This window comes from Paenibacillus sp. HJGM_3, assembly GCF_045062745.1.
GTDB lineage: Bacteria > Bacillota > Bacilli > Paenibacillales > NBRC-103111 > Paenibacillus_AA.
This window is the reverse complement of record NZ_JBJGED010000028.1, coordinates 1-57,025: the sequence shown is the minus strand read 5'-3', so window position 1 is coordinate 57,025 and position 57,025 is coordinate 1. Positions and strand designations below refer to the sequence as shown.

Below are 57,025 nucleotides of genomic sequence, written 5' to 3'. Positions count from 1 at the left end.
TTGCTCTTGGCCCCGTACTTCTTATCGCCCACGATCGGGTGGCCGATATCCTCCATGTGCACGCGGATTTGATTTTTGCGGCCCGTCTCGAGGTTCACATCGAGCAGCGAGAAGTGCCGGTTCGCCTGCCGCACCTTGTAGTGGGTGACGGCATGCTGCCCGTCGTTCGGATGCGGGCTCGAGTACATCTTGAGCGTCTTGCTCTGCTTGAGCCAGGAGGCGATCGTCCCTTCCGGCTTGCGCACTTGCCCTTCTACCAGCGCGGTGTAGGTCCGTTCCTTCACGAGCTCCTGCCAACCCTCCTGCAGCAGCTGCTGCACTTTTTCGCTCTTCGCGAACATCATAACCCCGGACGTGTCGCGGTCGAGTCGATGTACGATGAAGATGCGCATATTGGGCTGCGACCGGCGCACATGCGCCATGAGCTGGCGGTAGGCGGTCAAGTCCTTCTCTTGCTCGGTAGCGATCGACAGCAGCCCCGCGTCCTTGTTGACCACGATCAGATGCTCGTCCTCATGAAGGATCGAGAGCCCGATGAGCGGGGCGGCTTCCGCCGCTTGCGCCTTGTCCGTGGCGATGGATACCGTCTGCCCCGGCTTCAGCTCGTAATTGTAGGCGGTCACGACCCGGTTGCCCACCCGTACTTGCCCGCGCGCCAGCATCGCCTTCACGGCATTGCGGCCCCGGTTCGACACCGTCTGGAGCAGGAACGCGAGCAGCTCGGACGGTTCTTTGACCGTGTAGCGCTTCGACTCGCTCGGGCCCGCCTTGGGCAGCGGCGACGCCGAATGCGGCTGCGGTCGAGCGGGCTTGCGAGACGGCGCAGCACGTGACGACGCCGAGCGTGACGTCGTCCATTCCGATTGCGGCTCCGACAGGGCGCGCCGTTTCCCGCGGTCCTGCGGAGGCTGATTCGATCTTCGGTTCATCGCTGCCCACCCCCATCCTCGCGGCTCAGATCCGCCGGGAACACGAGCCCCATCTGCCGCCTGGCCTCATCCATGATCGCCATGGCGATGCGGGAATGCTCGTGCGTGTTGACGCTCGCCTGCCGCCGGTCTTCCTTAACGGCATGAATGAATTCCTTCGCCTCATAAACCATCGTATTCGCCGCTTGCGGCCGGGATAGATCGAGGACCGTCCCATCCCGGCGACGCAGCTCTACGCGGCCCGGCTGGCTGATTTTATCGATGACTAACGTCCCGTCCTCGCCCTGGATCTCGGAGGAAGCGTACGAGCTCGTAATCTTCGAATACATGAGCACCGCCTCCATGTCCGGATAGCGGAGCAGCAGGCTGCCTTCTCCGTCCACGCCGGACTCCAGCAGGACGGCGTTCGCTTGAATCCGGTCGGGCCGGCCGAACAGCACCGCGAGCGGATAGACGCAGTAGACGCCCAGATCCATAAGAGCCCCATTGGATAGCTCCGGGTTAAAAGCGTTCAGCACCGTCCCTTGCCGGTAAGCATCGTATCGCGAGGAGTATTGGCCGAAGCTGGCCATATACCGGCGGACGCGGCCGATCTCGGCCAACCCGGCGCGGATCGCCTCGAAGTTCGGCAGGAGCGTCGTCTTGAGCGCCTCCATCAGCAGGACTCCGTTCTGCTCGGCTGCCGCGATCATCGCCTCCAGCTCCGCGGAGTTGGACGCCATCGGCTTCTCGCACAGCACATGCTTGCCTTGCCGCATGCAGGCGATCGCCTGCTCGGCATGCCTCGCGTTCGGGCTCGCGATGTAGACGGCCTCAAACTCGCGGCTTTGCGCGAAAGCTTCTAACGATGTGTATCGGCCGATTATGCCGTGCTTGGTTGCGAAGGCTTGCGCCCGCTCCTCCGTTCGGGAATAGACGCCCGTGAATTGCGCTTCTCCCGTTTCAAGGGCCGCTTCCATAAACGCTTCCGTAATCCAGTTCGTTCCTATAACGCCAAATCGCAGCATCGTACGCGTAGTTCCTTTCTCCACCTTGGGTCTTGCCTCTAATTTTCCTCTCCTATCATACACCAAGATCGGGCCGCAGGAAAAACCGCCCCTGCCTTTTTCCTGCCGGAATGTAACTAAACAGGTTAAAAAAGCGTCTTAAAGGTTATACAAAAAAGAACAGAGCCACAGATTGGAGGAAATGCAAATGAAACGTGCAATCAACACGACCGCTCTGGTACTAGTAGGGATAATGATGGTCTTTCTCGCCGGGTGTCGCGGCACCGCGTCTCCACAGCCGACAGGGTCGGCCGGAAGCTCGCCGCCGGTCACGCCGACTGCAACGATACAGCCTAGCCCGACGCCATCCGCCGGTCCGACCGGAGGGGCGTCGGCTACCCCCGCCAGCACGGCCCCGGCCGATCAGACGACCGGACAGGTGACGGCAGTCCGACTGGCCGATCCGCAGATCGGCTGGACCGGTGGCGCAGGCTGGATCGCACGCACGGAAGACGGCGGGAAGACATGGAAGAAGCAGTATCAAGGGACGGGAACCGTCCAGCAAATCTTCGCCTTGAACGCTCAGGACGCTTGGGCCGTGATCAGCCCGGATCCGGGCAAACCTGCCGCGCGGCAACTGCTCAATACGAAGGACGGAGGCAAAACGTGGTCCGTCGTCGGCCAGATGCCGAACGCCGGCTTCCTGCACTTCGTCTCCACGAGCGAGGCCTTCAGCGCGAATGCCCGCACGACCGACGGCGGCAAGACGTGGACACTGCTGTCGATCCCGGATCAGACCGTAGGGGAAGCGTACTTTCATGACAACGATCGCGGATGGGCCGTTACCGAAGGCAACGGGATGATCGTGGTCCTCGCTACGACCGACGGCGGACGCACGTGGAACAAGACCTTGTCCAAGCAAACGATCGCTCCGCTGAGCGGCGCGACGATCCGGTCGGCCGGCAAGGACGATGCCTGGGTCGAGCTGATCGGCGACTCCGGCATGAGCCAGACCTCCTACTCGCTGTTCCACACGAGCGACGGCGGCAAACAGTGGCAGCCGGTGCTGGCCAACTCCACGGCAGGCGGCGGACCGGCCCCCGGCTTCCCGATCGACTATAACGAAGGGCCGAAGAATAACGGCTCGAAGCCGGGGCCGCTCTATGTGATTGACCCGAAGGCCGCCTTCATGGCCGGGTTCTGCCCGGCGTGCGACAAGCCGAACACCATCGGCTGGACGAAGGACGGCGGCAAGACGTGGACGAACGGAACCGCGGCGTTCCCAGGCTACATGGGTTCGCTGCTCGCCTTCGCCGACGCCGAGCGCGGCTGGTGGATCTGCACCGACATCAGCGAGCCGTCCGTCATGTACACGACCGCCGACGGCGGCAAGACGTGGACGAAGGTGCACACGTTCGATTCGCCGAAGAAGTCTTGATCGGATGATGGAAGTTTTTCTCAAATATCGTTTTATCCGGTGATCGCCAGCACGCCGTCGCTGAACGCTTCCATCCGATTCGCTTCCAAGGGCTTCACCTTTCCTCTCCTCGAACCTCAATAGGCAGCTGACCGACTGGACAGCTGCCTTTGGCTTTGCTTCGCATGATTTAAGGGTTAGCTCATACTTGGACTTCCAAACAACCTTCGCTGGCTTCTGTATTCCAGCGCTGTGATGCCTTCGGTCTCCTTGAATATTCTCGTAAAATGCTTCACATTTTCGAATCCAACCTGATCGCTGATTTCGTACACCTTCAAATCCGAGTGCACCAGCAGCTCCTTCGCCTTGTCCAGCCTTAACCGGCGAACATAGTTCGAGAAACTCTTACCGCTATACTGTTGGAAGGCTTGGCTGAAATACGAGTAATTGAGTGAGAAATAGTTGGACACGACGGCCATGTTCAAATCGTCGGCATAATGCGTCTGCAAGTAGGCGAGAACTTTTTGCATCGTGTTTTGCTCCGTAGTCGCTTGCTCTCTCTGATCTTGGATGAACCGATCCAGACCATTGAGAAGCTGCTCAACAGCTGTATAATATTGATCCAATCGATCGAAATTGCCGATGTGGCCCACATCGGCGTACGGCCTTAATACGCCAAGCACTCTATTCCCGTAGATGCGGAACACCTTGTCGAATACCTCTTCATTGAGCAGCTGGCTGATCCGTTCCAGGTAGCCGATTTCACAGCTACTAATGATCCGAACATCTAGAATTTGATCGAGCAGCTGCTTCATTTCGTTCATGCGTCCCATGCCCATCAGATTCGATAATCGTTCAATCGACTCAACAGGAACGACATGCGGCTCATTGCGCTCACTAATGCTGGTGTAGTCGAGCACATCGAGTTCCGGAAGCACAATCCTGTATTTCAAGGTTTGCTTGGCTTGGCAGTATGCCCCCCTTATTTGCTCTATCCCTTGAACAGACTCGCTAATCGCGATTTGCAGCTGCGACTCATCTGCACTCAACCTCCACCGTTCCGCCAACTGGTAGAACATACCCGGATCACGTGCGATCATAATCGTTCCGCCTACTCCATCACGCGTGAGCATCCAATTCATCTGCCCTTGTAACAGCTCAGCGATTTGAATCCTGAAAGAAGCAGCATCCGTACTGCCAGGCTGTGATCCTCCACCGCGTCTCATAACCAAGCCCAGCGTATATCCTGCATCCAACCAGCTAAAGCCGGCCTGCTTCAGCTTGTTCTGTGTGATCGCATCACCCACATCGTTCTGGGTCAAATGCTGGGTCACCAGCTCGGCAGCAACAAGGTTCGCATCTTCGACCGCCTTGTCTGCTCGATCTTCCCTCATCCTTATGTCCCGTATCAAACGCTCCAGGACGGCAAACAACTCGTCACGGACCACGGGCTTCACGAGATAATCCTTCACGGCCAAACGAATCGCCTTCTGTGCATATTCAAAATAATTATAGCCTGACAGCAGCACGATCTCGGGCTTAACGGGATGCTCCTGCAGTTGTGTGAGCAGCTCAAGACCGTCCATGATGGGCATCCGAACGTCTGTGAACATAATATCTGCGGGCTCCTGGCGCAGCAGCTCCAGCGCCTCTTGTCCATTCTCGGCGAATCGGTAGTTGAACAGATTCGGGAACTGCCTTTCAATCACCGATCGCAAGCCCATCCGAATGATCTTCTCGTCGTCGACGATCAGCAAGCTAATCATCGATGTCCACTCCTCCTCCCATGATCCGATACGGCAAAGTCATGATGATGCGTGTATAGCTTCTTTCCTCGCTCTCGATCCGAATCCCATATTCGGTCCCATAGCTCATCACCAGGCGCTGGTCCACATTACGCAGACCGATTCCATTGCTGTCGCGGTGATCTTGGTGAACGAATAATTGCCGGACATCCTGGTAAGCGGACTCTTCCATTCGGAGCATTCGATTCAATAAGATCAGCTTCTCTTCCGGTATGCCGCAGCCGTTGTCCGTGATCTCTATGACACAAGCTTGATCACACCGGATGGCGGAGATCGTAATGACAAGACTTCCGTCGCTGGAATGCATGCCACGCATCCCATGCTTGATTGCATTCTCGACTGCGGGCTGCAAGGACAATTTGAGCGCTTCCTGCTTGAGGCATTCCGGTGCAATCGACAATCGGAGATCCACTCTTCCATCATAACGGATGTTCATGATGGATACATAATGCTGGACATGCTGAATCTCATCGCTGAGTATTACGTGCTCCCGCTTCCATTCCATCGAATACCGCATCATACCGCCTAGCGAGGTCATGATGTCCGATATAAGGAACTGCCCTTCAATCTCCGCCAGCATCTTGACGTTCTCCAGCGTATTGTAGAGGAAGTGGGAATCGATCTGGTTCTTCAGCGCCCGAAGCTCGGCTTCTTTGCCTGCCGCCTGCCTGGCGGCCTGATCTTGAATGAGCTCGTTAATCTTCAGAATAAGCTTGTGGTAATGAAAGCCCAGCTCTCCTACCTCATCGGAACCGGTAATCGGCGGCAGCTTGACGTCGAAGTTACCGCTTCTTACCTGTTCCATCGATACTCTTAACGCTTTAAGCCTGCGCAAAATGATAGCCTGCATGGCATAAGACAGCAGCACCAGAAATGCCACAAGTAACAAAATGAGTACAATATAACGAACTCTCGATTGGTGAATGTCTTCCATCGTGTCCGCAAGACTAACCATACTGACCAGATGTACGTAGATCGATGGAATGTAGCTCTGAATCGCCAAATAGGACTGCCCATTCACCTCGAACTGTACCGTCTCGTAATCCGGATTACTCGTCAGCTTCACGTTGTTCATCAATTGCTCTGCGCTGTGCTGCTCGAACACAGGTGAATCCTTCAAGCTGAATACTTCTCCGTCCCTTGTCACTACCATTAGTTGGGAATTCATGTCCTGTACACTACTGAACGTTCGAGAGAAGAAATTCGACAGCTTCATCGATATCTCCAGAATCCCGTTATGGGTTGTGTTGTCCGCATATTTGAATTCCTGCAGATACGTCATGAAGGGCTCATTCGGCGTTGGTTCGGAGGGCACGCCGGTGAGAACCACGTTCTCCTGGATCTCCCACCAAGGTAACCCGCTCTGCTTAATCACCTCATCATGCGATGGCTTGTCCTGTATACGTGACTCCTGTAGGATGACCGGCCAAATCTCATTCACATAGCGGTTGTCCGTGAACAACCGGACATTCGCAATTCGAGGATTGTTGAACAGATAATATTGAAAGTTGTTGACCACATCCTTCTTGATATGAAGAACATAGGCTGGATCCTGAATTTGTTCAACTTGCAGAAAATTGTTCATTTCTCGATTCGATAACGCAAGATGACCGGTCCATCCCATCAGCTCCATGTTATTCTCAATGTTAGTCTTCTCGACCGCCAGGGCGTTCTCGTTGTTCTTCGTCAATTCTTTCATTGCCCTGTCGGTCTCTTCATTGAGCGTATACCAGGAGAATAGAATAACCGGTAGGAAGATAACGAATACAAAGGACAAAATCAGTTTGAATTGAAGCGAAAATTTAACCGTAAATGTACGTATTCCCAATAACCGACGGATTGCCGCGAATCCCATCTCCTGCTTCATGCCTTAGAACTAGGGATTGGGCGGCGACTTCAGCTTCTGTACGTTTCGTTCATAGGCTGCTTGGCGGCTAGCAACAATGGCTTCATACTCGGGATCCTTGGTGATGGTGTTCATGAAATCAGTGAACAGTTGATCGAATTCAGCATCCGACTTGGACATCAGCAGCTTCGGCAGCGTCTCGGCCCAGAGCCGCACGTGTTTGCCCTGCGCAATACCTTCCTTCGTCGTGGGGTCGGGATCCAGATTGTCGAACTCGCTCCCGCTGGTCGTCTTACCCCTCGTCCAATCGGCAATTTGTTTGGCAGGCTCCGCGTCCATCCCCGTCATCCATGATAGATTCATGTTCGTATCCATCAGCATCCAGTACATATAAGAGCCGCCATATTTGCTGTCGAACGCTTTGCGGTCGGTGTTGAGCAGCTGCGCGACCGCCGGAAGGAACCGATCTTTCCCGTCTATCGTATCGTAGGTAACCCCCTTCTTTCCTAAGTACAGATCCTTGTTTCCCTCTTCGCTGAGCAAATAGCTAAGGAAGGCCATTGCCCGCTTTTTATCCTTGACGTTCTTCGAGATTAGCGTCACCGTCCAGCCGGAAATGCCATTTCCTGCGAGTGTCGGCGCATCATGCGCATCATTGGCCGGACCATCAATCGCGATATATGCCTGATTCGGGTCCTTCCGATATAACGCTTGGTTAATCTCTGTAAAATCAGACCACTGATACAGCATGGCAAAATAACGCCCTTGCAATATTTTCTCATCTTTTTCCAATCGTTTTTCATCAATATAAACGTCTGTCGGTATTAGCCCTTCCTGATTCGCTTGGCGGAACACCTTCAGCCATTTCAAATAAGTTGGATCGCTTCGGCGGTCGTACAGTTGGCCGTCTTTCTCCTGCGGAATGGCGAGGAAGTTCTGAAGATACGCTTCCAGCGAATAGTTGCCGGTTTCCGTAAATTCATGCATACCAATCGGAATGAGCGGCTGGCCGTTCACTTCCGGAAACTTCTCCTTCGCAGCCCTCAGCGCGCCGAGAAACCCTTCCGGTGTGCTCATATCCGGCTTCCCAAGCGCTTCATACATGTCTTTCCGAACAAGAAAGGTCTGATTAGAAGTAAACAGTTGTCCATAGTGTTGATAATCCGCAGGGGATGAAGAGGCATTCGGATAGCTATACACATTACCGTCCGCCTGTTTATACCAGCTAAGCTTCGCGGGGTCTGCGACTTTATAGAAATAAGGATCGTACTGATCCGCCAGCTCGTTCAATGGAAGCACCATCTCTCCCTTGATCATCTTCAACACGGCGTCCTCGTACCAGCCTAGCGTGATGAAGTCAGGGAGCGACCTTGCGGCCATCATCGTGTTGAGCTTTTCGCCGGCATCGCCGGCAGGCACGATAAAATTCAAGCTGACGCCCGTCTTCTTCGTTATATAATCGGAAACGACATTGCCTCCCCACTTGCTGTTGAACCAATCGAAATTGATATACCAGTCAAACGTAATCGGTGTCGTATCCAGCTTCCAGGCAGGCTCATCCGTCGAAGTCCTCTTTGGAGAAGCATCCGCGGAGGTCGTATGATCCTCAACACTGCCATTGTTAGATGTGCCGGTGGAACAAGTCGCTAACGTCCAACACGTCATAATAGTTAGCAACAGCATGGCTGATTTAAGCCTTTTATTCATCCTAATGCTCCTTCTTCTGTGTAGGTTGGCGAACTTAATGTCTATTATAGGAACGTGGTGATTTCGCCACATGTAAGCAGGCTAACAGCTGTGCAAAACCCTCCTGCTAGTATAAAGGTTCTTGCAAGCAAAAAGAAGGTTCTGCATTACAGGTAGGGTTACTAAATTTTAGGTGTCCTAGGCCGTCAAAGCGAATAAGCGAACACGACAAGGAATTATTCCTTCGTCTTGCTCGCTTTCTCCACCTATTATGTTCTGCTGCTGTTCCTCTTCAAGAATTCCTATTGAATTTCAACGGAACTATATGTTTCATCGGGTGAATGATTCAATACGCGGACTTGAATGGGAGGCAAATTCTTTTCAATATCAGCCCGATGGCCTTCGAACCATTCTGGCAGCATCAATGCCTCACCTAAGTGAGCTTGAGGCTCATCCTGTGCAAAACCTGGCGGGTCGGTCGCGATTTCAAACAAGATGCCGCCATCCTCCCGAAAATAAATGGCATGGAAATACTTCCGATCAATGATCGGTGTAGGGTGGAAGCCGTTGTGCTCAACATAGCTTCTCCATGCTTCGTGGTCTTCATAATCCTTGGCTCGCCATGCGATATGATGAACGGTACCTGAACCCATGATGCCTCTCTCCATGGGCTCGGCATTCACATCAATGAGATTGCCCATGTCCCCTTCCGCCTTAAAGCGAATCAAGCCCGCTTCCTGTCCTGCCTTTTCAAGACCTAACACTTCCTCAAGAACCTGTATGGTCTTATCGGGCGCATAACTGAATAGCACGGCCCCTCCGAATCCTTTGATGGCTTTATCTGCAGGTATACCGCTAAACGACCAAGCACTAGGAGTCCCTTCTGCCCGCTCTACGATCTCTAAATGCAACCCGTCACGATCCTCAAACTTAATGTAGGTTTCGGAAAACCGAGCTGTTTCTGTGAAAGGAATCTTCAGCGTCGTAAGACGCTCTTTCCAAAAATCAAGTGCGCCTACCGGTACGATGTATGTGGTTACACCTACTTGACCTGCACCAATAACCCCTTTACGAGAATAGGGATTGGGAAAAAAAGTAATAATCGTTCCAGGGCTCCCCGCTTCATTACCGAAGTACAAATGGTACACTTCAGGCGCATCGAAGTTTATAGTCTTTTTTACAAGCCTAAGCCCTAGGACTCCAGCATAAAAATCTACATTTGCCTGCGCGTCTCTCACGAAAGAAGTAATATGATGGATTCCTGCCGTTTTCATTACGGGACTCATCTTGCACGACACTCCCTCTTTTGGTTTTATTGACCTGCCAGATAAGCCGCGACTTCAGCTAATCGTGAAGCATACCCCCATTCGTTATCGTACCAGGCTGCAACGGATAGGAGTCCTCCCTGTACTTGAGTCAATGGTAGGTCAATGATGGAGGAATGGGAATCGCCCACGATCCGGGAAGAGGCCCATTCGCCTTCTAAAACATCCAAGACTTCCTTATACTGACTTTCTGTAGCCGCTTTTCGGAAAATATCATTTACCTGTTGTACCGTACACGGTTTTTCCGTAACAAGGTTTAATTCAGCAATGCTACCGGTACGAGTTGGAATTCGGTAGGCCTTACCTGTAATTTGTAAATCGTTCCATATAAATTTAAGAGCTCTTGCCGCTCCAGATGAAGAAGGAATGATGTTTTCCGCAGCAGCCCACGAGTCCCTTCGATCCTTCATAGGCTGATCCGTCAGCGATTGCGTGTTTGTATAGGAATGGACGGTCGAGAATAAACCATATTGGATCCCGAAGTTTTCTTTTACGATTTTGATGACTGGAGCTAATGCATTGGTCGTACAACTCGCCATACTAATGATTTTGTGCTTCTCCGGGTCGAAACGATCCAGATTGATTCCTTTAAGCAATACAGCGTCACAATCTTCAAGACTCTTGCTTGGTCCGCTAACCAGTACTCTATTGGCACCACGATCCAAATGGACTTTAGCAATAGCACGGGTGACGGCTCGGCCTGTACAATCGATTACGAGATCCACATCCATGGCCTTCCAATCCGGGATTTCTTTAGACGAATTGATAAATACAATTTCCCGTCCGCCGATAACCATAAGACCATCCCGTCCGGAGACCTCTTCAGGCCAGCGTTTATAGTTGGTATCCACCTCGAAAAGCGCGGCAAGCGTCCCTTCATCTTTAAGATCTGAAATCGAAACCGGGACGAAAAGTTGCTTTTGCAGGGCGACTCTTAATAATTGCCTTCCAATACGTCCAAATCCATATATCGCTATTCTGCCCATCTTTAATCCTCCATTGATATAGAATTTATGCTCAACATTAGTTCTCCAGGAAGCCTGATCTTCATGATGACTGTAACGGTTTAGTCCTATCATATTGGAATAATCCTTCATGAACAATTTGATTCTTTCTATATCACCTATAGCCCTAAACTATATCTACATGGACGGGCTAATATAAGCAATATCTATACATTGTATAGGTAGAAGCATATTGATAAGTCCCTATTGGAGCTTATAAGATGAAGCCAATGAACGGTTCTTTATAACATGATCAGGAGGAGATTGTATGGGAGTACGTTTTTTAAAAATGGCAGTCATTTATATTTTGGTCGGCATTGGCATCGGGATTTACATGGGTACCACACTTAACTTTGCCTTAACAAGCGTACACGCTCATAGCAATCTTTTCGGGTGGGCAACATTGGCGCTTTGCGGAATTACGTATCTTCTTTTTCCCAAAGCAGCGGGATCTCCTCTAGCGAAGTGGCATTTCTGGCTGCAGGGCATTGGCCTGCCCATCATGCTGATTACCCTCACTATAATGGCCCATGGGTACGCTCCAGATTGGATTACCACGTTAAAACGTATCGGTGAAACCGTAGCTGGAACCGGTATCTTGGTTTTTGCAGTCAATGTGTTTATGAACGTAAAAACAGTGGCAAGGGGGGAGGAGGTTGGTTAACGAACCGTTGTCCAAATCGTCCAATTACTCGCTCATGACCGGTATCCTTTTCTGGTGTTCATTAGTTGTAGTCTCTTGTGTGTATTTAACGATTCCATTAATAACGATTTTCTCCGACGTATTCCAGGTGTCGTCTTCTCAAGCGGCTTGGACCGGCAGTGCCTTTTCGCTTGCTTTTGCTGGCGGAGGTTTGTTCTTTGGCGTTTTATCGGATCGCTTTGGACGCAAAAAAATGATGTTGTCCGGGTTACTATTGCTCACTGTAATAACCCCTCTAATCGGAAGTGTTAACAGTTTCTCTTGGCTTGTTGCCCTTCGAGCCGCCCAAGGCTTAGCGGCGTCCATGTTCCCCCCCTCTGTCTTGGCCTACGCCATGGAGATGTTTCCTATTAAAAGAAGAGTTACCATTATCGGGTTCATCAGTACGGCGTTTTTAATGGCAACTATCGTTGGACAAATCTATAGCAGCTATATCGTTTTATACACGAGTTGGTCTTATGTATTCTATATGCTTTTTGCGGTTTATCTCATTTCCGCGATTTTGATTGCCTCTTTTATTCCAAACGATAAAACCCAACAGCCGAATGGCAGCTTCTTTTCTGCCTTTTCGAGAATCGGCTATATTTTCAAGAAGAAGAGTTTGCCTCTTTGCTACATCATTTCGGCTACGCTCTTTATTTCGCTTGTCGGTTTTTTTACGACCCTTGGAAGTTATTTAACAAGTCCTGTCTTCGGGTTAAGTCATCAAGATATTCTATGGATCCGTGCGGTAGGTATAATCGGAATGATAGTAGCACCGTTTGATGGGAGATTGGTAGCGAAAATGGGAGTCAAAAACGTTCTGAGCTGCGGATTGATCTTGGCCGGAATTGGCTTGGGCTTGTTGGGCCTCTGGACTAATCTCCCTTTATTAATAACGATGAGCGTTGTGTTTATTATGGGAATTGCTATGGCTCTTCCCGCATTGATCACCCTAATTGGCCAAATTGCGGGGGAGATCCGGGCGATTGCGGTTTCATTCCACATGTTTATGGTGTTCATAGGTGCATCGCTTGGGCCGATTCTCTCGATTTATCTGATCAATCACGGAGGCTATTTACTTTCTTTTGAAGTATCCGCTGGATTGTTGTTTTTGAGCTTGCTGGTCCCCTTTTTTATTCGTTTGGAAGGACCACACAGCTACTCCGCAATATCCCAAAACGAGACTAACGTGCACTAGTGGAATACTGTCTCCGGTTGTTCTCTTATGCCACTTCCTCGGCGAATGCCGACAGGCTATATATTACTTTGGAGGTAAGTAGATGAAAACACAAATTGACCATTTAACTACAAGTTGGGGCGCTCCCGTTGGAGATAACCAGAACTCTATGACGGCCGGCTCACGCGGTCCAGCCCTCATTCAAGACGTCCATCTTCTTGAAAAGATTGCCCATTTCAACCGGGAACGCGTTCCCGAACGTGTTGTTCATGCCAAAGGTACCGGCGCACACGGGTATTTTGAAGTAACCAATGATGTATCCGCCTATACAAAAGCCAGCTTTTTGTCCGAGATCGGCAAACGTACACCCGTTTTTATACGCTTCTCCACGGTAGCTGGCGAACTGGGATCTGCAGATACCGTACGTGACCCGCGCGGTTTTGCCGTAAAGTTTTATACGGAAGAAGGAAATTATGATTTGGTGGGCAATAACACGCCTGTCTTTTTCATTCGAGATGCCATTAAATTTCCGGATTTCATTCATACCCAGAAACGCCATCCCCAAACTCATCTGAAAAACCCCAATGCTGTTTGGGATTTCTGGTCTTTGTCTCCCGAATCTTTGCATCAAGTCACTATCTTAATGTCCGATCGCGGTATTCCTGCGACTCTCCGTCATATGCATGGTTTCGGAAGCCATACGTTTAAGTGGGTCAATACGGATGGACAAGGGATTTGGGTTAAATATCATTTTAAAACGGAACAAGGCGTGAAAAACCTGGATGCCGAGCTGGCCGCCAAACTGGCCGGTGAAAACCCGGATTATCATATCGAGGATTTATTTAATGCCATAGACGAAGGCGACTTCCCGGCATGGAAGCTATATGTACAATTGATGCCCTTGGAAGATGCCAACACCTATCGTTTCGATCCTTTCGACGTAACGAAAGTATGGTCGCAAAAAGATTACCCTCTTATCGAGGTTGGACGTATGGTCCTGAACCGAAACCCGGACAATTATTTTGCCGAAGTTGAGCAAGCAACCTTCTCACCTGGGGCATTCGTACCGGCATTGAGGCTTCTCCGGATAAAATGCTGCAAGGCCGTTTATTCGCCTATGCCGATGCTCATCGCTATCGAGTTGGGACAAATCATCATACCCTGCCTATCAATAAGCCTGTTGTCGAAGTAAATAACAATCAGCGTGATGGCCAAATGCGTTCCGATCGCAATGGGGGAAATTCGATCTACTATGAACCAAACAGTTATGGCGGAGCTGCCGAATCGGCAGCGTACAAGACAACCCCGTTCGAAGTAACCGGTTCAGCCGATAGCATTCCATATGACCATGATGATCATTACACGCAAGCCGGCGACCTGTATCGATTGTTTCGTGTAGAAGAACGCGGGCGTTTAATAAATAACATTGTGAATGCCATGAAGCCGGTGGAGAACGATGAAATCAAACTCCGCCAAATCACTCACTTCTATAAAGCAGATCCCGAATGGGGGCAAGCGATCGCTGAGGGGCTTGGTTTGAAAGTTCCACAGTTGGTTTAACACGATCCGTCAAAAAGAGAGCAGTTCCTCACAGCATATGATAGCTGGGGAACTGCTCTCTCTTACATTTTTGACTCTCCTTTTTCGTTCACCAGCTTTAACGGAGTTACGTCATTTCCTTCAGGGTCAACAACGGTTAAGCTCAACATGGTAGACCTAACTTGGCCTCTAATAAGCCGCAAAAACTCTTGACGCAACTCTGCTTGTTCAGCTTTCTCCTCCTCCGTCAACCCAATGCTGCGTTGTTTTCTGCTCAGCTGGTTAATACGCCCAAGAAAAGGGATCATTTTCTTCACCTCAATGACAATAGTTCAAATTAAATTTCTCCGATTATAAAGGAAAAGACCTGCAAGAAAGGTAGCTTGTTAAGGCGTCTCTCTTTCAGATCTTCCAGCAATACATTATTCTTTTAGCGTTATTTTCTTGGAAACGAGCTGCCTGTTACTTATTCAGGAAGTAGATCAAAGCTTGATTGAATTCATCAGGGTGAGTCGCATTTAAACCATGCGATCCACCTTTGATGACAACCAGCTCGCTGCCTTTAACCGCTTCATGGGAGAGCTGGCCGCTTACTTCAAGCGGAACAATCGCATCAGAATCGCCATGGATGACAAGTAACGGGATATCGAATTTAGCCAAATCCCCTCGGAAATCGGTCCGGCCGAAAGCGGCCACGCAATCCAGCGTCCCTTTGGGAGAAGCGAAAGAAGCGATTTCTAGGTTGTACACCCGGTTGGCTTCGCTGACGAGGTCGGTTCTGTCCCCAGCTTTAAAGAAGTTATGCGTAAAGTCGTTAAGGAAGGCAATCCGGTCTTTTTTCAGGCCGGCTTGGAAGCCTTGAATCGTGGCTTCATCCAGACCTCCTTCCGGATGCTCTGCGGATTTGTAGAAAAATGGAGGAACAGCTGCTGCCAATACGGCCTTTTTAACACGGCTTGTTCCATATGTGCCCACGTATCGGGCAACCTCTCCGCCGCCCATCGAAAATCCGACCAGCGTCACATCGTGAAGGTCAAGATGTTCGATCAGCTTATGAAGATCCGCGGCAAACGTATCATAGTCGTAACCGTTCCACGGTTGGGAGGATTGCCCGAACCCACGCCGGTCATACGTAATTACACGGTGGCCCGCTTCGATGAGCGCCGGAACCTGACCTTCCCACGAGCGGCCGCTGAGCGGCCAGCCATGGATCAGAATGACAGGTTTACCTGAGCCAAGATCCTCAAAATACAATTCAATGGGTTGTCCGTTTTCCGTTCCAACTGTTAATTTAGCCATGTTTATATACTTCCTTTCGAATTGGTTTTGGTGAAGCCCTATTAGAACGAATAAGATCATTCGTTATAACCTCATTAGACTTTTGCCTTCCATTTCAATCAGCCTAAGTAAGATTTCAGCATCCATACATGCTTTTCCAGCGAGCTGTGAATGGCCAAAAGCATATCCCCCGTTGTCTCATCACCCTCACGGTCGGCCATATTCATGCCCTCTTTCAGTTCACCCACAATAATCCCGAAATCAATTACAAGCGTACGGACCATCTCATTAGCGTTCTCATTGCCTGCCGCATCTTTGACTGTAGCGATTTCGATAATTTCATGAAGGGTCGCTACCGGACTACCGCCTAATGCCAGCAGCCTCTCGGCAAGATTGTCCACATGAAGGGCAGCTTCCGTATAAAGCTCTTCGAACTTCAAATGCAAGGTGAAGAACTGCGGCCCCTTAACATACCAATGATAGTTGTGAAGTTTGGTGAATAGCAGACTCCAGTTGGCAATCTGGGTGTTAAGTACATCCGTTAGGTTTTGTGTCATAAAGGCTCCTTTCGACCGTTTTCTGGATACGGCTTTCGACTAAGCCCGAGGGGCACTTTCAAACTTCCCTTTGTGGGTCAAGTCGCAGAACGGTTTTTTACCGGATAACCCGCACCGGCATAAAATAAAAGTATCCGGGGTCTCGAAACGGTTCCCCACCGCATCCACCATCTCTACCTTGCCCGTGATTCGCAATGGTCCATTATCGTTTACCTTGATCGAAACGTCAGACATGTTGATCTCTCCTCTATTAATCGATGTTGGTTATACACACTTAGAAAACGAAGCAATCCAGATCGCAGAAGCCGCTGCCATGATGATGGTTGCAGCTATGATGATGGAGCACCTTATGTGGCGCTTGAGCTCCTGCCCCGCCGCCTCCATAATTGGTTCCATTGTAGTAGCCTCCAAAGAAATTATGCGGAGACCAGTCTGGACTCGCTTTTGGAGCCGGAGGCGACAAAGACTGGAATTCGTGAGTACCGTACACAATCTTGCCTCCTACAACCGTGAAGACAGATTCAATTTTTTTAATGGCTTCTTCGGAGACTCGAAAGAAATGATCGGATAGAATCGAGAAGTCCGCATATTGGCCCGCTTTGATTTGTCCTTTTACATCTTCTTCTTTGGAGAACCATGCATTCCCCGATGTATACATGCGAAGCGCTTCATGCCTCTCTACACGATTAGATTCAGGGTACAAGCTTAACCCGCCTAATGTCTTACCCGTCACTAACCAGTATAAGGCAACCCATGGATTGTAACTGGCTACTCTAGTCGCATCTGTCCCTACACCAACACGTAATCCGGACTTAATCATCTTGGTTATCGGAGGAGCATTTTCCGCTGCTTTGGCCCCATATCGTTCGACGAAATATTCACCTTGGAAAGCCATTCGGCTTTGAACGGCGATCGAACCGCCTAAAGCCACAACTCGCTCCAAATCCTTCTCGTGGATTGTTTCGGCATGGTCCAAGATCCAGCGCAAGTCTTTGAACGGCACCTCTTGGTTCACACGTTCAAAAACATCGAGAAACCGGGTTATGGATTCTCCATAAGTAGCATGAAGACGAAACGGCCAACGCTGCTGAACGAGATGTTGGGTAACTTCGAAAAGCTCATCTTCCAGTACAGCTGGTAGTTCCGGACGAGGTTCTACAAAATCTTCAAAGTCCGCTGCGCTATAAACAAGCATTTCACCTGCTCCATTATGTCGATAGTAGGAGCTGCCCGTATACGGCTGCGTTGTAGCGGTCCATGCTTTAAAATCACTCAGTTCATTCTTGGGATGCTGGGTAAAGAGATTGTACGCTGTACGAACCGTAATCTCTCCACGCTTGTCCAGCTCATCAAAAACCTGATAATCGTCAGGATAGTTCTGAAAGCCCCCGCCCGCGTCGATAACGCTTGTGACTCCGAATCGATTCAATTCCCTCATGAACAATCGGGTTGAATTCATTTGATCCTCGTAGGACAGCTTAGGCCCTTTAGCTAATGTCGCGTACAAAATCGTAGCATTGGGTCGAGCGATGAGCATTCCGGTTGGATTCCCTTGACTATCCCTTTGGATTTCTCCGCCTGGCGGGTTCGGCGTATCTTTGGTATACCCAATTACTCGCAAGGCAGCTTTGTTCAAGAAGGCTTGTCGGTAAAGATTGAGTATAAATACAGGGGTTTCAGGAGCAATTCGATTGATTTCTTCTAATGTCGGCATACGGCGTTCAATGAATTGAAACTCGGTCCAGCCGCCAACAACACGGACCCAGTGAGGGGCAGGCGTACGATCTACTTGTTTCTTCAACATTCGCAATGCATCCGCTACTGACGGGACTCCATCCCAACGAAGCTCGAGATTATAATTGAGCCCTCCTCGAATAAGATGGATATGGGAATCGTTTAAACCCGGAATTAACATTCGCTTATTTGCGTTCACAACCTGCGTGGAAGGCCCGACGTATTTCATGATTTCGGCATCGTCCCCTACGGCCAGGAATTGGCCGTCCTTAACCGCAACGGCTGTTGCAGTTGGATTCGAAACGTCCATCGTCACAATATCGGCATTATGAATAACTAAACTTGCTTCCGTTTCGATCGCCATCTTTGACATCATTCCATTCTCCTTTTCTTGAATCCATGAATGAACTTCTGTACATAAGTCTATAAGCCGGCATTTCTTCCATCAATAAGGCTTTCTCTATACCAACCATAGAATCTGCTTATGCTGTCAAATTGACGAGAAACCCCGGCAAACGGCAATAGCGAAACCTATGGAGCCGTTTGGGATCCACGAAGCTTCGCGCGATTGCATCTATTCTTTTTGTCAAACACCCATTCCTTAACAGATGACCAACTCTTTTTTCGATTGTTCCAGAAAAAAATCGATACATTTTTGAACGGAAGGATTATTGGAATGGTACTTTTTAAAAATAAGCTTGATCTCACGAACAGGCGTTGGATCTACTAGACGAATCATTCTCAATTGCGCACCAAAAAAGCTTCCGACTAAAGAAACAGGGACAATAGCTACCCCCAACTTTTGCAGGACTATAAAAAGCAGAATGGCCGTGGAAGTTGACTCAAACTTGGATTGCAAGGATTTGGCGAGCTTAGCGCTGAATGAATGAAGCTGCTCGATTATACTTACATCCTTAACATATAAGGGAAATTCTAACTCTTCCAGCTCTTGAAAAAAAACAGTGGTTCGATCTGCCCATGGATGATCCGCATACACGACCAATGCTTGTTCTTCTTTATACAGATGCATCGTATGAATTTCTTTGTTTGGTTCATGGTTATCGGTAATGCCAATGTCGATCCTACTATCCAATAATTGCTGTGATGGATTTTCTGCACTGGCAAATTTTAAAGCAATATCAGGATACTGCTGTTGGAATGTCAAAAAACGGGGTATTATACTAAAACAGTCTATGGACGAGATGCCGATCGAAAGTTTATTCGCCCGAACATTGCGTAACGCGTAAGTTTCTTCCTTTGATTCTTCAATTAGCCTTTTCACGGAAAGAGCTTTTTCGTAAAGGATTTCCCCGGCGGCTGAAATCTTGACCCCTCTACCAACTCTCTCAAACAAAGGGGTTCCCACTTCTCCCTCTAGAAAGCGGATCTGTTGACTTAAAGTAGGCTGTGAAATCATTAAAACATCTGCAGCCTTAGTAAAGCTTCCCTCCTTGCATATTTCAATGAAACATTCTAATTGCCTGAACATGAAAGATTCACCTCAAACTCACTCCTATTTATTAATTGTGTAATACGATCATCCGGTTTCTCCAATTCTTACATAGGTATCCATCTCTTGCTTAAATAGGCGTACAGCGGGCCTCATAGGAACGGACTTAAGATATACAAGAGATATATCCCAACAAGGAGCCTGGCCTTCCAGTTTAACAACACGCAAAGAATCGTCCCTTAGACTTTGGAGCGAAGATGACGGTAAAAGAGCTGCTCCAAGTCCATGCCGAACCCATTGAATCAATACGGAAGTGGAGGACGTTTCGATGATCGACTTCAAGGTAAACCCGCAAGAGAAACCATATACTTCAATTAAGGATTTGTTTTGTTCTGGAAACATGATCGAATTCATTTGCTTCAAGGATCGAAAAGGAATCGAAGCTTTATCGGCCAAAGGATGTTCGGAGTGAATCAATAGCGCCATTTCTTGTCTATACAAATGAGTCGAAATGACCGAAGCATCAGAAATCGGGTTTGCCGTGATACCAATGTCTACCTTTTGCTCCAAAACTTGATTCTCGGCATCCTCTGCATCGATAATTTTCAATAAAATATTCGGGTACTTTTGGTGAAACCTCATGAAGTAAGGAGCCAGATATTCAAGTTCAGCAGGACAACATCCAATCGTAATGGTTTCTCTGGATGTATGGTTTCGGCCATATATTTCATTGCGCGCCTCTTCAAGAAGATTCATAATCGCGTTGCCCTTGTTCAAGAGAATTTTTCCCGCTTCCGTTATCTCAACCCCTCGACTGACCCGATCGAACAAGGGGATATTATACTCATCTTCCAAAACGCGAATTTGCTGACTTAGTGTAGGCTGGGTCACTCCTAATTCTTCTTTGGCTTTGGTCAAACTTCCCGATTTGCATATTTGTATAAAATATTCAAGCTGGCGCAATTCCATAGTTTACCCTCGCCTTCGTTTTATTTAGGGATTGATTGATCGTTCAAGAAATCTCAATAGGTGATTGCTGTACATGTAAACATTATAAGAAGGAACCGGTCATTTAATATATCCGCTAGATTTCAGGTGAAGGTTGCTGGATTTTAGGGTTGAAGAAAAAATCATTCCGGCGAACAACAAATAACCCCGGTATAAAACAATACGGGTTTGGTTTCAGTTTACCGCGGATTAGCCTTCTACGTCCCTTCTGCTTCTCAATGCCTTCTAAGCTGCTAGTTTCACTTTTTCGAGCATTATCATTCTACCAACGTATTGTTCCATGCTCTTTAATATTACCGATCTTTATTCAAATCAATCAAAAGTGATGAAAAAATTCACGAAGTAAGCTTACTTCGTGAATTTTCTCCTGCTGATCGATTAATTTCAATGTCCCTCGCTGCCGCCGAACATCGTATAGGCATAAATTACGCCAGCGCCGTAAGCGCCGCCATGTTGCTTAGCAATTTCTAACACAGCATCGTAAGTCTCTGGACGAGCCCAGTCACGTTGATATTCAAGAAGAACCGATTGCCAAGTAACCGGGATCGCACCTGCTTGAATCATACGCTCAACGGACATATTATGCGCCTCTACCGTTGTCCCAGCTGAAGCGTCTGTTACAATGTAAACTTCGTAACCGTCCCTAATGGCCGACAATGCGGGGAAAGCCAGGCATACTTCTGTCCACAATGCAGCCATAACCAGCTTTTTGCGGCCCGTCTTTTTGACGGCAGCTAAAAAGTTTTCGTCTTCCCACGAATTCATACTTGTCCGATCGATAGGTTGTTGATCGGGAAAAACTTCTTGAACCTGGGGATGGAGCGGACCCGAAAAGGAATTAGCCGCAACGGTAGTTAAGATGATGGGCGCATTGAATACTTTTGCCGTTTTTGCCAATCCCACCGTATTATTGATAACGGTTTGCCTATCGGCACTTTGCACGCCGAATAGCATTTGTGGTTGATGGTCAATCAGGATGATGGCAGAATTATCTGCGGTAAGCAAATCCGTTTTGTCATTAAACATGTAGAATCCCAACTTTCTTTTATTAGTTTTACGACGGCATTCGAAACAAGTGGTTATTCAGTTCGTCGTATGTCCTTATAGTATTGAAACCGAAATATAGGGATCAATTCTATTTTTTCTATACGTTCTATAGGTTGAAGCTATGAGATCGTTCCATTACATCGTATAAGTACTCCCTATACGTTATATAGAGAAAACCATATTGTTAGAGACTTCGTTTTGCCAATAGAATTAGTCCAAGATCTTATTAAGAAAGGAGGCATATTTATGTGGTCTGTATTATTAGCCTTGGTTACTGGACTCGCTATCGGGATTGTTTTTCAGACCCTCCGTATACCGTCTCCCGCCCCACCAATGTTGGGATTGATCGGTCTATTCGGTATGTTTTTAGGACAACGACTTATCCCGTGGGTTAAATTACTGTTCAATCATAGTTGAATCAGGCTAGGCTAGAAAAACCAAAGGAAGTCTGCGCGGCTCTCGACAATTCCATCCGCAAAAAAATTCAAAGGAGCTGCCGTATAGGAGCTCCTCCATTATCGTTTCCATTCGTTCTTTCCTTTGCCGAAAACCAGCCGGTGATCTCGCATAGCTTATGGCCTAACTCTAATCCTTAAAGCACACATATGCCTCGTATTCGGCTCTGCAGTCAATATCGCACAGTAAAGCCGCTTCCTGATGCTCCACCGTAATGCCCGTCATTCCGTGCAAAATTGGCTTCGCTCCGCTGTCGCCCTTCAATCGTAACAGATCCGGGAACGCTTCTCTGGAGAACAGCATCGGCGGGCTTAACACGTTGCCGGATGCGGATGCAACGTAGCGCAGCCCCTCATCGCTTTCCAACCCGGCGTTAAATCGGTCGAGGAGTTGGTTTAACATCTCCGCCGTGATCAGCGGCTGGTCGGCTAGCAAAATCATCGCCCCCCCGCGCCTTAAAGCGAGCCCTGAAGAACGAAGGGGCTCGCTTGTGGCTTTTTGCAATGCAACTGTACAAATATAACGTTGTCGGATAACGCTATTCGTCGAAATCCAACCCATTGTGGAAAAATAACATTACGGCATCACCCTATTACCCCTTTGACCTACTCTGTTTTGCCCAACCGTAAAAATAACGCTGTCGCAGATCGCTATTATTTCGGATTGGGTCATATCGGGATGAATAGCGTTGTACTATCACCTTATCCGTATCACACTTCCAAGTTTTTATTGATGGGGGAAGCTATGTTGTTCATCCTATCCCTCTTTCACATGAATATGGGGATCAGAAGGATGATGGCGATAAGGAAATCCAAAACCGCACAAAACTCCGCATACCCCCGCAACACCATCTTTCCGTTTCGAAAGTGGACCATGTCCCATATCGCATGACCCAGATACCCGGCTGCAAGCAGAATAAGGCTGGTATCTCTATCTACGAACAAAGCTACCAGCGCGATAACTCCAAAAAAGAGCAATGCCGTCATTTGAATCAATATCGGCCGGATGCCCCGAAGGTGTCCGCGGATGGCGCCTGATATCGGGTAGACAAGCGCTGCGAGGAAAAGGATCATGGACATGGGATCCGCTGAAGCAGGAAGCCCGGTGGCGGCTATTACCAACGCTACAAGTGAGGGCCAACGCTTCTTCACCCACTCTGTAATTCTAACATTGGACTCCAGTCCGGATCTCCCTTTCTTAGCGGCATCTTCTCTTTCACTCAACTCCATCTTCACCACTCCTTCATGTTTTGTCGCACATCAAAAATAGCACAACGCGGCTATTTTTATCGTCTACCCGGAGTTGATTTTCGTTAAACGTCTATATCGATCGATAGAGGAGGAAAGCCGGTACATTTGATATAATGTGGAAAACCGTTTGAAATCGAAGGTACACAAAATGAATAAACCAAGGTTTAAGTCTTTTGGTGCTCTTGGCGCGCATATCCTCTTCATCCTGCTGTTTTTCCTTTTGATTTACCCTGAGCGACCCATTACCGATTTCCCTGTTCATCTCGTTCATATCGTCTTTATGGCCGGTTACATCTTCATGATCGCCCTTCCCCCGTCAAGGTGGAATGGAACAAGGTATATTGTGGCCCTAGTCGCCATTGTGAGCGTGTCAGCCTTGATCCGTTCCTTTTATCCCGACTACCCGGATCACAGAATATTGTGGCCAATGCTATATGTGCTCGCTGTGGGGGAAAAGAAGTGGCGCCAAATAACCGGGATCCTTGCTATAGTTACGCTTTTCATCATTTTTTTCATGATGATTGTCGACGGATTTTCCTATGGCGCGCTTTTAGCGGCAATCCTTTTGTACGTGACCCTCCATTATCAAAGTCTGCTTCGCGAGGCCCATCGGACGAATGAACGACAGTTCGAGCAATTAAGTGCAGCCTATAGCGAATTGCAGCAATATTCCATCCAAGCTATGGGGTATGCAGCGCTGACGGAACGAACAAGACTGGCGCGAGACATTCATGACGGGCTTGGACATCAGCTAACCTCGCTCATTATTCAGTTGCAAGCCTTGAGGTTGATGATTCCCCAAGATCCCATTGCCGCAGCACACAGCGTAGACGAGCTTCTGAAGGTCGCCCGCAAAGGGATGGAGGAAATACGGCTTGCTGTCAAGGAATGGTCGGAAGATGAAACAGGTCTCGGGCCTATCGCGCTGAAAGGGCTGGTTTCCCAAACCGAGGCGAATTCCCTCTTACGTATCGATTACCAAGAAGCCGGTCCCCTTAGCGAGTGGTCGGTTGAATCCAGCGTCATCCTCTACAGGATCTTGCAAGAAGCGTTAACGAACATTCTTAAGCACGCAGAGGCGAACCACGTTAGCATTTTGCTGAAAGAGGAAGAAGAACATGTGAAGCTGACGATCGTCGATGACGGACAGTTCAGCGGGGAAAACGCATTGAATTTCGGATTTGGCTTAAGCGGAATGATGGAAAGATGCAAATCGGCTGGCGGAAGTCTCACATTCAGTTCAAATGCTCCAACCGGGTTAAGGATAGAAGCGGTCATTCCCTTGAATATGTAGCCGGGGATGGCAGAGAAGGAGATTATGCATGGAAACCGGGAAAAAGATACGAATCGTCCTTGCGGATGACCAGCCTTTCATTCGCAATGGCCTGCGTTACATAATAGACGTCCAGTCCGATATGAAAGTGGTTGGCGAGGCATCCACGGGCGAAGAAGCGATTGACGTAACGTTAGCCACCGTTCCGGATCTTGTATTGATGGATATTCGCATGCCGGACAGCACGGGAATTATGGCCACTAAATCGATCGTCGAATCGCTGCCCGATGTCAAAGTCATTCTCTTAACCACATTCGATGTCGAACAATACGTATTTGATGGGATTCGTGCAGGGGCTGCAGGTTATATTTTGAAGGATACCGATATGGATGAAATGCTGAGCGGCATACGAGCCATATCCCGCGGAGCAACGCTCTTCAACAGCACCACAGCCAAACGGGCACTGGGCCAAATCTTAAGTCCGAGTAAGGATGAGCCTGGGGCCATGGACAACGAACGCTTTCATGATACATTGACAGAGCGTGAAACCGAAGTTTTGCAGCTGCTCGCTTACGGGAAGCGGAATCATGAAATTGCTACGATTTTATGCATTTCCGAAGGCACAACTAAAACGCATATTCACCATATCATTCAAAAATTGGGGGCTTATGATCGCACGCAGGCCGTGGTCATAGGAATAAGAATGAAACTTGTGAAGTAACGGCTGAGAAAACTCATTAAAAGAAGAGCCGCACCTGCCGAAACAGGAAGCGGCCCTTTCCAGTCGCTAGACGCCCTTGCTCAAACACTTCGCGAGCAGATTGCGAGTTATCTGCTGTACACGGCGGTCCGGGCCTTGCACGCGGCCGATATCGCCCATCGCCGGGATGTGCCCGGGCGGGCTGCTCAACCCCTCGGCCCACCAGATCGTCCCCGCGTTGAACACCCAGTTGCCCCGCGGCCCCGGATAGAGGACGGCGGCATGCCGGCCGTCGCCCTTCGGCCGAACCCCGAAGCCCCGAACCGGGTCTTCGGACTGCTGCCCGGCGAGATCGCTGCGGGCCAGCACCTCCAGGCCCCGGATCGCCTTGAACGGCTCGCCGTGATACTCCCAGCCGATCAGCCCCGGGATGCGGTCCCCCGCCTGCATCCCGGTCCCTTCGAACACCCAGTGATCCGGCTGCACGCAGGTCCAATCGCCATAGCCGGGCCCGAAGCTGCTCGCGCCCATAAGCTCCTGCTCGTCCTGGAAATACCTGCGTCGGGCAAAGGAGCGGAACGGCTCGCCTTCCTTCCGGGTATAAGGGAGGATCTCGTGGTACATCGTATTGCCCGACAGGAACAGCAGGCTCACCCCCGCGTCGCGAGCGCGGCTCACGTTGTCATACATTTCCCGGGTCCAATACTCGTCATGGCCGACCGAGATGAACACTTCGCACGACAGCAGCAAGTCCGGATCGTGGTGCGTATCCAGGTTCGAGCAGTACGTCACCTCGTAGCCCTCGGCCTCCAGCCAGTAGGCGAGCGGGAACTCCCATAGCAGGAACTCCCCAGATCCGCAGGAGAGCGGCGCGTCGACGATTTGGCAATACTTGGCGTAGGGCCGGTCGAAGCTGACCCGCACCTTGTCGCCGGTGTACCACATATCGGGCGTACCGTCGTCGTAGATCGAGTTGGCGCCGGGCCACTTGTTGTATGCCTGCCAGGTCAAGTCGCTCACCTGCACGAGCACTTGCGCCCTGCGCCGCGACTTGACGACGAAGACGATGTAGCTCTGTGCATGCGGAGCCGTCCCCTTGGTCAGCTTGGCCAAGTACACGCCGCTCGCCCAATCGTCCGGGATCGTGAGCGTCACAGCCGGCTCCCAGTCGCATTCGCGCAGCCGCTCGATCGTCTCCATCGGCATCGGCTGCCGTCGGCCCTCGAACGTACCGAGGTGCAGGAGATGGCGTCCCCCCAAGCCGTCATAGTAGCCCATGCGATAAATATCAATCTCGAAGCCGGCCTCCGGCTGGACGCTGACCATTAGCTCCAGGGTGTCCCCCGGGTACACGCTGGTACGGGAGGCGTAACCCTCGATCGTGGAGGAGCGCAGCCCACGAATAATCGGACTTGCTTGCATGTGGCCGGGATAATCGAACTGGAACCGCGTCAGCTGCCAGTCCAGCGTCCCCGGCAATCGGTTCTCGGCTTGGGTTTGACGCTGCATGCCTCGTGTCTCCTTTCGCTTTTCACATTTCACATTAGCACATCGCACATTGCACATTGCACATCGCACATCGCACATCGCACATTTCAGCCAACATTGGTAGTAAGGTTTACATAGTAACTTCGACAGAGGAAGGACGCTTCCCTCCTCTTCCTTCTCCGCTTCGGCCGAAAATCTTCCGCTAATCGTTGCTGATGCTCGACGCCCGAATGTCCGAGAGCGTCAGGGCCGGCGGCGCCTCGCGCACGACCACTTCCCGCCGCTCGCCCGGCAGCAGGTCGAAGTACTCGTCGTCCAGCCGCAGCGTCTCCGGCAGGTTGAAGTGCACCGCGTGCGCGAACCGGTCGCTCCGCACCGTGAAGCGCACGGTCCCGTCCGCCTCGCGCCGGAAGTCCGCGAGCGCGAGCGCCCCCGCCGCCACCCGCTGGCGGCGGAACTCGCCTGCTCGCAGCGTCGCGGGCAGGGGCAGCGCCGGCGCCTCGGCGCCGGCCGGCTGCGCGCGGCCCGCGGCGCGCGCGAAGTGCACGCCGCCCGCCCCGTCGGCGGCGGCGGCGCTCTTGCGGAACCGGTACACGGTTCCGCGGGACCGCGGCGCCAGCGCGACTTCGGCGCGGCGCACATCGTGCTCGCCGCTGCCGTCGTAGGCGGCGAAGCCGGTCTCGAGCGTGAAGCGGAGCTCCCGCTCGGCTTCGTTCACGGCGACGACGATCACCTCGTCGCCCTCCTCCCGCAGGATGAGCGCCTGCGGGGCCAGTGCGCGCTTCACGTAGTAGTACGCGAGCTTACGCGTGAGCAGGTAGTCGACGATCGTCCAGCCCGTCTCGCCCCAGCAATCGTTGAACATCCAGAACAGGGCGCCGGCGCAGCCCGGCTTGGCCCGCAGCGCTTCCAGCGAATAGCCGAGCATCAAGCCTTGGCACAACCCGGCGTACAGCAAATACGCCTCGACTCCAAGCCCTTCCGGATCGACATAATGCTTGCCGATGCCGGCGCGCACCGTATCCTTCTCGAACGTATTGTTGTGCAGCTCCCAGATCGGGCCGAGCAGGTCGATCTCATGCCCGCCGTGATAGCTCGCCACGGTGGATCGCCGGCAGGGGCCGATATAACCGTACTCGGAAACGAACTTGGCCGTGACCTTGTCGTACTCCTCCGGAGTAATCCGCTTCTCCATCTCCTTGTTCATCATGCAGTCGTGCCAGTGATGCCGGTCGCCCTGGTCGTTCCCGTTCGGGTGCTCGCCGCCGTACGGAGAGCTGTTCCAATACGGGACGTCCGGGCAGTTGCGGTCGACGATCCGCGGTAGAATCTCGTTGTAGCAGATCGCGCCGCCGTAAGTCTCGCCGTGCTCCTGCAGGTTCCACCAGCCCTTGAACCCCCAATGGTTCTCGTTGTTCCCGCACCAGAGCACGATCGAGCTGTGGTTGCGCAGCCGCCGCGTCTGGTAGTCGGCTTCGCGCTCCACCTCCTGGCGGAACCATTCGAGATGATCCGGATATTTGGCGCAGGCGAACATGAAGTCTTGCCATACCAGCAGCCCGTATTCGTCGCATTTGGCATAGAAAAAGTCCCGCTCGTACAAGCCCCCTCCCCACACGCGCAGCATGTTGAAGTTCGCCTCGCGCGCTTCCTGCAGCAAACGGTCGTATCGCTCCTCCGTTACCCGAGCGTAGATGGAATCGGCCGGAATCCAGTTCGCGCCCTTGCAGAACACCGGTACGCCGTTCACCTCAAATGTAAATTGTCGCTCCCCATCCTTCAGCTTCGACGTATTCAGCCGCAGGGTGCGAATGCCGAAGCGGAAGGCCGGGTACTCCACCGTAATGCCACCCTCCTCCCTGAGCGCGGCCCGAATCGTATACAACGGCGCTTCGCCCATCCCGTTCGGCCACCATACCCGGGCCTGCGGTACTTCGACACGAAGCCGGATCGGATACAGCCCGGAACGAAGCGATACATCTTGGACCGCACGAACGGCTGCTTCCAACGTCCCGCCAGGCCCTGTAATCTCGATCTCCACCACCGCTTCCCGCGTGGCAAAAGCGTGCAGGTTGTGCGCTTCTACGGTAAGCTCGAGCAGCGCACGTCCCCCCTCCTCCGCCGACACCGTCACCGCCTGCACATCGCCGATCCGGATCCGATGCGCGTACTCGATCGAGACGTCGCCCATGATGCCGATTGATGCAACCCGAGGTGCCCAGTCCCAGCCGTAGACGTACTGCGGCTTGCGCACCATCACCCGGCGCTCGTCGCCGCGTACTCTCTGTACGTCCGACGACGTCTTGGTCACGGATTCCCACGTCGTCTCCACATCCAGCCGGCTCACCCGCTCCAGCCCCGATGTGACCCGTACGACGAGCAGGTTCAGCCCGATGTGCAGCTCTTTGCCAATCTCCCGCACGAACGGATAGAATGTGCTCCGATGATGCCCCAGGCGCCGCCCGTTCAGCCAAATGTCCGCCTCCGCGTCCAGCGACTCCAATGTCAAAATCGCCTGATCGTGTGCCGCCTCGTCCGCCGTCACCTCGAATTCCCGCCGGAACCACCAAGCTTTCTGCTCCACCCATTCGCTCGCGAAGCACTGATCCGCCGTCAGCGGCTCCGGGATGACGCCGTCCCGCAGGAGGGGCATCCGGACGTCGCAAGGCAGCGGCGTCGCCGCGATCCAGCCGTCCTCCCGCCTCATCACGTCCCGATAGTCGGCGGACAGCAAGTCGCCTTTCAATTCCCAATTCTCGTTCAGCCGTTGCTTCATGTCCGCGCACTCCTGTCTTTTACTTGTAGAGTTATGATCATGCGCTTACACTTTGACATCCGGGTCCCGTTTTCCTCCACGTTGCATACAAAAAGCCGTCCCTATCGTCGGAACGGCTCTGGTCTTATTAACTCTCTGCACTTACAGGCGGATTGTGGATTTTGTCCTCTTCGTTATCCCGGATCACTTTTTGCAGCACCAGGCACGACACGATGAGGAACGCCGCCGCAATGGCATAATACCCTTTAACGTAGAACGGTTCTTCCAGCGTATAGAGTCCAATGTATTCGAACAGAATGGAGAGAATGAACCCTCCCCAAGACATGAAGGTGAAGGCCGAGGTGTTTCGGCGCCGATGAGTCGGGTTAGATAATTGCAGGAACTCATCTTCGTCGTTGTCCCGGATGACTTTCTGCAAAACGAACGCTGACACTATGATCAATACACCTGTCACCGCATAATAACCCTGGACGGACAAAGGCTGCTTCAGGGTGTAAACGCCTACGAACTCGAACCCGCAGGCTAAGACGAACGCCGCCCATGCCATGAATGTAAACGTAGGGGTGTTCCGTCTTCGGTAGAATGAATTGCGCTGAACCACATTCGGTTCCATCAAGCTCCTCCTGTCCATGTGACCCGTAAAATATCCAAAACTGGATAAAGTATAGCATGGTGAAGGAAATTTTTTCAATTGTATCTTTTAGCGCGGAATGTCCATTCTCACTCTTACTCCAGCAGCGATTTCTCATAGATCGTATAGTCGCAGCGGTACACGAACAAATATTTGCCGTCGATGATGAAGCCGGTGCTCTTGTCGATGTCGGTCGCGAAGTAGCTGACGCTGTTGCCGGAATAGGTGGCGAGCGGCTTGCCGGATTGCGAACGGATGAGGATGATCATCTCCTTGCCGGTCGTCAAGTTCTGCATGCCATTCACGATCCGGTTGATGAACGGCACCGAACGGTCGTTGTTCGAGATCGAATTCGTCTTCGCATACTCGGCGACCAGATCGGTGAGCCCTTTCTCGGCCAAAATCAGCGAGCTGCCCACGTGGGTCATCACTTTGCCGCCAACGGTGAAGCTAAGGACGCCCGATTTTTGCACCGTCTTGCCCTCGCTGTCCTTGATGGCGAATTTGTCGTCCGCCCCGATGTCGATCGACTTGCCGGCGATGCGGTCAATGAGGTTGCTGTCTTCATCGTACGTCTGAATGACGGCGTCGCGGCCCTGGAAGGCGCTCTTCAGCTTGCCGAAATCGTTGGTGAACATGTTGCAGCTCGTCAGCACGAGCAGGGACGCAAGCGCGGACAGAATGAGGAATGCCTTAGCCGCTCGCTTCGTTATAAGGGATAAGATCATCTAAGATGCCTCCTAAAAAGTTTTACAAGTTCGTTACATTGCGCTAATACAGGCATAAACATGACTCTCTATGCTTATACTAAATCATCCGGGCATTCTACTAGGAAGGAGGTGACTCTAGCATGTACTACGAAGAAGACCGCGAACCGTTCGAAGAACGCAAGGAAGAACCGGCGGACAAAGGCGGCCAGGACTAATCGCCGCTTTTGCCTATATCCCCTACCCCACGAAAACCGTTCAAACGCAGAGCGGTTTCTTTGCCATGATCCAGTGTATGATAAAAACCAAAAACGCCGCAACGGACCCTGGTCCAGTTACGACGTCCTTCTTAAGAACGGCCAATCTCTAGTAGGATGATTTAATAGACTCAGCCCGTCCTGCGCTTGCGTTTTTTCCTCGGTTAGTTACCCTTGATGCTGGGCGATCAGCTCCATCTTCAGCTTCCATGCCTTCGTGCTCAGGTTCACCCGGTACGTTTCCGGATGCAGCTTGCGGAGGTACTCGGGCCAGAACTGGGTCAGCTGCTGCCGATGGTGCTCCCGAATTTGATCGAGTGCAGGCAAGGAGTAGACGAGTGCTCCCTTGTCGAAAATCGGCTTCAGCAGCGGCACGGCCTCGTAGTCCTCCACATACTTGTGGATATACGGGTGCACCGGATCAAAAAGCTTCAGCCGCTCCTTCCGCTCGACATCCTCATCGTCCACTAAGGTGATATAGTCCGCCTCGGCTTTGCCGGTCCCCCGATTGATAATGCGGAACATCTTCTTGAAGCCCGGATTCGACACCTTCTCCGGGTTGCCCGATACTTTGATGACCGGGGCGTACTGCCCGTTCTCCTCCCTCGCCACCAGCTTGTACACGCCGCCTAGCGCCGGCTGGTCCGCTGCTGTGATGAGCTGGGTGCCGACGCCCCACACATCGATCTTCGCACCCTGCGCCTTCAGGTTCAGGATGATGTTCTCGTCGAGGTCGTTCGAGGCGACGATCTGCACATCCGGGAACCCGGCCTCGTCCAGCATGATCCGCGCCTGCTGGGACAAGTACGCCAAGTCGCCGCTGTCGAGCCGGATCGCGTTCATCCGCTTCCCTTGACGCTTCAGCTCGCCTGCAATCTTGATCGCATTGGGTACGCCGCTCTTCAGCGTATTGTACGTGTCGACGAGCAGCGTGACCTGATTCGGCAGCGCTTCGGCGAACCGGCGGAACGCCTCCTCCTCCGTCGCATGGCCCTGCACCCACGAATGGGCGTGCGTGCCCTTGGCCGGGATGCCGAACAGCATGCCCGAGCGCATATTCGATGTGGCGTGGAAGCCGGCGATATACGCCGCCCGCGCTCCCCAGACGGCAGCGTCGGCTTCCTGGGCGCGCCGCGTCCCGAATTCGAGCAGCACCTCGGTCGGCGCCACCTGCTTGATGCGGGCGGCCTTCGTGGCGACAAGCGTCTGGTAGTTCATGAAGTTCAGCATCGCCGTCTCGATCAGCTGCGCTTCGAACACGCGGGCTTCGACCCGCAGCAGCGGCTCATTGGCGAAGACGAGCGTCCCTTCCTCGACCGAATACAAATTCCCGGTAAACCGGAACCGCCGCAGCTCCTCCAGAAACGCTTCGTCGTATTGCTCCTCCTGCTCCCGCAGATACGCGATCTCGGCGTCGCCGAAGCGCAGGCTCTGGATGTAGCGCACGATCCGCTCCAGGCCGGCGAAGACGACGAAGCCGTTGCCGAACGGCAGCTTGCGGAAGTACGCCTCGAAGACGGCCTTCTCATTCAGCGTGCCGTGTACCCAATGCGCGTACATCATGTTGATCTGGTATTTGTCGGTATGGAGCGTCAAGTTGTCGTAGTTGGCATAGCTCATGCGGATCAGTCCTTCCACCATGTATCGTAGACGGTAACGGGTCCCTTTCGTTTGTGGTCCGTCGCCAAGTACCGGGCTTCGATACGCTGTTTCGTAGCCGCCGGCAGCTCCTTGCCTTCGAGGTAGTCGTCCAGCTCCTCGTAGCTCATCCCGAGGGCGTCTTCATCCGGCAGACCAGGCTTGTTGTCCTCCAGATCGGCGGTCGGCTTTTTCTTGTACAGATGCTCCGGGCAGCGGAGCGCCTGCAGCAGCTGCTTGCCCTGCCGTTTGTCGAGCCCGAACAGAGGAGCCACGTCGCAGGCCCCGTCCCCATGCTTCGTGAAAAAGCCGGTAATCGCTTCCGCCGCATGATCCGTACCGATGACGAGCATCCCGTAGTGCGCGGCCAGGTCGTACTGAACCTTCATCCGTTCCCGCGCTTTTACGTTCCCCTTGAGATAGTCGCTGAGCGACTCGCCTGTCGCAGCCGCGAATTGCTCTACGGAGGCGTCCACGGCGGGTTTGATGTTCACCGCCACGGTGCGGGTAGGCTGGATGAAGCGAAGCGCGTCCTGGCAGTCGTCTTCATCCCGCTGCACGCCGTATGGCAGCCGCACGGCAATGAAGCTGTACGTGCCCTCGCCGGCACCCCGCTCCGCATTCAGCTCATTGACCGCGAGCTGGGCCAGCTTGCCCGCCAAGGTCGAGTCCTGCCCCCCGGATATCCCTAGCACGAAGCCTTTTACACCCGTGTGAACCGCATAAGCTTTTAGAAAATCGACCCTTCGGCGTATTTCCGCTTCCGCATCGATCTGCGGGGCGGCGTGCAGTTCTTCCCTAATGCGCGCTTGCATATTCGTTGTCGCCATGTGAACCCTCTCCTCTACGTTTAGCGTTTATCGGTTGTAGTCGCGAACCAGCTCGGCCCCCAGCGTGTTCCGGAAATGTCCCAGCGCCCAATTATGCCCGTCCGGATTGAAGCTGGCCACCGCGTCTTCATGGATGAAGATCCGAAATCCCCGGTTGTACGCCTCCACCGCCGTGTGCAGCACGCAGATGTCGGTGCATACGCCGACCAGATGCAGCTCCGTAATGCCCCGCTCCCGCAGCTTCAGCTCCAGCTCCGTGCCGCAGAAGGCGCTGTAGCGGGTTTTGTCCATCCAATGAATTTGCGCGGAGTTAGCAACATAGACGTCCTTGAGCTTCCCGTACAGCTCCCGTCCCTCGGTGCCGCGTATGTTGTGCGGCGGGAACAGCCGGCTCTCCGGATGGTGTTCGTCGTTCTCCTCATGCATGTCGACCGCCATGACGACGAAGTCTCCCTGGTCTACGAATTGCTGGGTCAGCGCCGCAATCCGCTCTTCAATATCGATCGCCGGCTGGCCGCAAGGCAACCGGCCGTTCACGAAATCTACCGTGTAATCAATCACCACAAGCGCTCTCATTCATTGTTCCCTCCTGTTCGGATGCTCAACCTATCCGTAAATCGATAGTGCCGGCACATGGCCGGTAAACCGGTATAGCTGCGCGCCCCTCTGGGAGTAGCGGTTCGACCGCTTGGGCTCCCCTTCCCGGGTGAGCACCTTCTCGATGATGCCCTCGCGGCTCTGGGTGGACGTGACTTTGCGGATAAAATTGCGCTCCTCGAACTCAGGCACGACGGTCTGGATCACTTGATACAGCTCGCTGATCGTGAACTCGTCGGGGAGAAATTCCTTGGCGATATCGGTCGCGAGCATCTTCTGCCGCACTCGGACGAGCGCTTCCCTCAGAATCTCGCCGTGATCGAAAGCCAGCTCCATCGCGAGCGCCTCCTCCACCGGGAACAGCCGGACATCGGCTGCATCGTCCGCCGCCCTGCGATGGCGCAGCTCCTGCTCCCGCACAAGGGCGAAAAACGCGTGCGAGATCATCCACCCCCGGGGATCCCGGCCCGGTGCGCTATACACGCCGAAATACTCGATATGGACGTCCGCCACGCCGGTCTCTTCCTCCAGCTCCCGCTCCGCGCAGGCGTGGATCGTCTCCGTCTCGTGTGAGAACCCTCCGGGCAGTGCCCACTGCCCTTCGAACGGCCAGCGCTTCCGCTGGATGAGCAGCACCTGCAGCTCGCGGTCCGGCAGCGCCTTCTTCTTGCCCTTCGCCTCCGTAGTCACGATCGTGAAGATGACGATATCCGTCGGTGCGCCGTCGGGGGTACGGTAACGGCTGGACGTGTAGTTGGCCGCATTCTCCGGTTCTTCTGCCGGTACGTAATCTGGTTCGTGCGCCGGTTCGTGCTCCGGTTCGGCCGGTTCGCGGCCGTGCGGTTCCTTCATTTGCATCACCTGCCAAGATTTCATGGATTCATTTTGATATTATCATTATGACATTATTGACGACAATGTCAATCCCTCTCAACGCTGAGAAAAACCTCTGGAGCAGATCACTCCAGAAATCCTTGGCGCAGGCATTCAGTTTGACGCGCGGAGAGGGCAGGCAGAGGGGTTCCGACCGCTTGCCCAAAAGCTTGTGCTTTGGAGCGGAATGGGCTAAGGATAGAACAAGATTTCAAGGGCGGACGCTACGCTTCTCCACTCCCTCTGCCTGCCCTCTTTGCCCTTGTTTGCTTATAGCGTTGCGTTCTCTTCGTACGTTCTACTCCCGCTTTCGGCATGAGGGGGAATTTCTCCCCCTTTTCGATGGATAGGCCGCCGGATCGGCTCCATGAAGAGGAATTTCTCCCTCTTTTTCAATCGAAATCCGTCCAATCGGGGCTTTCGCTCGGAAAGAGAGGGAGGTTTTCCCCTTGATGCCGCCGGAAGTCTTAAAATCAGCCCAAGGAGAGGGAGGTTTTCCCTCTCAGGTAAGCGCCAAGCGAGTACAGGCTTCACCCTAATGCCGTTCAGGGGTCGCAGCGGGTCATCGGATTCCGTCACTCCAGGTAGGCGCCCAAAGCCCGAATTGCGGCGGAAATAACTACACGTTTGCAGTTATCGGTGCGGGATCCCATTCTTCCCAGCTCATTTCCCGGTTAATAGGGCTCCTTGTCGCTATACAAGTGAAAGTGCTTCCCGTTAGGATATAAATAAAAAGGCTCCTTAACGGAGCCTCACAGCTTCTCCACATGGAGCGAGGAGATTTTCTTCACTGTATACGTATCGCGGAGCGCTTCCTCGGACAGCACCTGCAACGAGACCATACCCGCGATCTTCGCATTGTCCGCCCGGGAGATCAGCTTCCACACCTCCAGATCCGGCAGCGCCTGCTGCAGCTTGCTGTCGTCATATTCCTTGCGCTCCTGCTGCACCACCTTCACGCGGTAGTGGCCGATCTCCAGCTCGTCTTCCCCGAGCTCTGCACAGTGCGCCAAGATTTCCTGCCTCAGCTCGCCCAGCTCCTGCTCGAGCTCCTTCTGCTTTTGCTTCAGTTTGAAGTACCGGCTTACTTTCAAGTTCTCCATCCGTTCGCCCTCCGTTTTTGTTGCCAATATATGCGCATGCGCCCGGAGGTAGACGTGAGAGACCAGGACATCTATAAAATGCGTCATACGACCCTTGTATGAAGGCCCCACTTTCCGAATATAATGAAGCATCTTCGGTACAAAAAGGAGCGAAATCGCAATGACAGCGGATCCGAATACGGATGCACAAAATAATAAAGTTTACGCCATCCTGGCCTACATCATTTTCTTCATCCCGATGATCGCCGCCAAAGACAGCAAATTCGCCATGTATCACGCGAACCAGGGGCTCACGCTCTTCCTGCTCTACTTGGCCTGTCAGATCGTCTTCCGGATCATCCCGTTCCTAGGGTGGGTGCTGATCCCACTAGCCGGGCTGTTCTGCCTGGCGCTGGCCATTATCGGCATCATCAACGCGGCGAACGGCGAGATGAAGCCGCTTCCGCTCATCGGGCAGTACACGCTGCTCATGTAAGCGAAATGCTGAAAACCTCCACTCCCTACACTGGTCTAGACCGGTATGGGGTGGGGGGTTTTTTCGTTACCTTCGCCAAATAGACAAATCGGGATAACCGTAAAGCAGAAAATCTACCTTGAATCTTCAGCCCAACCCGGTACAATTAAAGTTGTCAATGCATGCTTGTATCATATTTGTGGAGGGATTCAGGATGGGCAAGATTAAAGTTGCGATTATCGGATGCGGTACGATTGCGAACGCCGCACATATTAAAGCCTACATGGCTAACCCGAACGCGGAAATCAAATACTTCTGCGACATCATCAAAGAGAGAGCGGAAAAAGCGGTGAAAGAATACGGCTGCGGCGAAGCGATCGAAGACTACCGCGTTGCCTTGAACGATCCGGAGATCGAAGCGGTCTCCATCTGTACGCCGAACAATGTGCACGCCTCGATCGCCATCGACAGCCTGCGCGCGGGCAAAAACGTGCTCTGCGAGAAGCCCGCAGCCCGCACGTACGCCGAAGCGCTTGAGATGCAAAAGGTGCAGCACGAAACGGGCAAGGTACTCAACATCGGCGTCGTCAACCGTTTCAACACGGGCGTCAACCGGATCCGCAACATGATCCAAAACGGCGAGCTCGGCGAAATTTATCACGTCTACGTCAGCTTCCGCTCGCACCGCTCGATCCCGGGACTCGGCGGCGCCTTCACGACGAAGTCGATTGCGGGCGGCGGCGCCTTGATCGACTGGGGCGTTCACTTCCTCGACGTCGTCATGTACTGTACGGGCGACCCTCAGCCGAAGACCGTAACCGGCCAAGCCTACAGCAAGCTGGGCCAAGACATGGAGAACTACACGTACGTCAGCATGTGGGCAGGACCTCCGAACTACAAAGGCACGTATGACGTGGACGACTTCGTGACCGCGATGATCCGCACCGAAGGCCCGACCATTTCGGTCAACGGGGCTTGGGCTCAAAATATCGGCGTGAACGAAATGTACATCGACTTCCTGGGCGATAAAGCGGGCGTCCGGCTGCAGTACGGCAAAGAGTTCACCGTCTACAGCGCGAAGGACGGAGCCTTGCTCGAGACAACGCCGAAATACACGTCGACCGACATGTTCCAGAACGAAATCGACGGCTTCCTGGACTGCATTCGCACCGGCGAGAAGCTCCCGTCCCATATTGATACGGTCATCCTGTCGTCCCAGATCATTCAAGCGATTTACGACTCGTCGGACAGCCGTTCGGAAATTACTTTGTAATCCTTAAGAAACCCAACAAAGTGTGAAAAAGAGAAGTTGGACCCGAGCGCAGGGGGTCCCTTCTCTTTTTTGCCGTCTGTGGGTACAATGAAAAGCGTGGACGCGGGAAGTCGATGCGTTCTCGAGACCAGGCCCTAAGCGGCGGATAGAAGTGTGGAATCGCATGATGGATCAACACAAAGCGGGACGCCATTTTCATTTCGATAACATCCTCGCCAAGGGCGAGTCGACGTTCGGAGGCATCGATCTGTATCAGATCGGGGAAATTTGCTGCGAATCCGGGTATCAAATTCTCCCGCACGAGCAGTCGTGTCTGGAGTTAAGCTACATCGTGTCGGGCAGCGGACATTTCATCGTCGGCGATACGCGTCTGCGCGTTTCCGAAGGGGAGCTGATCTTCAACGGGGTGAGGCACACGCATGCGATCGAAACCGACACTTCCGGTGTGCTGCGATTCGTTTATATGGGGTTTATGTTCAATGACATGAAGGACGAGGCTTTTGGGGAAATCGAAGCTTTCTTTCAGTCCGCGCCCTATTTCCATTCCAAGGATCCGTACAACCTGATGATTCCGTTTTTCCGCAACATCGATGAGTTTTATTCGCAGAAGCCGTTGTCGCGCGTAATGATCAAAAACTATCTCGAAGAAATTATCGTCCTCTCCTACCGGACTTTCACGGAGAAGAACGGGAAAGTGCCGCGCTACGCCCCGCAGCAATCGCCGAATTCCGTCGGCCATACGGTCTATTCCATTATCCGCTACGTGGACAACCATCTCTTCGAGCTGAAGAACATCAAGACGATCGCCGAAGATCTAGGCTACAGCTATACTTACATCTCGCATACATTCAAAGAAAAGACCGGTATGACGCTCCAGCGGTACATCAACCACAAGAAGATCGAGAAAGCGCTCGAGATGCTCAAATACGGCCATCTGTCCATCAAGCAAGTGGCCGAGCGCCTCCATTACGAGACGCTCCCCTCGTTCAGCAAAGCGTTCACGCGCGTTATGGGCTATCCGCCTTCGCAGTATGTCGCCCGGCAGCGCGAGGCGAATCAATCGGAGTGAAGGACTCGCCGAGCCGGACACATCGCGATTCATTCCACATAGATCATCTTGCGCGTCATCCCGCCGTCTACCGTTAGCGACGTCCCGGTGACGAAGTCGTTCGCCGGATCGGTGAAGTACAGGCAGGCCCGTGCGATATCGTCCGGCGTCCCGACCCGTCCGGCCGGGTGCTGGGCGTGATCCTCCTCGCGGAGGGCGCTGTAGTCGCCGGTCTCGATCCATCCCGGGCAGATCGCGTTCACCGTGATACGATCCGGACCGAGCGACACCGCGAGCGCATGCGTCAGCGATAGGATGCCGCCCTTCGAGGCCGCGTACGCCTCGGAGTTCGGCTCCGACATGACCGCGCGCGTCGAAGCGATATTCACGATGAAGCCGCCCTGTGCTCGCATGAGCTTGGCCGCCTCGCGAGCGCACAGGAACGAGCCGCGCACGTTCGTGTTCATCACGTAGTCCCATTCTTCGACGGTCAACGTATAGGGAGATTTCCAGCACCCGAGCCCCGCGTTGTTGATCCAGACGTCCAGCCGCCCGGGCTCGTCCCGGAGGCGCTCGAACAGAGCGTCGATCTCGCCCGGCACGCTCAAATCCGTCTGATGCAGGTACACCGCGCCCGCCCCAGCTGAAGATGGACCTGCAGCCTCATTCATGCCGAGCGCAGCCTCCGTTAGCTTGAGCGCCTCTGCATCACGGTCCACCAACACCAACGCAGCCCCGTACGCCGCATAATGCCGGGCCAGCACACGACCGATCCCGCCGCCGGCCCCGGTGATGCCGACTACTTTCCCTTGATAGGCATTAAGCGTCATTGGAAATCCCCCCTCGGCCCGAAGCCGGAAAAGAAATATGAAAGCTCGTTCCGACCCCGACCTTGCTCTCGACTTTTATTTTACCCAGCATATTCTTAATGATGTTAAAAGAGACGAGCGTGCCGAGCCCCGTGCCCTTGTCCTTCGTGGAGAAATACGGCGTCCCGAGCCGGCTGACCTCTTCGTTCGTCATCCCCGCCCCCGTATCGCAGATCAGAAGCAGCACTTCCTTCCCCTCCCGCTTCGCCCTCAAGTCGAGCATGCCGCCCTGCTCCATCGCCTCTATTCCGTTCTTCCCGATGTTGAGCATGCTCTGCCGCAGCCGCTGGCGGTCGCCGGACACGAATAGCCCCGGCTCCGTCTCCACCCTCAGCTCCACTCCCTTCAGGTTGGCATAAGAGGTGAGCACCGTGCTGACGTAGCTCACTTCCTCGGCGAGGTCGATCTTCTCGATCAAGTCCGGATGCGGGCGCGCGAGCGACAAATAATCGTTGATGATTTGCTGGGCCCGGTCCAGCTCCTCCAGGCAAATATGGCCATACAGCTTCTTCTTGTCCGCCGACAGCCCCTCCGTCTCGTATAGCAACTGGATGAAGCCGCGCACCGATGTAAGCGGGTTGCGGATCTCGTGGGCGACGGAGGCTGAGATGACACTGGCCACTTTGATTTTCTCCGTGTCGAGCAGTTCCTGCTTGAGCTGCATGTTTTTCTGGATCGCCTCGATCGTGTAGACGGCCAGCGCCATGAACAGGCACTCCATGAGATAGAACATGTAATGGAAGTGTCCAAGGCAATCCGGGTCGAAGATGGAGAACAGCAGGACCGCACACAGCTTCGAGCCGAAGGCAAGCACGATGTTGCTGGCGATCCGGCTGAACAGGCGCATCGTCTTGTATTCCCTGCCCGAGAGGAGTGCGATTCCGAAGAGGAGCGTATCCCCGATGTAGGTGAGATATTGCCCGTCTCCGCCCAGCAAGAGACGTCCGGCCAGCGTCGAGAGGAACACGGCCCCGGACACGAGCGGATTGCTGTAATAGCAGGCGAGGAGCAGCCCCGTACTGTGCATGTTCGTGAGGAAGCCGTCCTCGTTGTTCACCGAGAAGATCATGCAGAGCCAGATCGGGGGCGTGAAAATGAAAAAAAGCAGCAGGTTGCGGAAGGCGGACTTGGCCTTCAGCCGATCCTGATGCACGAACTGGTAGAAGATAAGCGGAAACAGGATGAAGAAGAGATTGAGCAGCAACAATTCGACTTTAAAATCTTCCAGCATCGATGTCCCACCTATTCCCAAAAAAGGTTAGCGCTACTCCTATAGTTACGCTACACGCCTCCAAATTCCTTCCTGGACGCACAAAACCCCTCCGATCGACCGATCGTGAGGGGTTCTCCTTATCTAGGAAATAGGACTAGCGATGCAAGCGAAGCTCGATGCCCGACGGATCATGCGTGATCCACTGCTCTCCTAAGTGCTCCACGGCGATCCCGGCGTCCTGCAGCCGCTGCACGACCTCGCGCAGCGCCGAATCTTCCGGCAGCACGATCGTGTAGTAGGCGAGCCCGGTCGCATTCGCGGGGGCGAGCGGGACCCCTACGCCGGCCCAGACGTTCAGGCCGATATGGTGGTGATAGCCGCCGGCCGCGACGAACAGCGCCGAGCGGTCCATCCGCGCCTCGAGGTCGAAGCCGAGGACGTCGCAGTAAAAGGCGCCGGACCGGTCCAGGTCGGAGACGTGCAAGTGAATGTGCCCGATCGTCGTCCCTTCCGGGAGACCGGTCCACGGCTCGTCGCCGGCCTCGCTGAGCAGGCCGTCCCAATCAATCGGATCGACCGCCATGACATAGTCGCCGTTCGCGTCCCGCGTCCACTCGCTCCTCGGGCGGTCGGCATAGATCTCGATCCCGTTGTGGTCGGGATCGCTGATGTACAGCGCCTCGCTGACCAGATGGTCCGCTTGGCCGATATGGATGCCGCTCGCGATCAGGTTGCGGAGCGACCGCCCGAGCGCGGCGCGATCCGGCACGAGGATCGCGAAGTGGTACAAGCCCGCCGCCGAGCGGCGCGGCGTCACCGCGCCGTCCGGCAGCTCGTGCAGGTAGACGAGCGGTCGGACGCCGTCGGCGGTTAGCGTCGCCGTGCGGCCTTCCTCCGCGAGCGGCTTCAGACCGACCACGTCGCGATAAAATGCGGTCGATCGAGCCAGGTTCGTCACCTTGAGATGCACTTCTCCAATGGCCGCAGCCGGATGAATGCGAAATGTCATGGAAGTCGCCTTTCTCCCCTTAGTGGGGTTTCGTTCAATTGTTGCCGGACGGCTGCAGGTTGTCGCGAACCAGCGCTTCCAGCTCGGAGAGCGGGCGCACGCCGATCAGCGTGGAGACGTCTACGCCGTCGCGGAACAGCTTCAGCGTTGGGATGCTCATGATGTCATATTGGTCGGCCGTCTCGGGGTTCTCGTCTACATTCACCTTGGCGATCGTGACCGAGCCGCCCAGCTTGCCGTCGAGTTCCTCCAGGATCGGCGCGATCATTTTGCACGGGCCGCACCAAGGCGCCCAGAAGTCGACCAGCACCAAACCCTCGCTAATCGTATCTTGAAACGTAGCATCTGTAGATTTTACGATAGCCATTCCTATCCACTCCTTTATGATCTGTTTTGAACAATCAATCGATTAGCCGGTACACTCGATTCGTGCCCCTCCGCTTGGGCCCGCCGGCGGCAGGCCCCGGGGTCGAAGCTTTCTGAGCGTTCAACCGCGTCGTGAGCTCTTCGAACCAAGCCCGGTCATGCGTCTGCAGCGCCAGCTCGATCAACCCTTGCAGCTCATCCGGGGCGGAAGCCTCTTGATCCGGCAGCTTCTTCACTTTGGCGAGGCTAGCCTCCACCAGGTCGCCTACACCCTCAGCGCGGTCGCTCTGCGTAACCCATACTTTCACAAGCCCGCTGCCGGCGCTCACCGAATCCACGAAACCTATGAACCGTTCATCCTCGACCGATGCGCCGCTCACCCAATCGCCTTCCAAGATTACCTTCGTTCCTGCACTCATTTTCTTCCCCTCCTTGGGACAAACTGTTTTATTTTTGATAACAGATTGGTTACAAAAAACGAATTACGCTTTCTGTTGCTGCGCCGCTCTAACTCGGTTCAGTACATCGAGGATCGTCGTTTGCTGCAGGTAGTGAAGCAGGTGCTTCTCCGCCTCGCAAAAAATCTGATCCATGACTTCCGCCATGTTGCATGCCACGATGCAGGCGTCGTCTTCGTTGCCGGAGCACCAGCCCGGCTTGATCGAGCCGATGGAGGTCGCGCGGTAAATCTCGGACAAGTTCACTTGCTCCGGGCTAATATTCAGCATGTAGCCGCCGCCGATGCCTTCCTTCGTCGCGATATACCCGTGCTTCCGCAGACAGCTCATCACCTTGCGCAAGCGCGACGGATGGGTATTGACATTGTGGGCGATCACATCGCTGGTAGCCATACGATCCGGTAGGTTGGCTAAGTAGACCATGCTGTGTACCGCGATCGTAAATTCACTGTTCAACTTGCATCGCCCCCTTTCCTTTGCTTACTGTCATTATAATAGTTACAGTTAGAACTGTCAACATAATTTGCACAGATTGGGCGCATGCTATTCTCGTCCCCGCCGGTCATTTTACTTTCGGGGCATCTTATGGTTGTATTAAAGAAAGGAGATGATATCCATGACCACCCAAGATTCCCCCCGCGCGGTTGCGACGTTCGCCGGCGGCTGCTTCTGGTGCATGGTGAAGCCGTTCGACGAGCAGCCCGGCATCATCCGGGTCGTCTCCGGCTATACCGGCGGCCATGTGCCGAACCCGACCTATGAGCAAGTATGCTCGGACACGACCGGCCACTATGAAGCGGTGCAAATCACGTTCGACCCGACGGTGTATCCGTACGAGCGGCTGCTGGAGACGTTCTGGCGCAGCATCGATCCGACCGATCCAGGCGGGCAATTCGGAGATCGGGGCGACTCGTACCGAACGGCGATTTTCTACCATAGCGAAGAGCAAAAGGCAGCGGCGGAGCAATCCAAACGCGATCTGGCTGCAAGCGGCGACTTCTCCAAGCCGATCGTCACGCCGATTATTCCGGCCAGCCCGTTCTATCCGGCCGAGGATTACCACCAAGACTATTACAAGAAGCAGCCGATCCGCTACAAAGCCTACTATACCGGTTCCGGGCGAGAGAAGTTCCTGAAGGACCAGTGGAAGGACAAGGCGAAGGACACGGAGCTTCGCAAACGGCTTACCCCGCTCCAATATGAGGTCACGCAGAACAGCGCAACGGAGCGGCCATTCCAGAACGAATTCTGGGATCACAAGGAAGCCGGCCTCTACGTCGACATCGTTTCCGGAGAGCCGCTCTTCACCTCGCTCGACAAGTTCGACTCCGGCTGCGGCTGGCCGTCGTTCACGAAGCCGATCGAGGACAGCCGGGTGAGTGAGCATGTCGACGTGACGCACAATATGATTCGCACGGAGGTGCGCAGCAAGGACGCGGACTCCCATCTGGGCCACGTGTTCCACGACGGGCCGGGACCGACCAAGCTGCGGTATTGCATTAACTCCGCCGCGCTCCGGTTCATACCACTTGACCGGCTGGAAGCCGAAGGCTACGGGGAGTACCGGAAGTGGTTCGAAGTCCGTTCCTGACTCAGAATGTATGAATGCGCGTCCTATACGACACCGGCTCTGGATCAGAGCTTCGGTGTCGTTTTTGTGTCTATGAAGCCGCTTGGTCCCAGGGTCGAAAACGATAGCTTGGCACAACTCCGGATTGGATTTATACTAGAATTAACCAACTGCTTAGTACTTAAGAATCGTGACGTTAGGCCTATATCATCGAGTCAGGAGGGACCTTATGAGATCCTGGGGGTTATCGCTAGTTCTGGCCGCTTGTCTACTCTTCACCGGGTGCGGCGCCGATTCATCCGTCCATACCGGAGCGGGCGCCGCCCACGGCAAGCCGACGCTGGACGTGAAGCTGACGGTCACCGGCAACCAAGTGGTCGTGAAGGTTGACACCGATATGCACATCTCGGCCGAGCATCAAGGACAGGAGCGCGTCCAGGGCGAAGGGCATATCCACATGTATTTGGACAACGGAGAGAAGGTCGTCGTCGCCCAAGCCGAACAGACGCTCAAGGACGTGCCGGTCGGCAAACATACGCTCAAGGTTTCCTTACATAACAACGACCACACCCCTTACGATGTCACGAAGTCGATCGATTTTGAAATCAAATAACGGATCCTAGGAGACCCGCTGTGTTGCGAACCATCAGTCTTCAGAAACGGATCGTCATCTTCGTGACGCTCGTCACCGTCGTCATGATGTCGGTCATCGTCTCCTTCGACTCCTACAGCCTGCAGAGGTCGGTCGAGGAGACTTATGTCAGCCAGTTGAACGGCATGACCATCGCCATCAACGGCCGCTACGAGGAATCGCACTCCATTGAGGACGTGCAGCAGATTTTCGACTATATCCAATATAAGAACAACGACATTCTTGAGCTTACCCTGTACGGGAAAGACGAAATTCTCGCCTCCACGAACCGGAATCGTATAGGGCAGCCGTCTCCGCCGGAGATGATGGCCACTATGCAAGATACGGACATTCATGTCGCCCACCTGTTCGAGAATGAGAACGGCATCCCGACCGGCCTGCTCACCGCTCCGATGCGGGAAGACGGCGTGACGGTCGGGGCGATCGAGATGCTGCTCAATACGTCCGAGAATGCGGCCCTCATCAAGAAGCGGATTCGGTTCAGCGTACTCGTAGGACTCGGCATTACTTTGCTGCTGCTCGCGGTCTTGTCGCTCATTATCCGCAAGCTGCTCATTCACCCGCTTCTCCAGATCCGGCAGGCCGCCGTCTCCGTGCGGGAGGGCGCTCCGTACACCGAGATTCCGCTCGACGCCAGCCTGGAGATTCGCGAGGTCGCCACGGCCTTCAACGACATGGTGCGCAACCTCGAAGGCCGGTACAATGAATTGCAGGCAGCGATGGGCACGATCCAGCGGACGCAGAAGCAGCTCGTCGAGTCGGAGAAGATGGGAGCGCTAGGCAGCCTCGTCGCCGGCGTGTCCCACGAGATCAATACGCCGATCGGGATCGGCGTCACGGCTGCTTCCTTCATGGAAGAGAAGTCGAAGGAATTCCTCGCGCTCTACCAGGACAACAAGATGAAGCGTTCGGACCTCGAGGATTATTTGTCCGTCGTGCGTGAGACGACCGGGATGATCCAGACGAACCTGCAGCGCGCCTCCGAGCTGATCAAGAGCTTCAAGCAGGTGGCCGTCGACCGCTCGGTCGAGACGAAGCGAACGTTCGCGGTGAAAGAGTATATCCAGGAAGTGCTGATCAGCCTGCAGCCGAACCTGAAGAAGACGAAGCACCATGTGGTCGTCTCCGGTCCGGACGGCGTGGAGCTGTACAGCGACCCGGGCGCCATCTCTCAGATCGTGACCAATCTGATCATGAACTCCATCATTCATGCCTACACGCCGAACGACGAAGGCACGATTCGGATCTCGATCGAGAAGTTCCAGAAGTTCGTGAACCTCACATACAGCGACGATGGCCGGGGTATGCAGCAGGAGGTCGTGGACCAAATTTTCAATCCGTTCTTCACGACGAACCGCAGCGGAGGCGGGACCGGGCTCGGCATGCATATCGTGTACAATCTCGTCACCCAGTCGCTGGGCGGCACGATCGATTGCGAGAGCCAGGTGGGACTTGGGACTACATTTCGGATTCGCATACCAACACTACATAAGGGGTAATGGCCAATGGAGCGTGACTCGAACGAAGATTTCCTGACTTTTGCCGAGGAAGAGGATGCCCGCGGCCCGGGAGATTTCCCTGTGGAGCGGGAACCGTGGAAGCTGATCATTGTGGATGATGCCCAGGAGATCCATCACTTGACCCGCATGGTGCTGAGCGATTTCGAATTCGACGGCAGGCGGCTCGAGTTCATCAGCGCTTACTCGGAAGAGGAAGCGGTTCGCGTGCTGGGCGAGCATCCCGATGCGGCGCTGATTCTGCTCGACGTCGTCATGGAGCAGGACGATTCGGGGCTGAAGCTGGTCAAGTATATCCGCGAAGATTTGAAGTATCGGAACGTCCGTATTATTCTGCGTACCGGACAGCCCGGCCAGGCTCCGGAGCGGATCGTCATCTCGAACTACGACATTAACGATTACAAGGAGAAGACCGAGCTGACGGCGCAGAAGCTGTTCACGACCGTCATGGCTGCTCTCCGCTCTTATCGCGATATTATGGTCATCGAGCATAACAAGATCGGGCTGGAGAAGATCATTCATTCGTCGGCCGCGCTGTTCGAGCCCCAGTCGATGAAGACGTTCGCGACCGGCGTGCTGACGCAGCTGACCGCGATCCTGAATCTGCACAAGAACGCGCTGCATTGCAAGAGCTTCGCCGTCACGAAGGGCAAGGAGCAGATCTACGTGCTGGCGGCCACCGGAGACTACTCGTACGGCGATTCGGAGCATGTGCAGGACGTCGTGCCTTCCCTCGTGCTGAAGCGGATCCAGGATACGTTCCGGGAGAAGACGAGCGTGTTCTTCGACGATCATTTCTGCTGCTACTTCCAGAGCAAGACGGGCAACGAGAATGTCATCTATTTCGAAGGCGCCAAGCAGCTGAACGAATGGAACCGGTACTTGATCGAAATATACTGCTCCAATGTGTCGGTCGCCTTCGAGAACTTGTATCTGAACGAAGAGCTCGAGCTGACCCAGAAGGAAATCATCTTCACCCTTGGCGAGATCGCGGAGACGCGCTCGCAGGAGACCGGCTATCATGTCAAGCGTGTCGCCGAATACTCCAAGCTGCTCGCGCTGGGCAACGGGATGTCCGAGGAGGAGGCCGAGCTCGTCCGGCTCGCTTCCTCGATGCACGATGTCGGCAAGGTCGCTATGCCGGACGCGATTCTGAACAAGCCGGGCAAGCTGACTCCGGAGGAGTTCGAGACGATCAAGCTTCACTCCACCTACGGCTATGCGATGCTCAATCATTCGACCCGGCGGATCATTCAGGCCGCGGCCATCATCGCCCACCAGCACCACGAGAAGTACAATGGCACCGGGTACCCGAACCGGCTGGCCGGCGAGGAGATCCACATCTACGGGCGGATCACCGCCATCGCCGACGTGTTCGACGCGCTCGGCAGCGATCGGGTGTACAAGAAGGCTTGGCCGCTCGAGGACATCCTGGCGTTCTTCCGCCAGGAGCGCGGCGAGCACTTCGACCCGAAGCTCGTCGACGTGTTCTTCGCAAACCTGGACGAGATCCTCCGCGTGCGGGAGCGGTATACCGATCCCGTGCTGGAGGCGGGTAAGGTGTAGATATTATGGATGAAGAAGCTTCCAACCCGCTCGCTGTCTGCAGCCGAGTTGGAAGCTTCTTTTTGTGTCTTTTGGGGGAGTTGAGGGAGTTAGGTGTTTTTCGTGTTAATTCGGCACGTCCGACCTTCTCACCAGGCGACCTGGCTAAATCGTCTTCTCCCGCAATTCCTTCGCGGTCGTGTCCACTTCGTGCACGCCGTCCACGATGCCGCGGATGCGCAGATCCTGGTTCTCCATGCCGGCCAGAATTTGCTCCACCGTCGCCATATTCATCTCCGTCAGCGCAGAGATCGACTGCATCTCCGCCGTGATGGACTGCGACGAGGTGCGGAGCCGGCTGGCCGACTCGGCTGCGTCACCCGCGCTCGCCGCCAGCTCCACCGTGTTGCCTACCATTTCGCGCAGCGATTGCTCCATGGCGACCGACGCCTCACGTCCGGCTTGAACGGACTGCTGGCCGGCCAGGACTTGGGCAGCCACGTGCTCCGTATGGCTCGAGATGCCCTCGAGAATGCCGCCGATCTCCTCGGTGAACCGCTTGGAGTTCTCAGCAAGCTTGCGGATCTCTGTTGAGACGACCGCGAACCCCCGGCCGTGCTCGCCTGCGCGGGAAGCCTCGATCGCCGCGTTCAGGGCGAGCAGGTTCGTCTGGTTCGAGATGTCGCTGATTGTGCTCGCGAGCTCGCCGATCTGGCGGTTCTGCTCGTTCAGCTCCTGCATGAGCGCGACCGTCGTGTCCATGATGGATGTCACCTTCGCCATCTGTGCCTCGAGCAAGGCGGCCTGCTCCATGCTGGCGTCCGTCAGGACAGCGTTGGAGCTGGACAACTCCCTTAGCTTGGAGGTTGACTCGACGATCGACGCGGTCCCTTCATCCAGGATCAGGATCGAGTCGTTCGCGGCCGTCAAGCTTCTGTTGACCTGTCCCGTACTGCTCGCTACCTCGGTGAATGCCGCGGTCATTTCCTTTGAGATGATGCCTACCGAGTCCGCATGCTCCCGCAGCCCCGAGCTCGAGCGGTCGAGCGATTCCGCCGTCAGCCCTACTACATGCAGCGTTTTCTCGGTCCTGGCTTGGGCGGCGAGGGCTTGTTGATACCCTTGCTCGGCCGCGCGGCTTAACCGCTCCCCAAACACGCCCGAAGCCGTCAGTACCCCCGCGGTCAGTACGACAAACGTGTTGAGCGAGATCAAGTCCGCGCCGACGAAGTTTGCGAATATCGTATCTCTGGCCGTGAAGAAAAAATAATTGGTTAGCGCAAGCGCGAACAGACTGGATAGAAGAGTCGGGCGAAAATTGTTGTATAGCGTCGTCACTGCGATGCTGTAATAAATCAACAAATATGTAACGAAGGTGCTTGATGTAGAAAGCATAAGGTACGTGATGACCGCGAGGGAACACGCGACTATATACATCATGCCGTGAGGCAACCACCGCCGCCAGGAGATCAGCGTTGTAAGCACACCAATTGCACCGCCTCCTAACAAGAGAACAATCATACTCGCGGGAGGAGCGCCCGTCACCAAGTTCGCCGATAAGCCTAGTAAAAGCGAGAACCACAAAATATACACCATCAGTCTATTTTTTCGATGCAGCACTTCGAGTTGATCCATCTGCTCCTCTTCCTTTCTCTCTATCGAATTCTGTCGTCTATCATACCATGGATTGGAAAATAAAGTCACGTTGACAATAGGTAAATCGGCCTACCCGCTCTACTTTTCGCGTCTACAGGAATGGTGTACACTGGAAAGACTATGAAGCGCGTTTCTATTCTATGAAACGCTAGAGGAGGAGCGATTATGAAACCGATTCGATTAGGGATGATCGGCAGCGGTGACATCAGCAACCGGTTCTTCGAGCAAGCGGGCAAGCTGGAGCAGGTACAGTTCGTGGCTACGTGCGCCCGACGTCTCGAGAATGCGCAGAAAAAAGGGGCCGTGTATGGGGTCCCCCGTGCGTATGACGACTATCGGGCGATGCTGGACCAGGAGGACCTGGACGCAGTTGTCGTAACGACCCCGCATTCCGTGCATACGGAACCGGTACTGGCCGCCCTAGAGCGCGGGCTGCATGTGCTGAACGAGAAGCCGATGGCGACGAGCTTCGAAGAGTGCAAGGCGATGGTCGAGCTGGCCGACGAGCGGGGCTTGATCTTCATGAGTCTGCCGTACGATCTGAATCCGGCTTTCCTCGCCGCCGCTGACTTCGTGAACGAACGGTATATCGGCAAAATTACCGGGGCCGAAGCGAACCTCTCTTTGCCGGGCCCGCCGCGGGACAATTGGTACTACGACAAGTCGGTCGCCCATGGGGGCGCGGTGCTCGACTGTCTCGTCTATCCCGTCAGCCGGCTCGTCGGCCTGCTCGGTCCGGCCGTCAGCGTCATGGCGGAGGTGAATACGCTCATTCCGAAGCGGATCGTCGGCGGGGGCAAGCTTGTGGACAGCGACGTGGACGACAACGTTACGCTGATCGTCCAGTTTGAGGGCGGCCAGCAAGCGGTCATCCGCACGCTGTGGGGTACCTCGTTCGTGCTCAACAATACGCTGGTGTTCGGCCGAAACGGCACCGTGGCCTTGAACGACAGCGGCTTGCCGCTTGTGGTGCATGCGCCCAATGTACCGGTGCCGGATGCGGAGCCGGTCACGTGGCGGGGGCTGCAGGACTGCTATGTGCCACGCAGTGCGATCGCCTCGCACCCCGAGGTGAGCATCATGGGGCACTTCATTCAGTGCCTGCGCGACGGTGTGGTCCCTGTGCAGTCGGGCCGGCAGCAGCTGCACGTGCACGAGATCATGTTCGGCACCTACCGGTCGGCGGAGACGGGCGCGCGTTATAGCTTGACGACGTCGTTCACGCCATGGAACAAGCTGGACCCCACGATTTTCGATACGCGGAGCGAGTTTATTTGATCGCGTGGGCGGGGCTGTAGAGTAGAAATGTTACTTTGGAGTGATCCGATTCGCGGTTGACGGGGCTGTAGAGTAGAATAGTTACTTTGGAGCGGGCGCATTCGCGGTTGGCGGGGCTATAGAGTAGAATAGTTACTTTGGAGCGGGCGCATTCGCGGTTGGCGGGGCTGTAGAGTAGAATAGTTACTTTGGAGCGGGCGCATTCGCGGTTGGCGGGGCTGTAGAGTAGAATAGTTTAGTTTGGACGGGCGCATTCGCGGTTGGCGGGGCTGTAGAGTAGAATAGTTACTTTGGAGCGGGCGCATTCGCGGTTGGCGGGGCTGTAGAGCGGTGATGGTAACGTCATAATGGGTTACTTTGGAGCGTGGGGGCTAAGGTCAAGAACCGGCTTATCCCCTCCTTCAGCTAACTCACCGCCTAGTAACAAGACTTTTCCGGCTTATTCCCGCCTCTAGACCTCTCCCCCGCCCAGTAACACGACTTTTCCGGCTTATCCCCTCCTCCAGACCACCTCACAACCCAGTAAAACGATTTTTCCGGCTTATTCCCTCCTCCAGACCACCTTACCGCCCAGTAACACGACTTTTCCGGCTTAGTCCCTCCTCCAGACCTCTCGACCGCCCAGTAACACGACTTTTCCGGCTTAACATGTATCGGTACACTCTCCCGTTGCGTCGGGATTCATTCGGGTGTTTATTCCTATCCCTCCCGGTAAATACTTGTATCCGGAGGTGGTAAGCATGGATCAATTTACCTATAAAGTTGATACTATAATCAAAAATTTAAGCCTGGACGCAGTCATGATTTCCTCATTAATCGAGAGGGGAGAAATCAAAACTGAAATTCGGAATGGAATTGTATATACCGATGATCTTGGATTTCAAATCGTGAAAGATTTTGACGATCATGAACTTAACTAAAAGGGAGGAATATCATGCCTAGGGAAATGAATGAATTCAACAATGCAAATGGCGATAACCCCGAATCACCGATAGATCATGCAATAAAGAAGGATACTAAGCTGATTGGAGAACAAGCTCTAGAAAACGATATCGTAGAAGTGGAAGAGCAAGGCCGATATTTTGATGAGTCGCCTTAAGATCAGCATCTATGGAAAAATTCTCGTATACAAAAACGCCTCCTGCGCTAAGTGCTAAGTGCAGAAGGCGTTTCGCTTATTGCGCGCGATCCCGCGACTAATCGCGGATCTCGGCGATGATCTCGATCTCCACCGGCGTGTGGAACGGCAGCTCGCTCGTCCCGATCGCGGAGCGGGCATGCTTGCCGCTCTCGCCGAAGATGTCGACGAGCAGGTTCGACGCGCCGTTCATGACGATCGGCTGGTCGGCGAAGCCCGGCGCGCTGTTGACGAAGCCGAGCAGCTTCACGATGCGGACAACGCGGTCCAAGTCGCCGAGGTAGCCCTTCATGACGGCGATGCAATTCAGGATCGTCTGCCTGGCCGCTTCCTGGCCCTGCTCGATCGTGATCTCGCGGCCGAGCTTGCCCTCGTAGATGAGCACGCCGTTCGCGTCCCGGCAATCCTGGCCGGACAAGTAGATCAGGTTGCCGGTGCGGTTACAAGGAACATACGTAAACCGCGCCGGCGGGGGTGGGGGCAAGACGAGACCGAGCTCTTCGAGGCGTTTTTCAATTTGTGCCATGGGGGCACCTCCAAATTCATAATAGATTTAGTGATGATGCCGGCAGCAATGCTGAGCGCGGATCAATGTGCCCTCGCGTGCTTGCGTATGCTGCTTGCCGCTTAGCGTGAGCACGCCGTTCACCAGCACATGGCTCATGCCTTCGGGATATTGGCGCGGCTCTTCGAACGTCGCGCGATCCTCGATCGTATCCGGATCAAAGACGGCCACATCCGCGATGTAGCCGGGCACGAGCAGCCCGCGCTTGCCGAGCTTGAACCGCTGCACGGGGAAGGACGTGACCTTGCGCACCGCCTGCTCGAGCGACAGCACCTTGTGCTCGCGTACATACTTGGCGAACACGCGCGGGAACGTGCCGTACAGCCGGGGATGCGGCTTGCCGGTCTCGCACGTGAGGCTGTCGGAGGCGATGAGCGACTTCTCGTAGCCGATCACCTGCTTCACGTCATCGTCGGACATGTGGAAGTAGACGATCGAGATGCGCCCGTCTTCCTCCAGCAGCAGGTCGAGCATGCAGTCGACCGGATACTGGCCGCGCAGCTCGCTGATCTCGGCGATCGACTTTCCCTCCAAGCCGAGATTCGCTTCCGTATGGACAGCCGAGACGATGACGCTGCTCCAGCCGGTGGAGCAGACGAGGTTGTCCCAGTCGTCCTGCTCCTCGCCGAGCTCCCGGCGGATGCGCGCCCGCAGCTCCGGCTCGCGGAACCGCGCGAGCGCACTCTCGATGCCGCCCTCGAGCACCCAGGGCGGCAGCACGGTCGTGAGCGTCGTGGACCCGGCATTGTACGGGTACACGTCGCACGTCACATCCATGCCGCGCGACCGCGCGTCCTCGATCAGCTCCAAGGCGTCGATCACCTGGCCCCAGTTGCGTTTGCCCGCCGCCTTCAGGTGGCTGACGTGGAGCGACACGCCGGCCTTCTCGGCGATCCAGATCACTTCGCGCACGGACGGCAGCAGGTTGTTGCCTTCGCCGCGGATATGCGTGGAGAACAAGCCGCCGTACTTCGGCAGCACCGAGCAGAGCTCGGCGATCTCTTCCTTTGACGTATAGCTGCCCGGTGCATACAGCAGACCGATGGACAGGCCGATCGCGCCGGCCTTCATCCCTTCCTCGAGCAGCTCCTTCATCCGGGTGAGCTCCGCCGAGGTGGCCGGCCGGTTGGCGAAGCCCATCACCGAGATGCGCAGCGCGCCATGCGCGACGTACGTCGCCATATTCTCGGACGGGTTCAGGCGGGCGACCGACTCCATGTACTCCTCGACGGACGACCACGGCCACTCCCACTTCGTCTTGCCGAGCACCGGCTGCACGTAGCTCTGCAGCAGCTCGCCCTGGCTGCGCACGTACGGCGCCGGCGCCAGCCCGCAGTTGCCGACGACCTCGGTAGTGACACCCTGCTGCAGCTTGATCTCGCTCCCCGGATGATCGAAGATCATCAGGTCGGAATGGCAGTGCCCGTCGATGAACCCGGGGGCGATGACTTGCCCGTGCACATCGATGACGCGGAGTGCTTCCAGATCGAGCCGGCCGACCGCCGCAATGACGCCGTCCTTGATGCCGACATCGCCGTGTTGCCAAGGGTTGCCGGTCCCGTCGACGATCCGGCCGTTTTTCAAGATGAGATCCAGCATAGCTCGTTCCCTCCTATTCCACCATACCTCGACCCAACACCGGCACCCGCTCCAGCACCAGCTCCTCTTCGTCCAGCAGCCCGACTCCAACCCCCGAGCCGCCCGAGCCGCCGGAGCCACCGGAACCGCCCGCACCAATCGCAGCAGCCGAACCCCCCGAACGGCTCGAACCGCTTACCCCATCCGCCCCGCCGGAGTAAGCCAGCACAACCGAGTTGTGCAGGTTCACCGTGCTGCAGATGTGGTTCGGGATGATCGCCAGGCGATCCCCGACCTGCGGGTTCGCCGCCTGCGCGGCCGGTCCGAGCCGCAGCATGCCGTGCTCCTCCGACAGCCGCTCCAGCACGGCGTCGTCCAGCCCGACCACGCGGCCGAAGCCGACGAGCCCGAGCGGCGCCGTGTTCGGCGGCACGTCCGTCGCGAACGTCTTGCTGCCGCCGTCGATGACGACGAGCTCCGGCGACGGGCGGCTCACGACCGTCACGTGCACGGTGCCCGCGCAGTCGTCGAGCGAGCAGACGCCGAGCTTCGCCTGCATCGCATCGTGAAACACGTACGTGCCGGGGCGAATCTCCGTCACGCCCGGCACGGCCGCGGCATACGCCGACGTCGGCGTCGAGCCGACGCTCACATCCGCGATCGGCAAGCCTTCGGCGCGCATCCGCTCGGCCAGCTCCGCCATAAGCGTCCCTTCCTCGCGGCCGGCCGCCTCGAGATCGAGCGTCGCCTGGCCCTTCAGCATCGCACCGCGGAACGTGTAGATCCCCGTCAGCCGCAGATGCGGCAGCGCATGAATGCGATGGGCGAGCGCAACCGCGTCGTCATACAGCACGCCCGTCCGGCGCAGCCCGGTGTCGATCTCGAGCCGCACCTGCAGCGCGTGACCGTGACGACCGGCCGTCTCGGACAACCGCGTCGCCCCTTCCAGGCTGTCGACGCCCAGGATCAGCTCGATCCGTTCGCTGAGACGAATAGCCCGCTCGATTTTGCTCACCCTAATCAACGGGTAGGCGATGAAAATATTAGTAATGCCATGCTCCGCCATCACTTCCGCTTCCGACACCTTCGCCACCGTGATGCCCGGTGCGCCGGCAGCGAGCTGCAGCTCGGCGATACGCGGGAGCTTGTGCGTCTTCGTGTGCGGACGCAGCTTCACTCCATGCTGGCCGGCGACTTGCGCCATCCGCGCGATATTGCGCGCCATGCGGGTCGTGTCGATCACGACGCACGGCGTCTCCAGCCCTTCCCATGCTTTCGATACGCTCACCATATTAAGACAGGCTCCCTTCCCCATTGCTCTTAATTTCTTCCAGATAGTTATAGAGCGTGTACTTGGAGATGTTCAAATACTGGCAAATTTTCTCGCCGCCCTTCTTCACGAGCAGGGCGCCCTTGCCGTCGAGCAGTTGGATCATGCGCATTTTGTCTTCCTTCAGCATATGCGCCACCGGCTTGCCCACCTGATCCTGCGCTTCCTGCAGCAAGGCGTCCAGCAGATCGGTGACGTTGCTCACGAACGATTCCTTCACGACCTGGGAAGGCCCGGCCATCGTAAGCGATTGCAGCGTCTTCTCAGCCATAAGCAAGCCGGTAATGTCATAGTTGATGCACAGGGAGCCGATCGTCGCACCGCTCTTGTCCTTCATATAGATCGAGGAGGAGCGCAGCATACGGCCGTCCTTCGTCTGGGTCACATAGTTGAACTTGTTGCCGTTATTCTCCGTGCCGCGCAGAATTTCCAACCCCAGATTCGTACCCGGGTCCCCGACCTTCCGCCCGGTTATGTGCCCGTTCTCGATCGCCACGATCGTACTGTCGTAAGGCCGACGCAAGTCGTGCAGCACCACCTCGCAGTCCGAGCCGAACTGTGCCGCGAGTCCCCGAACCAGATCTTGCAGAAACTCGAATTCATCCGTTACGGACTCCAATTCGCCTCACATCCTTTGGGAACGATGATTCTCGAGAAGAAGTCTATCACAAACCCCATCCGATTCAAACAAAAAGTTTGTTTACCAGAAAAAAAGTATGTTTTCGCAAACCCGGCTATGATACGATAACATGCATCGGTGAAAGCGCGCCCAATTGGGCGTCCACACCATTCTCAAGCGGAAGGAGCTGCCGCATGCAACGCTGGATGGCCAAATCCCTGAAACGCAAGCTATCACTCTTCCTGCTCCTCGCCCTCTCGCTGCCTCTCGTCAGCACGGGATTCGTCTCCTATCAGATCGCGGCGTCCATCACGGAGAAGAACGCGAAGGAAGCCGGATTGAATACACTGAAGCAGATTAAGGACAAGTTGGAGTTCGTCATTCAGGACGTCGAGAACATGTCGATCTACCTGATCGGCGAGAAGGAGATCCAGTTCTACCTGAGCAACAACGAGGATGACGTCGTCCGCTACTCGTTAATTATCGGGACGCTAACGAATCTGGCCTTTTCCAAAAAATACATCTCGAATATTACGATTACGCCCCATAATGGCAAGCCGTCGCTGTCGAACTCCACGATCCTGCAAACGGAACTGCCGGCCCTTCTGGAGCAAAACGAAGCCGTCTACCGGAACCAGCCCAAATGGTGGTCCCCGCTCTACGAGAATCAGACGACCGATGGGCTGAAGCGCGTCGTCTCTCTCGTCCGCAACGTGCGCAACATCTATACGTTCCGGGAGATGGGCCGACTCTCGATCAGCCTCGACCAGCAGGAGCTCGGGCGGTTCCTTCAGGAAGCCGGCTGGGAGCCGCGAGGCCAAGTGCTGCTGCTGGA

At 54.4% G+C, this 57,025-nt stretch carries 52 protein-coding genes and 4 pseudogenes (1 of these 56 cut by a window edge); 18 read left to right on the top strand and 38 right to left on the bottom strand.

Annotated features, from left to right (window positions below; genetic code table 11):
• Together ACI5FR_RS25870 and ACI5FR_RS25865 are read right to left on the bottom strand one after the other, a co-directional pair.
• Positions 1 to 929 carry the 5' portion of an RluA family pseudouridine synthase gene (locus tag ACI5FR_RS25870; RefSeq protein WP_405459817.1) on the bottom strand. It extends 133 nt beyond the left edge of the window, so 929 of the gene's 1,062 nt are visible here — the first part of the coding sequence; the start codon lies at positions 927 to 929; its stop codon lies beyond the left edge, outside the window.
• On the bottom strand, positions 926 to 1,936 hold the full coding sequence (locus ACI5FR_RS25865; RefSeq protein WP_405459918.1) for a Gfo/Idh/MocA family protein: 1,011 nt from the start codon (positions 1,934 to 1,936) through the stop codon (positions 926 to 928). Before ACI5FR_RS25865 ends, ACI5FR_RS25870 begins: the two co-directional genes overlap by 4 nt.
• A gap of 187 nt (positions 1,937 to 2,123) precedes the next feature.
• Here ACI5FR_RS25865 and ACI5FR_RS25860 point away from each other — a divergent pair, with 187 nt between their 5' ends.
• Positions 2,124 to 3,353 (top strand): WD40/YVTN/BNR-like repeat-containing protein, encoded by a 1,230-nt coding sequence (locus ACI5FR_RS25860; protein WP_405459815.1) that lies wholly within the window; start codon positions 2,124 to 2,126, stop codon positions 3,351 to 3,353.
• 176 nt (positions 3,354 to 3,529) lie between these two features.
• Here the strand turns inward: ACI5FR_RS25860 and ACI5FR_RS25855 are convergent, their stop codons facing one another.
• From ACI5FR_RS25855 to ACI5FR_RS25835, 5 genes are all read right to left on the bottom strand, one after another.
• Positions 3,530 to 5,098, bottom strand: a complete 1,569-nt coding sequence (locus tag ACI5FR_RS25855) for a response regulator (protein WP_405459813.1) — start codon at positions 5,096 to 5,098, stop codon at positions 3,530 to 3,532.
• Positions 5,091 to 6,836: a sensor histidine kinase gene (locus ACI5FR_RS25850; protein ID WP_405459810.1), complete on the bottom strand. Its 1,746-nt coding sequence runs from the start codon at positions 6,834 to 6,836 to the stop codon at positions 5,091 to 5,093. Before ACI5FR_RS25850 ends, ACI5FR_RS25855 begins: the two co-directional genes overlap by 8 nt.
• Positions 6,837 to 7,013: 177 nt before the next feature.
• A complete protein-coding gene (locus ACI5FR_RS25845; protein ID WP_405459808.1) occupies positions 7,014 to 8,690 on the bottom strand; it encodes an extracellular solute-binding protein in 1,677 nt (558 codons plus the stop codon).
• A 281-nt stretch (positions 8,691 to 8,971) separates the two neighbouring features.
• Positions 8,972 to 9,955, bottom strand: coding sequence for a ring-cleaving dioxygenase (locus ACI5FR_RS25840; RefSeq protein ID WP_405459807.1), 984 nt, complete (start codon positions 9,953 to 9,955; stop codon positions 8,972 to 8,974).
• A 26-nt stretch (positions 9,956 to 9,981) separates the two neighbouring features.
• Positions 9,982 to 10,980: a type I glyceraldehyde-3-phosphate dehydrogenase gene (locus ACI5FR_RS25835; RefSeq protein ID WP_405459805.1), complete on the bottom strand. Its 999-nt coding sequence runs from the start codon at positions 10,978 to 10,980 to the stop codon at positions 9,982 to 9,984.
• A gap of 286 nt (positions 10,981 to 11,266) precedes the next feature.
• On the opposite strand from ACI5FR_RS25835, the gene ACI5FR_RS25830 reads away from it, so the two are divergent.
• From ACI5FR_RS25830 to katA, 3 genes and pseudogenes are all read left to right on the top strand, one after another.
• Entirely contained in the window at positions 11,267 to 11,662 is a 396-nt protein-coding gene (locus ACI5FR_RS25830; protein ID WP_405459803.1) for a hypothetical protein, read from the top strand.
• On the top strand, positions 11,655 to 12,881 hold the full coding sequence (locus tag ACI5FR_RS25825; protein WP_405459800.1) for an MFS transporter: 1,227 nt from the start codon (positions 11,655 to 11,657) through the stop codon (positions 12,879 to 12,881). The genes ACI5FR_RS25830 and ACI5FR_RS25825 overlap by 8 nt, the downstream gene beginning before the upstream one ends.
• Positions 12,882 to 12,963: 82 nt before the next feature.
• A pseudogene (gene katA / locus ACI5FR_RS25820) lies at positions 12,964 to 14,420 on the top strand (catalase KatA).
• 62 nt (positions 14,421 to 14,482) lie between these two features.
• Here katA and ACI5FR_RS25815 read toward each other — a convergent pair.
• The 8 genes from ACI5FR_RS25815 to ACI5FR_RS25780 form a co-directional block, all read right to left on the bottom strand.
• Positions 14,483 to 14,707: a DUF896 domain-containing protein gene (locus ACI5FR_RS25815; protein ID WP_405459798.1), complete on the bottom strand. Its 225-nt coding sequence runs from the start codon at positions 14,705 to 14,707 to the stop codon at positions 14,483 to 14,485.
• 154 nt (positions 14,708 to 14,861) lie between these two features.
• Entirely contained in the window at positions 14,862 to 15,698 is an 837-nt protein-coding gene (locus ACI5FR_RS25810) for an alpha/beta fold hydrolase (RefSeq protein ID WP_405459796.1), read from the bottom strand.
• A 98-nt stretch (positions 15,699 to 15,796) separates the two neighbouring features.
• Positions 15,797 to 16,234 (bottom strand): Dps family protein, encoded by a 438-nt coding sequence (locus tag ACI5FR_RS25805; protein ID WP_405459795.1) that lies wholly within the window; start codon positions 16,232 to 16,234, stop codon positions 15,797 to 15,799.
• 39 nt (positions 16,235 to 16,273) lie between these two features.
• Positions 16,274 to 16,468 carry a CDGSH iron-sulfur domain-containing protein gene (locus ACI5FR_RS25800; RefSeq protein ID WP_405459792.1) on the bottom strand — a complete coding sequence of 65 codons (195 nt, stop codon included), beginning with the start codon at positions 16,466 to 16,468 and terminating at the stop codon, positions 16,274 to 16,276.
• 40 nt (positions 16,469 to 16,508) lie between these two features.
• On the bottom strand, positions 16,509 to 18,341 hold the full coding sequence (locus tag ACI5FR_RS25795; RefSeq protein WP_405459790.1) for an amidohydrolase: 1,833 nt from the start codon (positions 18,339 to 18,341) through the stop codon (positions 16,509 to 16,511).
• A 228-nt stretch (positions 18,342 to 18,569) separates the two neighbouring features.
• A complete protein-coding gene (locus ACI5FR_RS25790) occupies positions 18,570 to 19,457 on the bottom strand; it encodes a LysR family transcriptional regulator (protein ID WP_405459787.1) in 888 nt (295 codons plus the stop codon).
• 48 nt (positions 19,458 to 19,505) lie between these two features.
• Complete coding sequence (locus ACI5FR_RS25785; protein ID WP_405459784.1) at positions 19,506 to 20,387, bottom strand: LysR family transcriptional regulator; 882 nt, start codon at positions 20,385 to 20,387, stop codon at positions 19,506 to 19,508.
• A 423-nt stretch (positions 20,388 to 20,810) separates the two neighbouring features.
• Positions 20,811 to 21,452 carry a hydrolase gene (locus tag ACI5FR_RS25780; RefSeq protein ID WP_405459781.1) on the bottom strand — a complete coding sequence of 214 codons (642 nt, stop codon included), beginning with the start codon at positions 21,450 to 21,452 and terminating at the stop codon, positions 20,811 to 20,813.
• Positions 21,453 to 21,719: 267 nt separating this feature from the next.
• On the opposite strand from ACI5FR_RS25780, the gene ACI5FR_RS25775 reads away from it, so the two are divergent.
• Positions 21,720 to 21,890, top strand: a complete 171-nt coding sequence (locus ACI5FR_RS25775; RefSeq protein ID WP_405459778.1) for a XapX domain-containing protein — start codon at positions 21,720 to 21,722, stop codon at positions 21,888 to 21,890.
• Positions 21,891 to 22,058: 168 nt separating this feature from the next.
• Here the strand turns inward: ACI5FR_RS25775 and ACI5FR_RS25770 are convergent, their stop codons facing one another.
• On the bottom strand, positions 22,059 to 22,490 hold the full coding sequence (locus ACI5FR_RS25770; protein ID WP_405459776.1) for an NTP transferase domain-containing protein: 432 nt from the start codon (positions 22,488 to 22,490) through the stop codon (positions 22,059 to 22,061).
• Between the two features lie 206 nt (positions 22,491 to 22,696).
• Positions 22,697 to 23,158: a hypothetical protein gene (locus tag ACI5FR_RS25765; RefSeq protein ID WP_405459774.1), complete on the bottom strand. Its 462-nt coding sequence runs from the start codon at positions 23,156 to 23,158 to the stop codon at positions 22,697 to 22,699.
• A 169-nt stretch (positions 23,159 to 23,327) separates the two neighbouring features.
• Here ACI5FR_RS25765 and ACI5FR_RS25760 point away from each other — a divergent pair, with 169 nt between their 5' ends.
• On the top strand, positions 23,328 to 24,473 hold the full coding sequence (locus tag ACI5FR_RS25760) for a sensor histidine kinase (RefSeq protein WP_405459772.1): 1,146 nt from the start codon (positions 23,328 to 23,330) through the stop codon (positions 24,471 to 24,473).
• A 28-nt stretch (positions 24,474 to 24,501) separates the two neighbouring features.
• Complete coding sequence (locus ACI5FR_RS25755) at positions 24,502 to 25,173, top strand: response regulator transcription factor (RefSeq protein ID WP_405459769.1); 672 nt, start codon at positions 24,502 to 24,504, stop codon at positions 25,171 to 25,173.
• Positions 25,174 to 25,239: 66 nt separating this feature from the next.
• Here the strand turns inward: ACI5FR_RS25755 and ACI5FR_RS25750 are convergent, their stop codons facing one another.
• The 10 genes and pseudogenes from ACI5FR_RS25750 to ACI5FR_RS25705 all read right to left on the bottom strand — a co-directional run bounded on the left by ACI5FR_RS25750 (position 25,240) and on the right by ACI5FR_RS25705 (position 36,052).
• Positions 25,240 to 26,661 carry a N,N-dimethylformamidase beta subunit family domain-containing protein gene (locus ACI5FR_RS25750; RefSeq protein ID WP_405459767.1) on the bottom strand — a complete coding sequence of 474 codons (1,422 nt, stop codon included), beginning with the start codon at positions 26,659 to 26,661 and terminating at the stop codon, positions 25,240 to 25,242.
• 181 nt (positions 26,662 to 26,842) lie between these two features.
• Complete coding sequence (locus tag ACI5FR_RS25745; RefSeq protein WP_405459765.1) at positions 26,843 to 29,416, bottom strand: glycoside hydrolase family 2 protein; 2,574 nt, start codon at positions 29,414 to 29,416, stop codon at positions 26,843 to 26,845.
• 127 nt (positions 29,417 to 29,543) lie between these two features.
• Positions 29,544 to 29,738, bottom strand: a pseudogene (locus ACI5FR_RS25740) (YiaA/YiaB family inner membrane protein); the annotation flags it as partial.
• Positions 29,739 to 29,801: 63 nt separating this feature from the next.
• A pseudogene (locus tag ACI5FR_RS25735) lies at positions 29,802 to 30,029 on the bottom strand (YiaA/YiaB family inner membrane protein); the annotation flags it as partial.
• 113 nt (positions 30,030 to 30,142) lie between these two features.
• A complete protein-coding gene (locus tag ACI5FR_RS25730; RefSeq protein ID WP_405459763.1) occupies positions 30,143 to 30,775 on the bottom strand; it encodes a DUF5052 family protein in 633 nt (210 codons plus the stop codon).
• A 404-nt stretch (positions 30,776 to 31,179) separates the two neighbouring features.
• Entirely contained in the window at positions 31,180 to 32,631 is a 1,452-nt protein-coding gene (locus ACI5FR_RS25725) for a nicotinate phosphoribosyltransferase (protein WP_405459761.1), read from the bottom strand.
• A 5-nt stretch (positions 32,632 to 32,636) separates the two neighbouring features.
• On the bottom strand, positions 32,637 to 33,479 hold the full coding sequence (nadE, locus tag ACI5FR_RS25720) for an ammonia-dependent NAD(+) synthetase (RefSeq protein WP_405459759.1): 843 nt from the start codon (positions 33,477 to 33,479) through the stop codon (positions 32,637 to 32,639).
• A 27-nt stretch (positions 33,480 to 33,506) separates the two neighbouring features.
• A complete protein-coding gene (locus ACI5FR_RS25715; protein WP_405459757.1) occupies positions 33,507 to 34,055 on the bottom strand; it encodes a cysteine hydrolase family protein in 549 nt (182 codons plus the stop codon).
• 30 nt (positions 34,056 to 34,085) lie between these two features.
• Positions 34,086 to 34,928 carry an NUDIX domain-containing protein gene (locus ACI5FR_RS25710; protein WP_405459754.1) on the bottom strand — a complete coding sequence of 281 codons (843 nt, stop codon included), beginning with the start codon at positions 34,926 to 34,928 and terminating at the stop codon, positions 34,086 to 34,088.
• Positions 34,929 to 35,701: 773 nt separating this feature from the next.
• Positions 35,702 to 36,052 (bottom strand): hypothetical protein, encoded by a 351-nt coding sequence (locus tag ACI5FR_RS25705; RefSeq protein WP_405459752.1) that lies wholly within the window; start codon positions 36,050 to 36,052, stop codon positions 35,702 to 35,704.
• A 160-nt stretch (positions 36,053 to 36,212) separates the two neighbouring features.
• Between ACI5FR_RS25705 and ACI5FR_RS25700 the strand changes: the two genes are divergently transcribed.
• The 3 genes from ACI5FR_RS25700 to ACI5FR_RS25690 all read left to right on the top strand — a co-directional run bounded on the left by ACI5FR_RS25700 (position 36,213) and on the right by ACI5FR_RS25690 (position 38,848).
• Positions 36,213 to 36,527 (top strand): DUF4870 domain-containing protein, encoded by a 315-nt coding sequence (locus ACI5FR_RS25700; protein ID WP_405459750.1) that lies wholly within the window; start codon positions 36,213 to 36,215, stop codon positions 36,525 to 36,527.
• 193 nt (positions 36,528 to 36,720) lie between these two features.
• The gene (locus tag ACI5FR_RS25695; RefSeq protein WP_405459748.1) at positions 36,721 to 37,779 is read left to right on the top strand and encodes a Gfo/Idh/MocA family protein; all 1,059 of its coding nucleotides are present in this window, start codon (positions 36,721 to 36,723) and stop codon (positions 37,777 to 37,779) included.
• A gap of 163 nt (positions 37,780 to 37,942) precedes the next feature.
• Positions 37,943 to 38,848, top strand: a complete 906-nt coding sequence (locus ACI5FR_RS25690; RefSeq protein WP_405459745.1) for a helix-turn-helix domain-containing protein — start codon at positions 37,943 to 37,945, stop codon at positions 38,846 to 38,848.
• 29 nt (positions 38,849 to 38,877) lie between these two features.
• On the opposite strand, the gene ACI5FR_RS25685 is transcribed toward ACI5FR_RS25690, so the two are convergent.
• The 6 genes from ACI5FR_RS25685 to ACI5FR_RS25660 all read right to left on the bottom strand — a co-directional run bounded on the left by ACI5FR_RS25685 (position 38,878) and on the right by ACI5FR_RS25660 (position 43,198).
• Positions 38,878 to 39,657, bottom strand: a complete 780-nt coding sequence (locus ACI5FR_RS25685) for an SDR family NAD(P)-dependent oxidoreductase (RefSeq protein ID WP_405459743.1) — start codon at positions 39,655 to 39,657, stop codon at positions 38,878 to 38,880.
• A complete protein-coding gene (locus ACI5FR_RS25680) occupies positions 39,647 to 40,927 on the bottom strand; it encodes an ATP-binding protein (RefSeq protein ID WP_405459741.1) in 1,281 nt (426 codons plus the stop codon). The genes ACI5FR_RS25685 and ACI5FR_RS25680 overlap by 11 nt, the downstream gene beginning before the upstream one ends.
• A 136-nt stretch (positions 40,928 to 41,063) precedes the next feature.
• Positions 41,064 to 41,918, bottom strand: a complete 855-nt coding sequence (locus ACI5FR_RS25675) for a VOC family protein (RefSeq protein ID WP_405459739.1) — start codon at positions 41,916 to 41,918, stop codon at positions 41,064 to 41,066.
• Positions 41,919 to 41,952: 34 nt separating this feature from the next.
• Entirely contained in the window at positions 41,953 to 42,285 is a 333-nt protein-coding gene (gene trxA, locus ACI5FR_RS25670) for a thioredoxin (RefSeq protein WP_405459737.1), read from the bottom strand.
• Between the two features lie 34 nt (positions 42,286 to 42,319).
• On the bottom strand, positions 42,320 to 42,703 hold the full coding sequence (locus ACI5FR_RS25665; RefSeq protein WP_405459735.1) for an IDEAL domain-containing protein: 384 nt from the start codon (positions 42,701 to 42,703) through the stop codon (positions 42,320 to 42,322).
• 63 nt (positions 42,704 to 42,766) lie between these two features.
• Entirely contained in the window at positions 42,767 to 43,198 is a 432-nt protein-coding gene (locus ACI5FR_RS25660) for an RrF2 family transcriptional regulator (protein ID WP_405459732.1), read from the bottom strand.
• Between the two features lie 160 nt (positions 43,199 to 43,358).
• On the opposite strand from ACI5FR_RS25660, the gene msrA reads away from it, so the two are divergent.
• The 4 genes from msrA (at position 43,359) to ACI5FR_RS25640 (ending at position 48,047) form a co-directional block, all read left to right on the top strand.
• Positions 43,359 to 44,333 carry a peptide-methionine (S)-S-oxide reductase MsrA gene (gene msrA / locus ACI5FR_RS25655; RefSeq protein ID WP_405459730.1) on the top strand — a complete coding sequence of 325 codons (975 nt, stop codon included), beginning with the start codon at positions 43,359 to 43,361 and terminating at the stop codon, positions 44,331 to 44,333.
• A 208-nt stretch (positions 44,334 to 44,541) separates the two neighbouring features.
• A complete protein-coding gene (locus ACI5FR_RS25650; protein ID WP_405459728.1) occupies positions 44,542 to 44,925 on the top strand; it encodes a hypothetical protein in 384 nt (127 codons plus the stop codon).
• Positions 44,926 to 44,945: 20 nt separating this feature from the next.
• Complete coding sequence (locus tag ACI5FR_RS25645; RefSeq protein WP_405459725.1) at positions 44,946 to 46,463, top strand: sensor histidine kinase; 1,518 nt, start codon at positions 44,946 to 44,948, stop codon at positions 46,461 to 46,463.
• A gap of 6 nt (positions 46,464 to 46,469) precedes the next feature.
• Positions 46,470 to 48,047 (top strand): DUF3369 domain-containing protein, encoded by a 1,578-nt coding sequence (locus ACI5FR_RS25640; RefSeq protein ID WP_405459723.1) that lies wholly within the window; start codon positions 46,470 to 46,472, stop codon positions 48,045 to 48,047.
• 144 nt (positions 48,048 to 48,191) lie between these two features.
• Here ACI5FR_RS25640 and ACI5FR_RS25635 read toward each other — a convergent pair whose 3' ends face one another.
• The gene (locus ACI5FR_RS25635; protein WP_405459721.1) at positions 48,192 to 49,661 is read right to left on the bottom strand and encodes a methyl-accepting chemotaxis protein; all 1,470 of its coding nucleotides are present in this window, start codon (positions 49,659 to 49,661) and stop codon (positions 48,192 to 48,194) included.
• A gap of 186 nt (positions 49,662 to 49,847) precedes the next feature.
• Here ACI5FR_RS25635 and ACI5FR_RS25630 point away from each other — a divergent pair, with 186 nt between their 5' ends.
• The 3 genes from ACI5FR_RS25630 (at position 49,848) to ACI5FR_RS25620 (ending at position 52,059) form a co-directional block, all read left to right on the top strand.
• Positions 49,848 to 50,960, top strand: coding sequence for a Gfo/Idh/MocA family protein (locus ACI5FR_RS25630; RefSeq protein WP_405459719.1), 1,113 nt, complete (start codon positions 49,848 to 49,850; stop codon positions 50,958 to 50,960).
• Between the two features lie 740 nt (positions 50,961 to 51,700).
• Positions 51,701 to 51,880, top strand: coding sequence for a hypothetical protein (locus ACI5FR_RS25625; RefSeq protein WP_405459716.1), 180 nt, complete (start codon positions 51,701 to 51,703; stop codon positions 51,878 to 51,880).
• Between the two features lie 14 nt (positions 51,881 to 51,894).
• A complete protein-coding gene (locus ACI5FR_RS25620) occupies positions 51,895 to 52,059 on the top strand; it encodes a hypothetical protein (protein ID WP_405459713.1) in 165 nt (54 codons plus the stop codon).
• A gap of 97 nt (positions 52,060 to 52,156) precedes the next feature.
• On the opposite strand, the gene ACI5FR_RS25615 is transcribed toward ACI5FR_RS25620, so the two are convergent.
• From ACI5FR_RS25615 to ACI5FR_RS25600, 4 genes are read right to left on the bottom strand one after another with little or no spacing between them, the layout of a single operon-like run.
• On the bottom strand, positions 52,157 to 52,624 hold the full coding sequence (locus ACI5FR_RS25615; RefSeq protein WP_405459711.1) for a RidA family protein: 468 nt from the start codon (positions 52,622 to 52,624) through the stop codon (positions 52,157 to 52,159).
• A gap of 27 nt (positions 52,625 to 52,651) precedes the next feature.
• Complete coding sequence (locus ACI5FR_RS25610) at positions 52,652 to 54,262, bottom strand: N-acyl-D-amino-acid deacylase family protein (RefSeq protein ID WP_405459709.1); 1,611 nt, start codon at positions 54,260 to 54,262, stop codon at positions 52,652 to 52,654.
• 13 nt (positions 54,263 to 54,275) lie between these two features.
• Positions 54,276 to 55,532, bottom strand: coding sequence for an alanine racemase (locus ACI5FR_RS25605; protein WP_405459707.1), 1,257 nt, complete (start codon positions 55,530 to 55,532; stop codon positions 54,276 to 54,278).
• 1 nt (position 55,533) lies between these two features.
• A complete protein-coding gene (locus ACI5FR_RS25600; RefSeq protein ID WP_405459705.1) occupies positions 55,534 to 56,190 on the bottom strand; it encodes a helix-turn-helix transcriptional regulator in 657 nt (218 codons plus the stop codon).
• A 194-nt stretch (positions 56,191 to 56,384) separates the two neighbouring features.
• Between ACI5FR_RS25600 and ACI5FR_RS25595 the strand changes: the two are divergent.
• Positions 56,385 to 57,025: pseudogene (locus ACI5FR_RS25595) on the top strand (sensor histidine kinase); the annotation flags it as partial.

Bases quoted from the DNA above. Each gene is read 5' to 3' on its own strand.
- ACI5FR_RS25865 (WP_405459918.1), bottom strand. From the start codon at position 1,936: ATGCTGCGATTTGGCGTTATAGGAACGAACTGGATTACGGAAGCGTTT.
- ACI5FR_RS25860 (WP_405459815.1), top strand. From the start codon at position 2,124: ATGAAACGTGCAATCAACACGACCGCTCTGGTACTAGTAGGGATAATG.
- ACI5FR_RS25855 (WP_405459813.1), bottom strand. From the start codon at position 5,098: ATGATTAGCTTGCTGATCGTCGACGACGAGAAGATCATTCGGATGGGC.
- ACI5FR_RS25850 (WP_405459810.1), bottom strand. From the start codon at position 6,836: ATGAAAGAATTGACGAAGAACAACGAGAACGCCCTGGCGGTCGAGAAG.
- ACI5FR_RS25845 (WP_405459808.1), bottom strand. From the start codon at position 8,690: ATGAATAAAAGGCTTAAATCAGCCATGCTGTTGCTAACTATTATGACG.
- ACI5FR_RS25840 (WP_405459807.1), bottom strand. From the start codon at position 9,955: ATGAGTCCCGTAATGAAAACGGCAGGAATCCATCATATTACTTCTTTC.
- ACI5FR_RS25835 (WP_405459805.1), bottom strand. From the start codon at position 10,980: ATGGGCAGAATAGCGATATATGGATTTGGACGTATTGGAAGGCAATTA.
- ACI5FR_RS25830 (WP_405459803.1), top strand. From the start codon at position 11,267: ATGGGAGTACGTTTTTTAAAAATGGCAGTCATTTATATTTTGGTCGGC.
- ACI5FR_RS25815 (WP_405459798.1), bottom strand. From the start codon at position 14,707: ATGATCCCTTTTCTTGGGCGTATTAACCAGCTGAGCAGAAAACAACGC.
- ACI5FR_RS25810 (WP_405459796.1), bottom strand. From the start codon at position 15,698: ATGGCTAAATTAACAGTTGGAACGGAAAACGGACAACCCATTGAATTG.
- ACI5FR_RS25805 (WP_405459795.1), bottom strand. From the start codon at position 16,234: ATGACACAAAACCTAACGGATGTACTTAACACCCAGATTGCCAACTGG.
- ACI5FR_RS25800 (WP_405459792.1), bottom strand. From the start codon at position 16,468: ATGTCTGACGTTTCGATCAAGGTAAACGATAATGGACCATTGCGAATC.
- ACI5FR_RS25795 (WP_405459790.1), bottom strand. From the start codon at position 18,341: ATGTCAAAGATGGCGATCGAAACGGAAGCAAGTTTAGTTATTCATAAT.
- ACI5FR_RS25790 (WP_405459787.1), bottom strand. From the start codon at position 19,457: ATGTTCAGGCAATTAGAATGTTTCATTGAAATATGCAAGGAGGGAAGC.
- ACI5FR_RS25785 (WP_405459784.1), bottom strand. From the start codon at position 20,387: ATGGAATTGCGCCAGCTTGAATATTTTATACAAATATGCAAATCGGGA.
- ACI5FR_RS25780 (WP_405459781.1), bottom strand. From the start codon at position 21,452: ATGTTTAATGACAAAACGGATTTGCTTACCGCAGATAATTCTGCCATC.
- ACI5FR_RS25775 (WP_405459778.1), top strand. From the start codon at position 21,720: ATGTGGTCTGTATTATTAGCCTTGGTTACTGGACTCGCTATCGGGATT.
- ACI5FR_RS25770 (WP_405459776.1), bottom strand. From the start codon at position 22,490: ATGGGTTGGATTTCGACGAATAGCGTTATCCGACAACGTTATATTTGT.
- ACI5FR_RS25765 (WP_405459774.1), bottom strand. From the start codon at position 23,158: ATGGAGTTGAGTGAAAGAGAAGATGCCGCTAAGAAAGGGAGATCCGGA.
- ACI5FR_RS25760 (WP_405459772.1), top strand. From the start codon at position 23,328: ATGAATAAACCAAGGTTTAAGTCTTTTGGTGCTCTTGGCGCGCATATC.
- ACI5FR_RS25755 (WP_405459769.1), top strand. From the start codon at position 24,502: ATGGAAACCGGGAAAAAGATACGAATCGTCCTTGCGGATGACCAGCCT.
- ACI5FR_RS25750 (WP_405459767.1), bottom strand. From the start codon at position 26,661: ATGCAGCGTCAAACCCAAGCCGAGAACCGATTGCCGGGGACGCTGGAC.
- ACI5FR_RS25745 (WP_405459765.1), bottom strand. From the start codon at position 29,416: ATGAAGCAACGGCTGAACGAGAATTGGGAATTGAAAGGCGACTTGCTG.
- ACI5FR_RS25730 (WP_405459763.1), bottom strand. From the start codon at position 30,775: ATGATCTTATCCCTTATAACGAAGCGAGCGGCTAAGGCATTCCTCATT.
- ACI5FR_RS25725 (WP_405459761.1), bottom strand. From the start codon at position 32,631: ATGAGCTATGCCAACTACGACAACTTGACGCTCCATACCGACAAATAC.
- nadE (WP_405459759.1), bottom strand. From the start codon at position 33,479: ATGGCGACAACGAATATGCAAGCGCGCATTAGGGAAGAACTGCACGCC.
- ACI5FR_RS25715 (WP_405459757.1), bottom strand. From the start codon at position 34,055: ATGAGAGCGCTTGTGGTGATTGATTACACGGTAGATTTCGTGAACGGC.
- ACI5FR_RS25710 (WP_405459754.1), bottom strand. From the start codon at position 34,928: ATGAAGGAACCGCACGGCCGCGAACCGGCCGAACCGGAGCACGAACCG.
- ACI5FR_RS25705 (WP_405459752.1), bottom strand. From the start codon at position 36,052: ATGGAGAACTTGAAAGTAAGCCGGTACTTCAAACTGAAGCAAAAGCAG.
- ACI5FR_RS25700 (WP_405459750.1), top strand. From the start codon at position 36,213: ATGACAGCGGATCCGAATACGGATGCACAAAATAATAAAGTTTACGCC.
- ACI5FR_RS25695 (WP_405459748.1), top strand. From the start codon at position 36,721: ATGGGCAAGATTAAAGTTGCGATTATCGGATGCGGTACGATTGCGAAC.
- ACI5FR_RS25690 (WP_405459745.1), top strand. From the start codon at position 37,943: ATGATGGATCAACACAAAGCGGGACGCCATTTTCATTTCGATAACATC.
- ACI5FR_RS25685 (WP_405459743.1), bottom strand. From the start codon at position 39,657: ATGACGCTTAATGCCTATCAAGGGAAAGTAGTCGGCATCACCGGGGCC.
- ACI5FR_RS25680 (WP_405459741.1), bottom strand. From the start codon at position 40,927: ATGCTGGAAGATTTTAAAGTCGAATTGTTGCTGCTCAATCTCTTCTTC.
- ACI5FR_RS25675 (WP_405459739.1), bottom strand. From the start codon at position 41,918: ATGACATTTCGCATTCATCCGGCTGCGGCCATTGGAGAAGTGCATCTC.
- trxA (WP_405459737.1), bottom strand. From the start codon at position 42,285: ATGGCTATCGTAAAATCTACAGATGCTACGTTTCAAGATACGATTAGC.
- ACI5FR_RS25665 (WP_405459735.1), bottom strand. From the start codon at position 42,703: ATGAGTGCAGGAACGAAGGTAATCTTGGAAGGCGATTGGGTGAGCGGC.
- msrA (WP_405459730.1), top strand. From the start codon at position 43,359: ATGACCACCCAAGATTCCCCCCGCGCGGTTGCGACGTTCGCCGGCGGC.
- ACI5FR_RS25650 (WP_405459728.1), top strand. From the start codon at position 44,542: ATGAGATCCTGGGGGTTATCGCTAGTTCTGGCCGCTTGTCTACTCTTC.
- ACI5FR_RS25640 (WP_405459723.1), top strand. From the start codon at position 46,470: ATGGAGCGTGACTCGAACGAAGATTTCCTGACTTTTGCCGAGGAAGAG.
- ACI5FR_RS25635 (WP_405459721.1), bottom strand. From the start codon at position 49,661: ATGGATCAACTCGAAGTGCTGCATCGAAAAAATAGACTGATGGTGTAT.
- ACI5FR_RS25630 (WP_405459719.1), top strand. From the start codon at position 49,848: ATGAAACCGATTCGATTAGGGATGATCGGCAGCGGTGACATCAGCAAC.
- ACI5FR_RS25625 (WP_405459716.1), top strand. From the start codon at position 51,701: ATGGATCAATTTACCTATAAAGTTGATACTATAATCAAAAATTTAAGC.
- ACI5FR_RS25620 (WP_405459713.1), top strand. From the start codon at position 51,895: ATGCCTAGGGAAATGAATGAATTCAACAATGCAAATGGCGATAACCCC.
- ACI5FR_RS25615 (WP_405459711.1), bottom strand. From the start codon at position 52,624: ATGGCACAAATTGAAAAACGCCTCGAAGAGCTCGGTCTCGTCTTGCCC.
- ACI5FR_RS25610 (WP_405459709.1), bottom strand. From the start codon at position 54,262: ATGCTGGATCTCATCTTGAAAAACGGCCGGATCGTCGACGGGACCGGC.
- ACI5FR_RS25605 (WP_405459707.1), bottom strand. From the start codon at position 55,532: ATGGTGAGCGTATCGAAAGCATGGGAAGGGCTGGAGACGCCGTGCGTC.